Source organism: Bacteroides sp. AF34-31BH, from assembly GCF_003602795.1.
GTDB lineage: Bacteria > Bacteroidota > Bacteroidia > Bacteroidales > Bacteroidaceae > Bacteroides > Bacteroides uniformis.
Genome location: NZ_QTLV01000011.1, coordinates 136,686 through 180,807 on the forward strand (window position 1 = coordinate 136,686; position 44,122 = coordinate 180,807).

Genomic DNA, 44,122 nt, shown 5'->3' on the forward strand with positions numbered 1-44,122 from the left:
GACAGAATATCGAAGGCATAATAATCGGCATCCTCACGGCTGCACATGTGATAAGCCATGAACAAAGCATCCAGAGGAACATTCCGTTCCACCGTCTGCCGGCGTTCTGCCGTCTGTACAACTTCTTGCGGTAATTGCCTTACGGGCACATTCCTACGGGGAATGGGAGCAAACCATTTTTCTGTCAGCCTAACCGTTTCTTCCCACGAAATATTTCCGGTAACGGCCAACACTGCATTATTAGGTGCATAAAAACGAAAAAAGAATTCCTTTACCTCGTCCAGCGTGGCATTGGCAATGTGAGAGAGGTCTTTCCCGATAGTAGGCCAGCGATAAGGATGCGTTTGATAAGCCAAAGGACGAAGCAGATGTCCCACATCACCATACGGCTGGTTCAAGCAACGTTGTTTAAATTCCTCCATCACTACCGCACGCTGCACTTCAAGACTTTGCTCACTGAATGCCAGTTCCAGCATGCGGTCGGACTCCAGCCAGAAGCCGATTTCCACATTCGATTTTGGAACCGTCAGGTAGTAATTGGTTATATCATTATTGGTCCATGCATTATTCTCCCCGCCTGCCAATTGCAAAGGAGCGTCATAATCAGGAATATGCACCGAACCTCCGAACATCAGATGCTCGAACAGATGGGCAAAGCCCGTATGCTCAGGATGTTCGTCACGGGCACCCACATCATAAACAATATTCAAGGCAACCATCTGCGTGCTGGTGTCCTCATTGTGCACCAACCGCAGACCGTTGTCAAATATCTTTTTGTTTATCTTCATAAAATGGAATGACAGAATCTATCATCAATCTATCACTGTCACTTTTTTAATAACCACATCCTCTTCGGGACGGTCGTTACGGTCAGTCTTGACCTTCTGTATTTTATCAACAATATCCATACCTTCCAGCACTTCACCGAACACGGTATATGCACCGTCCAAATGTGGAGTACCGCCCACGGTAGTATAAGCCTTCACCTGCTCGGGGGTAAACTTGAACTCCGGTTCCTTGGCAACCTGAGCCTCTGCCTGCGCAATCAAGGAATCTTGCAAATCCATCAGACCGTCCTGGTCATTATTCTTGCGCATCTTGTAGATTTCCTTCATGTGTTTCTGCGCCAACGCGTTGAAAGCATTGTTCAAGCGCATCTGATTCATCTGCTGTTCCATCCCCAGCAAGGTAGAGTCATTATACACTTTTCCGGTCACAATGTAGAACTGGCAGCCGGATGATGCCTTGTCAGGGTTCACCTCATCACCCTGGCGTGCAGCCGACAAAGCACCTTTTTTGTGAAAATACTTCGGATAAACAAATTCGGCAGGAACGGTATAACCCACGTCGCCTGCCCCCAGCATCTTGCCTTTCGGGGCCTTCTTCGATTCCGGGTCACCTGCTTGTATCATAAAGTCCTTGATGACACGGTGGAACAGCGTACCTTCATACGTGCCGTCTTCCACCAGCTTGATAAAGTTATCACGATGTTTCGGGGTTTCATTATACAGTTTCACGGTGATGTCACCCGCACTTGTTTCAATCTTCAGCTTCGTTTCTTTTTCCATATCTTCCTCTTTCTTTTGTCCCGGCTTGCAAGCAGTCAGACCGCAAACCAGTATAGTTAATAATACAATAAGATTTCTTTTCATTTTGTTTTTTATTTAATTTAAGTTTGCAAATATACTAAAATCAGACAAAAGCACTTACCTTTGCCTACATAAAAGAGATAAAAGGCTAAAGCAATGACATCCATATTAATTGTAGAAGATGATATTACTTACGGCATGATGCTAAAAACATGGCTCGGCAAAAAAGGTTTCCAAGTAACCTCTGCCAGCAACATTGCCCGTGCTCAAAAACATATTGAGTCGGAAACCGTAGACTTGATATTGTCTGACCTGCGCCTGCCCGACAAGGATGGCATTGACTTATTGAAATGGCTGGGCGAACACGGCCTGCAAATACCGCTTATCATCATGACAGGATACGCTGACATACAGTCGGCCGTCCAAACCATGAAACTGGGAGCCTGCGATTACATTGCCAAGCCTGTGAACCCGGACGAATTACTGAAAAAAATAGGCGAAGCCTTGAATGCATCATCCTCCGCTTTGAAACAGATGATGCATTCGTCCCGAACAGATGATGCGTTTACCCCAAACAGACCATCCGTTTCACCCAAACAGACGATGCATTCCGACAAGATGAAAAATCAGCCTCTGAAGGGTGCAGAAGGCTCATTGTCCTCCTCCGACTTCCTTGAGGGAGAGAGCGACGCAGCCAAACAACTCTACAATTATGTGAAACTGGTTTCACCTACCAATATGTCTGTACTCATCAATGGTGCCAGCGGAACGGGCAAAGAATACGTAGCTCACCGCATCCACCAGCTCAGCAAGCGTGCCGACCAGCCGTTTGTAGCCATCGATTGCGGTTCTATTCCCAAAGAATTGGCCGCTTCGGAGTTCTTCGGGCACATAAAGGGCGCCTTTACCGGCGCACTGACCGACAAAACGGGCGCTTTCGTCGAAGCCAACGGCGGTACCATCTTCCTGGATGAGATAGGTAATCTGAGCTATGAAGTGCAAATACAGTTGCTGCGTGCTTTGCAAGAGCGCAAGATACGTCCGGTAGGTTCAAACAAAGAGATAAGCGTGGACATACGTCTGGTATCCGCCACCAACGAAAATCTGGAGCAAGCCATCGAAAAAGGGGCGTTCCGTGAAGATTTATATCACCGTATCAATGAATTCACCCTACGCATGCCGCAACTCAAAGACCGCCGTGAAGACATCCTGCTCTTTGCCAATTTCTTTCTGGACCAGGCCAACCGCGAAATGGACAAGCAACTGACCGGCTTTGATGACAAGGCATCCCGCGCCCTATTGGAATATCCCTGGCCCGGCAATCTACGCCAAATGAAGAATATGGTACGCCGTGCAACCTTGCTGGCACAAGGCAAATTCATTACTATCAACGAACTGAATGAACTGAAAGAACCCGCACCGGCCATCATCGGTATCCCTCTCCGCAATGAGGAGGCAGAGAAGCATCAAATCATCGAAGCCTTGCGGCAGACGGGAAACAACAAGAGCCGCGCTGCACAACTGTTGGGCATTGACCGCAAAACGCTGTACAACAAGTTGAAGCTTTATAACATATCCGACAGTTAATCTTTTTATTTCAATACAGAAAGCACAAGTATGCTAAAAAAACTACTATACGAAAACACCTTCAACCAGATTTTCACACAACACTATACACGCTTATATTTATACGCCTATCATCTGACCAACGATGCGGAAGCAAGCCGTGACATTGTAAGTGACGTATTTGCCAAATTGTGGGAAGACATCAAGCATATCAAGCAGGAAAATGTATCTGGTTATCTCACCACAACGGTACGTAACCGGTGCATAGACCATTTCCGTCATCAACAAGTAGAGATACAATACACCAAGGAATATTTTGCAGAAGTCGATACATTCTATACAGACTATACAGAAGCTATGAGGCAAGACATCCTGATAAGTAAAATGCTGGATAAACTACCTGCTATGACACGACATATTCTGGAGGAATGCTATTTAGCCAGAAAGACTTACCAGCAAGTGGCAGACGAGATGAATATCAGCCCCAACACGGTGAAGAAACACATCTCCAAGTCTTTAAAAATGCTAAAAGAGTTATTCGGCAGTGAAAAAGACTTGCCGAACGGACCGGATTTCACTACTGAAACGTATATAATATAAATATTCATCATGGAAGAGCATTCACTACATACCAACAATCAACCACTTCCGACGGAAAGTGAAAAGATGACAACAAAAGAGGAAGTTGCCCTACGACATCATTTCCTCTTGACGAACACGAAGCAACCGGATGTGGAGGCAGAATTGAAGCGTTTCAAACAAAAGCAGCAACGCCTATCAACCAGACAACTGATAATAGTCAGCAATGCAATAACAGCTGCCGTATTACTTGGATGCATATGGTTATTCCAAGTTCTTTCTGGCCCGAATAATTCAAAAGAGAAGGAATTACCAGAAACAATCTTTCTGGCCGATAACAGCTTGACAGAAATTACATTGCAGAACCAAGAAGGAAACCACATAGAACTCAATCAGCAGACATCTGCAGATGAATTGTCCGGCATATTCGGTGCACAAAATGACGAACAAGGCAGGCTGGACTACCGAAACAACATCCGGCAAGAGGTTTCTATGCAAACAGTCAGTACTCCACGCAAGAAGGAATTCAAACTGACCTTATCAGACGGGACTGAGGTCTGGCTCAATGCTGAAAGCCAGCTATCTTATCCTTCCCGTTTCAAAGGAAACGAAAGAATAGTCCATCTGCAAGGAGAAGCCTATTTCAAGGTAGCACACGACAAGCAACACCCTTTCATTGTCTACACAGAGAATCTGCACACACAGGTACTCGGTACAGAATTCAACATCCGCAATTATCCCTCAAGCGAGGCTCTAGTCACGCTCATCAATGGCCAAGTAAAGGTTAAAAATCGCCAGAATAACCTAAGTAAGCTACTTGCTCCGGGAGAGCAAGCTTGTCTGAACAAAGAAGGAGACTTCTCCATCAGCCATATTGATGCGGATGAATATGTGGAATGGAAAGATGGCTACTTCTATTTCGACAACAAGCCCTTGGTAGAAATTATGCGTGACCTAGGAAGATGGTACAATGTAGACATCATCTTTATCCACCCTTCAGACAAGAACATCCGCCTGCACTTCCTTGCCAAACGCCATGAAACATTAGAGCAAGCCATTACTTTGTTGAACAGCTTGAATAAGGTAAAAGCAAGTGTGAAAGAAAATAAAGTTATCATTGAATAATCGGCTCTGACACCCATTATTCCTTTTATTTTTTACTTTTTCTTAAAAAAGCATACCCGTTTTTTGATTTCAATCGTACTTTATATATAGCCGGGTCCCAAACAGCTAAATGAATCATAAAGTATAATTTTAAAATCAAAAGTGCAATGAGAAAAAGATTTTTGTTTCTATTTGTCTTGTTATTGTCGCTGGCAATTTCACAAGCGACCGCACAAGAGAGACAAAAAGAAACCATTCAGCTCACTTTCGACAACGAAGAATGGTCGGACGCATTGAAAAAGGTAGGCAAAGCCTTTGGGTACAAAATCCTATTTACCTACGACGATGTCAAAAACCGCAAGGCAACTTGCTCCATCAAGACTACCTCAGTAGGAGAAGCTATCAAAGCAATCATTGGCAATGAACCGTTCACGTATACACAAAACGGGAATTTTATCAGCATCATTTCCACTGATAACAAAAAAGACAAGCAAACGCGTACGGTCACGGGGCGGGTCACAGATGAGAACAGCCAACCATTACCCGGTGTGGCCGTAAGTACCCCCGACAACACAACAGGAGTCATCACAAACATAGACGGCTACTTCAAACTTCAGTTGCCAGCCGGAGCAACCTCTATCAACCTTACCTATGTAGGTATGCAGCCATTAATGGTTAAGGCCTCCGAGCAGTTCATGAATCTGGTGATGCACGAAGATGCCCAAGAACTGCAAGAAGTGGTTGTTACTGGCATGCAGAAAATGGACAAACGTCTATTTACCGGCGCTTCCACCCGTTTGAAAAGCGAAGAGATGAAATTAAGCGGCTTGCCTGACATCAGCCGTTCGCTTGAGGGCAGGGCAGCCGGTGTATCTGTACAGAATGTATCCGGCACATTCGGTACAGCTCCTAAAATCCGCGTACGCGGTGCCACCTCCATATATGGTAACAGCAAGCCACTCTGGGTAGTGGACGGTGTGATTATGGAAGATGTGACAGAAGTCAGCGCCGACGATCTCTCATCAGGAGATGCAGAAACACTAATCAGCTCAGCCATTGCAGGATTGAATTCCGATGATATTGAAAGCTTTCAGATTCTGAAAGACGGTTCAGCAACCTCCATTTACGGAGCACGAGCCATGGCCGGTGTGATTGTTGTCACTACCAAGAAAGGTATGGCCGGAAAGAGCAGAATCAGTTATACCGGTGAATTCTCCCTCCGCTTGATTCCAAGTTATTCCGAGTTCAACATCATGAATTCACAAGAACAGATGGGTGTCTACAAGGAAATGAGGCAAAAAGGCTGGCTGAATTTCGCCGAAACCTACCGTGCCTCCCAAAGCGGTGTCTATGGTAAAATGTACCAGCTCCAGAATAGCTACGACCCGATAACCGGTACCTTTGCATTGGCCAATACTCCCGCCGCAGAAAATGAATACCTACGCTCCGCAGAATACCGGAATACAAACTGGTTCGACGAGCTCTTTAACAGCAACATCACACAAAATCATTCGGTCAGCGTTTCAACCGGTACAGACAAGGTCTCGTTCTATGCTTCATTGAGTGTCATGAACGACCCGGGATGGTACCAACAAAGCAAAGTAAACCGTTATACCGCTAATGTAAACACAACTTACACTATTTCCCAACAACTGAGTTTGAATCTGATATCCTCAGCTTCCTACCGTAAGCAGAAAGCCCCTGGCACATTAAGTCAGAGTATAGACCCTGTGTCCGGTGAAGTAAGACGCGATTTTGACATCAACCCTTACTCCTATTCCATGAATACATCGCGTACACTGGATGCACACACCTTCTATACCCGTAACTATGCAGATTTCAACATCCGGCACGAATTGGATAATAATTACATGAACCTGGATGTGGTAGACCTTAAATTCCAAGGCGAACTGAAATGGAAACCCATAAAGGGACTGGAACTCGGAGTGTTAGGAGCCGCCAAATTTTCAGAAACCGGCAATGAACATATCATAAAGGATGACGCCAATCAAGCTATGGCTTACCGGGCTATGGACGATGCTACCATTCGTGACAACAATCCGTTCCTATACGACGACCCGGATTATGATTATGACTTACCTATCTCTGTTTTGCCACAAGGAGGTATATACCAAAAAACCACCTACAAAATGCTAAGTTATGACTTCCGGGCTACAGCGAACTACAATACCAACTTCGGTGAAGATCATATCATTAATTTATTTGCCGGTACTGAGGCCAATTCCATTGACCGCAACAAGACCTACTTTAATGGATGGGGTATGCAATATTCCATGGGAGAAATTCCTTTCTACGTCTACCAGTTCTTCAAAAAAAGCATTGAAGATGGTGCAGACTATTATTCACTTGCCAATACAGCCAGCCGTTCAACTGCTTTCTTCGGGAATGCCACTTACTCCTATAAAGGGAAATATACTGTAAATGGGACCATCCGATACGAGGGGACCAACCGTCTGGGAAAAAGCCGGACTGCCCGTTGGTTACCTACCTGGAATATATCCGGTGCCTATAATGTACACGAAGAGACCTTTTGGGAATCACTGCGCAACTCCATCTCCCACCTTTCCCTCAAAGCTTCCTATTCGTTGACCGGTGACCCGGGCCCATCATCAGTCAGCAATTCTCTGATTGAAATTAACAGTTACAAACCTTACCGACCAGGAACAAATATCCAGGAAAGCGGACTCCAGATACTGAACCTGGCCAACGACGAACTGACCTACGAAAAGAAGCATGAACTGAATATCGGTATGGAAGTCGGTTTTTTAGATAACCGAATCAACTTGGCTGCAGACTGGTATAAACGTAACAACTATGACTTAATAGGAATTATCCAAACAGAAGGTGTGGGTGGACAAATCAGCAAATTTGCCAATGTGGCCAGCATGAAATCACATGGTGTAGAATTCACCCTTTCTACCCGCAACATCAAGACGCGTGATTTCTCCTGGAACACAAATTTCATCTTCTCGCATGCCAAAAACGAAGTCACCAAACTCGATTCCGAAACAGAGGTCATGTCCGTAGTATCCGGCAGCGGATTTGCCTTGAAAGGATATCCGGTAAGAAGTCTGTTTTCCTACAATTTCCAAGGACTGAACCAAGATGGTCTACCTACATTTATCGACCAAGACGGTAATTTGACTTGTAACGGAGAAGATATTAATTTTCAAAGTCAAAATCTGGAACATCTGGTATACGAAGGACCTACAGACCCTACCATAACCGGAAGTTTCGGCAATATATTCAGCTACAAAGGTTTCAAGTTGAATGTCTTCATGACCTACTCCATGGGAAATGTTATCCGTCTTGATCCGGTATTCAGCAGCTCCTATTCCGACTTGGATGCCATGCCAAAAGAGTTCAAAAACCGCTGGATTGCCGCCGGAAACGAAACCGTGACCCAAGTTCCGGTTATTGTATCCAATGGCCAGAACACCAATGATCGCTATTTGAAAGTACTCTATAACGCCTACAACTATTCCACAGCGCGTGTAGCCAAAGGAGACTTTATCCGCATGAAAGAAATATCGTTCTCCTATGACTTTCCCAAAAGATGGACCAGTAAAATAGGAATAAGCGACCTTTCCATGAAATTGCAAGGAACCAACCTTTTCCTGATTTATGCAGATGACAAACTGAATGGACAAGACCCGGAATTCTTCCGCACTGGTGGTGTATCCGCTCCCGTACCCAAACAGTTTACACTGACACTGAAATTCGGTATTTAATTTTTAATGAAAAACTTTATCAGAATACTAGGCATGAAAAAGAAACATATCATACTTTATACAGCAGCAGCCATCTGTACCGCCCTATGTACTTCCTGCAGCGACTATCTGGACAAAATGCCGGACAACCGGGCAACCGTTGACACCGAAGAGAAAATTACCAGCCTATTGGTATCGGCATATCCCAACAGCCATTATGCACTGATAGCCGAAATGTCTTCGGACAACACAGATAAAAACGGACTTTCCTCCTATACCGCCATCAACAAATTACAAGAACAGGCAGCTCTATGGGAAGACATCACCGAAAAGGAGATGGATAGTCCATATGACCTATGGAATGACTGCTACAAGGCTATAGCGTCTGCCAACCTTGCACTGCAAGCCATTGAAGAAATGGGAACTCCCTCATCCTTACTCCCACAAAAAGGAGAAGCACTAATGTGCCGTGCCTATGCTCATTGGGTACTTACCAATATTTTTTGCCTGAATTATAACTCTCAAAGCAGCACTACCGATCTTGGCATTCCTTACATGACGGAATCAGAAAGTGCTGTATCTCCCCACTACAGCCGCGGCACAGTAGCGGAAGACTATCAAAGAATGGCAGATGATATAGAAGAGGCACTGCCCCTAATGAATGATGAACATCTCTCCGTTCCCAAATACCACTTCAACCGCAAAGCTGCTTATGCCTTTGCTGCACGCTTCTATTTGTTCTACGTTCAAAAAGACAAATCAAACTATGACAAAGTAATTCAATATGCCGGTGAAGTTTTAGGCAATACCCCTGCAGAAGTATTGCGTGACTGGGCTACCATAGGCGCTAAAGAAAGTAACAACTCCGTACGTGCCAAAGCCTATGCAGACGTCAAGGATAGGGCCAACCTCCTGCTTTATTCCACCTTTTCGGTATGGGCGCGTACCTATGGGCCCTATAAAACCGGTTCACGCTACACGCACAATGTAACCATTGCCTCTTCTGAATCGTGCGCCGACACCCCCTGGGGAAACCGCGAAGAATTCTATTTCCGAATCCCGTCTTATCCGGCTATACCCAAAGTGATTATGGCTAAAATGGCCGAATACATGGAACTTACGGACATGACTAACGGAATCGGTTATCTTCATGTCATGTATCCGGCACTTACCACTGATGAAATCTTGCTGACACGTGCCGAAGCCTATGCCATGAAGGGAGAATATGACAAGGCACTGGCAGATCTCAACATTTGGGGAAAGGCTTTCTATGAATCCACCTCTGACGTTACAGTAGAAGACATCAATACCTTTTACGGTACTCCGGTATACGACTCCAAAGGTAAACTTATTTCGGGTATGGAATACTATACTTCGAAAGTTGCCACTCCCAAAAAACGACTTCATCCCGACTTTACTGTGGCAGCGGGTACGCAAGAGAATTTCATCCATGCCATTCTGCATGCACGCCGTATCCTACTGCTGCACGAAGGCAAACGTTGGTTTGACATCAAGCGCTACGGCATTGAAATCTACCGCCGTACCGTATTGGGCAGTCAAATCACTATTACCGATGAGCTGAAAACCGACGACCCACGCAGGGCCATCCAACTGCCACAAAGTGTTATCAACGCTGGCATGGAACCCAATCCTCGCAATTAATAACCTTTACAACTAGATATTGAACATTATGAGAATCTACTTTTATATCATTGCCATGGCGTTCGCATTACTACAATTCACTTCCTGCCAGGAAGAAGAACTGGACCGTAACAGTATTTTCACCGACGAACCGACCACGGAAAAGAACAGCTTCGACCAATGGCTGAAAAAGAACTATACAGATACCTATAATATCAAGCTGATATATCGGCTGGAAGATATGGAAACCGACTTCAACTATACACTTGCACCTGCCGATTTCATTATGGCACAGAAATTGGCCAAAGTGGTGAAGTACACTTGGCTAGAAGCGTATGACGAAGTAGCAGGACTGGACTTCACTTGTACTTATGTTCCTAAAATCATTCATATGGTAGGCTCTCCTGCCTATGAAGAGACAGGATCTGTCGTACTGGGTCAAGCAGAAGGAGGATTGAAGATTACACTCTACATGGTGAACTACTTTACTCTCGATGCCGCTACCCTAAACTCACTCTATTTTGAGACCATGCACCACGAATTTGTCCACATCCTTCATCAGACAAAGAACTATGATACAGAGTTCCAGCGTATCTCCGAAGGCAATTACGTAGACAATGACTGGTACCTATCCGATGATGAAGAAGCACAAGCAAAAGGTTTTGTCAATGCATACGCCAGCAGCCAGCCTGACGAAGATTTTGCAGAAACAATTGCCATATACGTTTCCATAAAACCCACGGAGTGGAAAGAACTGTTATCCAAAGCAGGCGAAAACGGAGCAAGCCTCATCGTCCGCAAGCTTAACATGGCAAGACAGTATATGAGCGAAACATGGAATATCAACCTTGACGAGCTTCGCAACGTCACCCAGCGACGTCTGAGTGACGTTACCGATGGGACATTAGACCTAAGCCCCGTCGCTACACTTGATGAAACTGATTAATTACTATCAATCGTTATGAAAAATATGAAGAAGTTTATATATACATTCTATTTACTATGCAACTTGGCCTGCATCTGCTCATGCGTAAATGAAGAGGCAGACTTATTCGACTCTTCAGCTGCCCAACGACTCAACCAAGCAGTGACAGAGTATACCGACCTGCTCGAGAACAGTGAAAACGGCTGGATTATGGATTATTATCCTTCTGACGGTTCCCTGGGTGGCTATACCCTCACCGTCGTGTTCAAAAATGGGAAATCTGCCATTGCTTCCGAGATATCCTATGCCAACGACAGTGGAGAAAGTTGGCCGGCAGGCACTGAGGTCACCTCACTCTATCAAGTAAAAGCCGAGCAGGAAGTAATCCTTACTTTCGATTCCTACAACCCACTTCTGCACTATTGGTCGGAGCCGACTGACAGTGACAACCCAACCGGCTTTGAAGGCGACTATGAATTTTCCTTTAAGGAAGTAGGACAAGACATCATTCTACTGAAAGGGAAAAAACACGGCAATCGCATGATGCTGACCCGTCTCAGAGAGCCCGCCAGTACTTATATAAAGAAAGTGTTGGATATGAGCGACCGTCTGTCTGCCAGTCCACGTTTGAGACTTGAAGTAAATGGCAATACACATGCATGCCTGCTGAATGCCAAACAGTTCACCTATTACCCCGAACAAGACAATGTTACCCAACGCACCAACAGACCTTACCTCTTCACGGATAAGGGCATCCGTCTCTATGAGCCGGTGAGCATTGACGGCAGCACTTTCCAAGAATTTATACTGGAAGAGGATATGCAACTGAAAGCAGTGGATTCCAATGTCAGTTTTCCGCGTCCTAATCAAATGGAAGTGTTCTGCGCCGGTACTATGAAGTGGTCTTTCAGTTTCGACTTTGATGATGAAAAAGCCGAAATGAGTGACAATTTATGGACATTGCTTCAGGAGATCAACGAAAAAGATAGGGACGAAATGGGAGAAGACATTACAAGCATGTTCATAGGAAAGAATCCCAGCTACCCGGCAGGTGACACCTATCCTATCTGTATAGGATGGACAAGCAGCTGGTTCATGGATGACTACGATATTTCCTACGGTATTGACATGCGCCCCATTGACGGGACGGACAATCAAGTGAGCATCATTCTGCTGGGTCCCGGTTATGATTTCGAGTTATACAATTTCATGCAACCCCTCGCTACATTCATCGGAGAGCACAGCCCTTACAAAGTGGAATTTGACGACATAGACAACCCCACATCAGCAATCATGAGCAGTATATCCGACAGCAATACCTGGTTCAAGATTGCCCGATAAGAAGTATTAACCATAGAAATTGAACAATAATGAAAAAAATACATCTATTATGGTTGCTTGCTGGACTCCTCACACTAGCAACCGGCTGCAGTGAAGAGGATTATTCAGAACTGACAAGCTCCCAAAAACTGGAAATAGTAAAATCCGATGTGAACTTCTCTGCCGAAGCCTCCCAAGGCGTCATTGAAGTGAAAACCGACCGTATTCTGAATGCCACTTCAAGCGAGGAATGGTGTACCACCAGTATATCAGGAAATATAGTAACCGTTCATGTCGAGTCCTTGATTGCCCGTGAAGGCAGAAGTGCTCTTATCACCCTTAGCGATGGCGTAAAGAAAGCTCAAGTCACCGTCCACCAAGCAGGCATCATTTGGGGGCTTCAAGGCGAGAGACTCTATTTTGTCCCTGCCGAAGCCAACGAGGTACAGATACCTGCCAAAATCAGTTGTGAGTATGACACAGACTTCAGTGCCCCTTCCTGGATGAACGGAGAATTGAAGGGTGATACCTACACCGTATCCATAGGGCAGAATACCGGTGACCTGCGCAGCGGGAGCATCACCTTCAAATCAGTACTGGGAGACAAAAAGTATATATTCGTACAATTAGGTCCCCACGGTTATGCCGGCACCTATACAGCCAAATATGAACGGCCTATCGGCACAAACGCCAAAGAACGTGAGGAACGTGTACAAAGTGGGGTACGACTGACTCGCGACGATGACAACCCCACCCTCTATTACTTTGAGGATTTGAGTCGTATAAAAGGCATAAAGGTTCCATTGGTATACGACGAGAACAAGCGTATCATGAAAATCGGGAATACAACCTTTGTCGACATGATAGTCGATGAAAGCGGAAAGCGCCATGAAATGCGCGCCATCACCGTGGCACAGGGTAAAAGCGGATTGATTGCCACAAGCTATCTGGCCAAATATGAAATAGTTTTCGCCATTGAATGGGATGAAGTCACTTCCAGTCTCTCTATGAATATGATAGACACCGGTGAATGGAAAAACTATACACAAATAGCTTTCCAATTATCTCTCTTTAAAGAAGGTTCAAAAATCAATGGAGCCAATAATGAAGGTTTCACTGATGCCTTCTATTTCTTTACTATGAACAAAGACTGATATTATTAAAAGCCTCTGAGAGAGAGGGGAATATAAGCCGGTAATTCCGCTATTCTCCTCTCTTCTTCAGTTATAAAAACAAAAAGCGTGGAATTATTCCACACTCCCCTCCACACATTCCACACTTTTCCACACTATACCACACAGCGCGCAAAAGCGTATGCAGCTAATCTTCAACATCTTAATCAGCACGCACATCTTTTGGCACATCATTTGACCTATATTAAGCGTAAGCCACAAGCGCTACAACAAGCAAGCACTTAGACTTAACAACAATATATTATCAACCTAAAGCAAATGAATTATGAAAAAATTAGTATTAGTAGCAGCCCTGTTTATGTTTGTTTGTGGCGGATCGTTCTTGGCTCAAGCTAAGGCTCCGGTAGAACAGCCGAGTAAGACAACCACCTTGTCTAACGACACTGTGGTAACGGATACTTTGCAGAAAGCCGAGAACGTCCAAGACACAGCAAAAGTGGCCCAATAACAGTAAGCACACTACAACAAAAAAGCCGTTTCCCCCTTGTCTATTCTGGGAAACGGCTTTTTTCATTTCATCTTCCTAAGCTACTCATTACCAACAGGAAGGAACTTTATTTTTCTTTATCGGCATTAAAGTGCCACTTTATCGCGGATAAAGCAGTACTTTATCACCATTAAAGCATCACTTTATCGCGACTAAAGTGTCGCTTTATCAGCGATAAAGTGGAACTTTAAAACGAGTAAAGAGAAAATAAAGCAGCATCCCATTCATTATAAACACGTTATGGCGCAAGATAGGCTGCGAAGCATCAAAACAGTTCCGCAGCCTATCACCTATTCAAATTCGGGAGGAACCGGATTACCAGTGTCTTTCCGGATAAAGGTCATTCCACCATGCCGGGCTATCCTGCAACCAACGGGCAAACCAAGCCATGATTGAATTGTGCCACAATTCACGCTTTGCATAATCAAGCACAAAATGGTTCTCACCATCCACAGTAATGAATTCCACCGGCTTACCCAATATCTTCAGCGCATTATACAATTGGATACTTTCACCGATAGGTACATTCGTATCCACCGTGCCATGCAGCAACAACAGAGGAGTCTTAATCTTGTCTGCATTGAACAGCGCTCCATGTTTCGTAAACAAATCGGGATTATTCCAAGGATAGCTATCGGCTGCCGCAACAGAGTTATAGGAATATCCCCAGAAACCCTCGCCCCAATAGCTCGTCACATTGCTGATGCCAGCATGCGAGGCAGCGGCAGCAAACATGTCCGTCTTAGTCTGCAGATACATCGTCATGAATCCTCCATAAGAGGCACCCAGGCATCCGATACGTTTATCGTTGACAAACGGATGGGCTGCACAGAATTTCTTCGTACCTTCAATGATCTCATCGGCCGTACGCTCACCCCATGCATTGACATGGCGTGCAGAGAACTCCTGGCCGTACCCGATGGCACCACTGGGCTGGATAACATAAACCACATAGTCACGTGACGCAAACAACTGTGCACAGTACGGGGAAGTTATACCGCGGGTTGTAGGAGTCGTTCCTCCATAATAGTATACGATAAGCGGATACTTCTTGTTCGGGTCAAAAGACGGCGGCAGACAAACCATTCCCTTTATCTCCGTACCGTCCGAAGCTGTGAAATTCCACTCCTCCATCTGCCCCAATTCAATCTTATCGAGAACAGGTTTCATCGGATCAGCCAGCAAAGTAGAGACTTTCTTCTTCGTGTCATACGTATAAGCTACGCCCGTACTGGTATTCCCGCCACCCACATAGGCAGCCACTGCCGGATTATCGTTTGCCAGCGTGAAAGAAGTAATCACATCCTCTTCAAGCGGAAGCATTTCAAAGCCGCCCGTCTTCGGAACATAACGGTATATATGCCTGCAATCCCCATCAGTCGTATCGAAATAGATACATCCGTCCACACGGTTCCACTGCACGGGAGACACTGTAGGATTGAAATCGCGCGTGATAGCCTGCACTTTCTTTGTAGCCAAATCCATAATGAATGCTTGGGTATCAAAGTCATTGGCTATGGGATGTTCACCGCAATTCTTGCCAATGCCTCCGAAAGCAGACGGACTGCCCGTCACCAGAAGCTGCTTCCCATCCGGAGAGTAAGAAGCACTTCCCAGATAAGCATCCCAGGCGACCAGCGTATCTGCCAGCAAGGTGGCCAAATCAATCTCGAAAAGAGAAGAGAGGGAGAAAGGGCATCGAGTGATGTCCGACTTGGAAGTGCTGCACAACAGTTTCTTGCCATCCGGGGAAATATCATTCAGATAGACGTTGTGACTACCGTAGGTCAGACGCTCGGAAAGGCCCGTCTCCACATCGTATTTCATGAGATAATAGCGGTCACGAGAATTGGGGATACGGTCGTCCGGATGCAAGAGACGTTTCAACGGGCCACTCACCTTTTCGCCCTCGTCCGTGAGCATATAAATAAGATAGTCTTCTGTAGGAGACCAGCTGAAATATCCTTCGGGAACATTCTTCAGCAGCACTTCCTCACGCATCGTGGCAGGATCGAACACAACCAGGTCATTCTGCTCCTCGCCCATAACCGTATAATAGAGCTTGTTGCTGTTGGGCATCCAGTTCATCTTTTCATTGGCATTGGGCAATATCACCCGGCCGGTCTTTACCTCGGTCAGCTCACAACGGGTCCTGGGACGCTTCACGTCGTAATTGTCCGAATAGCGGGTCAGCAGATACTTGCCGTTGGGCGAAAGAGAAACCCTGCTCGCTCGGGAGCCGAAATTGGTGTTGAACAAAGAGAAACGTCTCTTCATGTCCGGTGCCATCCGGCAGGCTACATCGGCAAAGTCCTTTTCCTTTTCAAATTCGCATTTCAGCATCGGCTGCATCTTGTCGTCCGCGCTTGAAAGCAACTTGATGACAATCTCATAATCCGCTTCGGGGTCCATACGCAAACTGACAGCCGTAGGACGGACCTGCGACAAGCTGTCCTCCGCTGTCTCCTTGACTTGCTTGGATTCACCGTTTACAAACACCTCAAAACGGGCAGGAGAATATACATTCAGCTTGCCCTTCATGAAACGCTCCGCACGCAGATTGGTAGCAAACAGATAGAACAGATTGTCCTTGTCCGCCTTTGCCACAGTTACATATCCAGCCGTATCAGCAACCATACGTTCGTACCGACCTCCGTCGAAGTCGAGACTGACCTTCGTCTTCAGAAGATTGCCGGTAGTAAACTTGTCTCCCTTGAAGTTGATACTATCGCCCTGGAGGGGAGTGCGCACCGTAACGGCCGGACGCACGTTATACTCAGCAACTCTTTCCTGAGCTTGGGCAGCCAATCCCGCAAGGAGCAGCAAACCCGACAAAACTGTGATTTTCTTCATTACTGTAAGATTAAATCGTTTCAAAACCATTCCATAAATTTCCGGGAGGAACGGGCGCCTCCACTTCTATCAGTTCTTTGGACACCGGATGCACAAAACGGATATACCGCGCATGCAGACAGATGCTGCCGTCGGGATTGGAGCGGGGCGAACCATACTTCAAATCTCCCTTGATGGGACAGCCCATCTTTGCCAACTGACAACGTATCTGGTGATGGCGTCCGGTTTTCAAATCTATTTCCAACAGATAATAGTTCTGCGACCGCCCGATGAGCCGGTAATGCAAAATCGCTTTCTTGCTGCCCGGCACCTCCTTGTCGTATGCATAACTCTTGTTCTGTTTCTCATTTCGCACCAGATAGTTCACCAATTCCCCCTCTTCCTCGCGGGGCAAGTTCTTCACTACTGCCCAGTAAGTCTTCTTCACCTCGCTATTCTTGAACATCTCGTTCAGACGCGACAGTGCCTTACTGGTCTTGGCAAAAACAACAAGACCGCTCACGGGGCGGTCCAGCCGGTGAGCGACACCGATAAAGACATTTCCAGGCTTGCTGTACTTCTCTTTCAGGTACTGCTTTACAGTTTCCGAAAGCGGTGTATCACCCGTTTTGTCTCCCTGAACTATCTCGGAAGCGGTCTTGTTGACTATAATGATATGATTGTCTTCGTATACGACAGTCATCGGTTGTTAATGTTTAATGATTAGTGATTAATGATTAATGACTAACACCCAACTTCTCATTAAACATTAATCACTAATCATTAATCATTAAATTACATATTCATCCCACCATCTACCTGAATAACCTGACCGGATACATAAGAAGACATATCAGAAGCCAGGAAAGTAGCGATATTTGCCACGTCTTCGGGTGTGCCGCCACGACGCAAAGGAATCTTCTTGCACCATTCAGCCTTCACCTCTTCAGACAAGGCGTCGGTCATGGCTGTCATGATGAAGCCCGGAGCAATGGCATTGGCACGGATTCCACGAGAACCCAGCTCCTGAGCGATAGACTTGGCCAAAGCAATCATACCGGCTTTGGAAGCAGAATAGTTGGCCTGGCCGGCATTGCCGTGAACACCTACCACAGATGCCATATTGATAATGCTACCCGCCTTCTGGCGCATCATGATGGGTGTGCAGGCATGGATAAAGTTAAATGCCGATTTCAGGTTGACATTGATAACCATATCCCATTGCTGTTCGCTCATACGCATCATCAGACCGTCACGTGTAATACCGGCATTGTTTACCAGAATATCAATACGTCCAAAGTCCTTATGGATTTCTGCCACTACATTGGCAGTGTCTTCAAAGTTTGCTGCATTGGAGGCATAAGCTTTTGCCTTTACTCCCAAAGCTTCCAATTCTTTTGCCGTAGCCTCGGCATTTTCATCAATCACCAAGTCAGTGAATGCAATATTTGCTCCTTCTTGAGCGAACTTCAAAGCGATAGCCTTGCCGATGCCGCGTGCAGCACCTGTCACAATGGCTGTTTTTCCATCTAATAATCCCATATTATTTTAAAATTATTTATAAAATGTATTCTTACTTCTTTCCCAATGCACCAAGTACCAGACGGGTCACGTAAGTATCGCGTACCGCATCGTCCAGATTGGCCCCTATATGGCCGCGGATATAAGGTGTTTCAATACCTTTGACACTGTAATGCACAATCTCGGCAGTCATATCCAAGTCATCTATCTGGAAAACACCCTTCTCCATACCTTCACGCAGAACCTCCTTGAAAAGCAGGGTCTCTGTAGCATCGAAACGTTTGCGCACTTTCTCCACTCTCCAAATATCCCGAAAGAAATTGGCACGAAGAGTACCATTCCGAAAGACAACCTCTTTTACCGCATCCAGATGAGTGTAAATCATTTCCATCAGTTTCTCGTCCGGCTGAATATCTTTCTCTACCACGTGCTTCATCATATCCGAAAGAATATCCAGCTCCGACTCGACAACAGCCAAGTAGATATCTTCCTTGCTCTTAAAATAGGTATAGAGCGTTCTCCTACCTTTCTTTGAAGCGAGGGCAATATCATTCATCGTGGTATTTTCAACACCCATCTTTGCAAACAGCTGACGGGCAACGTCCACTAATTTAGCTTTTGTCTTCGATACGGTCATAGATTAATTGCACATTGCTTTATTATTTGAGCAAAAAAGCTTATTTATTTTCGTTCTGAATATCAAACACTTACAAATTATAACGTTTCAATTCATACTTATTTATTTTAAGTTGAGCACGACAAAGATAACAATTCTTTTTCATCTAACAGCATTTTCCTACAAATTCTTCCCTTGACCTACAAGAGTAAAAATCAGTGCCACAAGTAGTTCTTACTCACTTATAAGAAGCTACCAATGACAAAGAATATCTTAATGAATATACTCCAAGCTATTGAGAAGTTCATTTTTCTTCTTTTTTCTTATATTCGGATGGCAAATATCCAAACTCCTCTTTAAAAAACTTGGCAAATTGTTTGGGCGAAAGCCCTACTTGATAAGATATTTGTGAAATATTCATTTGACTTCCTTCCAAAAGTTTTCTACCTCTTTTCAAGCGCAGTATCCGCATGAATTCCAAAGGAGATTTTCCTGTAATTTGCATTAACTTTTTATATAACCCACTACGACTCATTCCTATTTGAGCACTAAGTTCCTCTACTGAGAATTCTGAATTATCCATATTCTCCTCGACTATACGAATGGCTTTCTCTATCAGTTGTTCATCTAAAGAACTAATGGTTATTTCCGATGGAGAGATGTCCCTCGTTTTAAATTTATCATGGTTCTGCAAAGTCCACATCAACAACTTTCTTATACGTAATAAAAGTATTTCCAAGTTAAACGGCTTTGTAATGTATTCATCAGCTCCCTCCTTCAAACCACTAAGAATATGTTCTTCAGCCGTACGGGCCGTAAGTAAAATAATAGGAATATGAGAATAGCGGATATCAGTCTTTATTTTGTGGCATAATTCCATTCCGTCCATTACTGGCATCATTATATCACTGATTACCACATGGATTGATTGTTGCGCAAGTACTGTGAGAGCTTTCTTTCCATCAGACGCTTCATATACCTGATAATATTCTTGCAAACAACCGACAAGAAAACTACGAAAGTCATCATTGTCCTCTACTATCAGTAAAGAGTTCTTTTCTCTGTCCACTGAAGACATATCAGCATGAAACTGTTCTTCCACATCAAATGCTGATGTATCTTCTGTACAATTCAGTTTTAATGTCTTGGCAATCGGTAGGATAACTGTAAAAATAGTCCCTTGGGGATGATTATCCTCTACTTTTATCTCACCACCGTGGAGAGTAACATATTCTTTCACAATATGCAGACCGATACCACTCCCAATATAAGTAGTAGAAATGTGCTGTTCCTGAAAGAAACGGTCGAAAATCTTATCCTTATTCTCATTTTTGATACCGATACCGGTGTCACTTATTTGAATATGTATCTGTTCCCCATCACCGGCCAATATCTTGTCAATAGCAACTATCACACTACCATTATCATGATTGTACTTGATGGCATTTGACAGAAGGTTGGATATGATTCGCTGCACTTTGTTACGGTCAAAATCCATTTCTATTTTTGAAGTGTTGATACAAACTTTCAACTCAATATTATGCTTTTGCGATAACGCCTTGAAAGACTTGCATGTTTCGGCAATAAACTCAGTTATGTCTCCGTAAGACAAGGATAATTGTACCTTTTGCTGATCAAGTTTACGAAAATCCAACAACTGATTTACCTCATCAAGCAGAGTAGAAGCATTTCGATACATCAAGTCCAAATCGTCCTTGATTGGACCGGCTTTTTCCGAATGTATCAACTTCTCCAAGGGAGTTATGATAAGTGACAATGGAGTCCTTAAATCATGGCTTATATTTGTAAAGAAACGTATCTTTGCTTCATCCATTTCATGCTGCTGGGCTACTTCAAGTTCCCATTTTTGTTGTACCAGAATCCGTTGATGCCTAGAACGTAGGCGCCTAAGCAAAACTACACCTCCTGACAAGAACAGTACCATATAAATAACATAGGCTACCGGAGACAGCCAAAAGGGTGGACGTACCAGAATTGTCATATAAGATATTGGATTCCTACTACCGTGCAGTTCATTAACTTTCACTTGCAGATTGTATATCCCTGGAGACAGTTTGTTGAAATGGATTCTATTTCCTTCAAAGCTGACCCATTCCTCTTTAGCATCCATCCGATATGCAAATTGAAGCTTATGCTGTGTTCCATAATCCATTGCAGAAATTTCCAATGCAAAATTACTATCAGAATAATCCATTGTAATTTCATCAAGCAACTGAATATTCTTTTGTAACAAGATTCGCCCGTCATGCATTTTTTTCTCTACGTCTACACGCTGATTGGCTAAATATAATCCGGTAAAAATAACTTTATGTTGGTTGGGATGATACAAAGCCTGATTAGGGTCTATCTTTAAATATTTTCCCGTACCTCCCATTAAAACTTCGCCTTTCCGGTTACAATAAATTGAGTAGTTGTTAAATGTAATATCCCCAATACCATCTTCATTAAAATAGGAATAACACCGATATTGCAGCTCTTGGGCAGTAGGGTCATCAACCACAATAATGTGAGTAATGCCACAATCTGTAGCTATCCACATATTTTTATTATGGTCTTCTACAATACCACGTATATAAGGATGAGATACACCATCATTTGTAGAAAGACGAGTAAGCGTTCTACTTTTTTCATCATAAATTCGAATTCCATGTCTGGTTCCAATCCACAACAATCCCCGTTGATCACGGTATAAGCAACTAATATGCATTTTTATCAATGACACTTCATTATCATTCCCTTTCACTGGAGCAAGTTGCTGTGTTTGAGTATTCAACTCATATAATCCCGTACTAGTACCAATATATAACATCGCATGGTCACTTGAATAGACCAAGTCTGTAATAGTATTGGTGTATAAACATGAATTCTCTTTTGTATAAGACGTTATTTTCCCTCCGTTATCTATACAATACAGACCGTGCATAAACGTTCCAACCCATAAATTCCCATATTTGTCATCAGCAATATGCCGGACATACTCTATTGGTTCCAAAGTCTGTTTAAAAGGGAAAAAGATTCCATTCTGTTCATAAAATATGCCACCCCCATAACTACCGAACCACATCTTGCCTTTGGAATCAAGATATGAACCTATAATAAGATTAGAGGGAATATTACTATTATGAGTATTAAACAACTTATAGTTTTTTTGTTTACTGTCATAGCAAGCCAAGCCCTTTCCATCAAATCCAAGCCACAGATTCCCATTCCTATCTTCTTGAAAACAACTGATATCTTCCTGCTCAGGAGTTTTACATATTTCAAAGGCGGTATTATTCAAATCGGTAAACGCAACCCCCTGCTTCGTCGTTCCAACCCACAGAATACCCTGATTATCTTTATAGAAACTGTTAATGTGATTGCTCGACAAGGAAAAAGGAGTTCCTGAATCTCTATGAATGTGCATGAGATTATCGGCCTGTTCATTCAAGATGTATATGCCTTTACTATTGGTACCTATCCAAATATTACCATTCCCATCATCTATGATAGCTTTTACAATATCCGATTGTATAGTCTCTTTGCCAGGAAACTCAAACATCTTTCTATTTTGAATATCATAACACTGTAGATTGGAGGTATATATTGTATAAATCCATAATCTAAGCCGGGTATCCATATATATACGATGTTCTCCAGAGCGAGGAAGTTCTAATTGAACAATTTTCCGAACAGTTTTTGTTTCCCAGTCCACTTGTGCGATTTCTCCATTAGAAAATAACAAGCAAGAATACGATTGTCTGGAAACTATATGCGATAGTTCTTTATCTGGAAAAGATAATTCCTGAAGTTTTTTATCCTGAAAATCATAATAATATAGCTTATTCCCAGTCATGCACCATAAATTCTGCTCATAGTCAACATGTATCATTTCTATTTTATCATTTATTCCCAGTGGTCTCAACCGCTTTTCTATGTTACTTTCCAATTTATCCAACTCTCTATTGTAGTAGAAATATTGATCGGGAGTACGTACCCAAATAGTACCTGATGCGTCCTCCGATATATTATTAAAACAATTACTATAAGTATCAGAATCAGTAACCCAATATTGCTTGCATTGATAGCCATCATAACGATTTAAGCCATTAAGTGTCGCAAACCACATAAACCCGTATTGGTCACGTAACATAGCTATAACATAGTTATCTGAAATTCCAGACTTTACATCAAATGTTTGAAAAGTTAGCCGGGCATTAATCTGTGTGATATAGACTATCATACAAAATATGACTGTCAGTAAATGCTTCATATGGTAATAAGATGAATATGTTTGTATGCAAAGATAGGAAATTGCTTTAAATACATACAGTACAACTACTTCCCATTTGGGTAAAAACGCTTCCCGTTTGGGTAAAAATACGAACCGGACAGACTGAGAAACAAATTAGGAGTACTTCAGGTTATTGTTTCCTTACTTTTGTCCACAGAACGGCGGATTTGTAATTCGTGCTGTTTTTCTTAGATTCAAACATGTGGCGGGTATAAAGGTTGGTAACAATACCCGCCAGTGTTTTGAGCTACGAAAAATAAAATGGAGTGTCAACCTTTAAATTGATTTTAGTTATGGAGAATGGATAGGATATGGAGCAAAAAGAAATTTTACTCTCTTTAAAACAACAACGTTTTACTTTTAATAACTTTATAAATCTGAGAAATATGAAGAATGTATTCATGGCAAGAGTTTTTATAACTCTTTTATTCTGCGGAAGTCCTTCTTTGTCGTGGGCAACTTCCTCCCATACTGTAGAAACAGTGCAACAAAAACAAAAAATAGCAGGAGTAGTGGTTGACCAGAATGGAGAACCCATAATTGGAGCCAATATATTACAGAAAGGCACCAGTAATGGTACAATTACCGATATCAACGGTCAGTTTATACTGAATTGTCCAATAGGAACTCCACTGACGATATCTTACATCGGATTCTTGCAACAAACAGTAAAGGCAACTGTAAATATGAAAATTGTTTTGCATGAAGATAGCAAAACGCTGGATGAAGTAGTTGTCGTTGGTTATGGCTATGTAAAAAAGAGCGATCTTACCGGGGCTGTGGCACAAGTAAAAAGTGGAGATTTACTAAAAAGTTCCCCAGTAAGTCTAGAAAAGGGGCTACAAGGGCGCCTGACCGGTGTGAACGTGGTTTCAAACGATGGAGCTCCCGGTGGAGGAATCAGCATCCAGATTCGAGGTACAAATTCATTTCAAGGTTCTACTGAACCTTTGTATGTAATCGACGGAGTACCCATCGCAGACAGCAATGATGACACAATCAATTTTGACTCGAGCTCGCCCACTTACAATAATGCCTTGTCCTCGCTTAATCCTAGCGACATCGCATCTATTGAAATCTTGAAGGATGCCTCGTCAACAGCCATTTACGGTTCTCGCGGTGCCAACGGCGTAGTCCTGATTACCACCAAAAGCGGTACCGGACTAGATGTTAAAGACCAAATTTCATTTTCATATAAAACAACAATTAGCAATCCTGTGAAAAAGATAAAGGTACTTGGAGCACGTGATTATGCAACATACAGGAATCAATCTTACATCAACACCCAAGAAGTTTCCAATTTCCCTTGGGAACAAACCGACCTGCCTTTCCCCGGAGTTGAGAATGCAGAAGGCACTTATTTGCAAGGACCTGACGACTTCAGTAACGATCCGTACTATTGGCAAGATCAGATTTTCCGTACAGGAGTGACACATGACCTCAACTTAAATATTGCAGGACAGACCAAAGGATACGATTATGCTATAAGTGGAGGATATCTGAACCAAGAAGGTATCGTTGAAGGTTCGGACTATACACGCTATACCATAAAGCTAAACTTGAATAGACAAGTGAAAGATTGGCTGAAAGTAGGTACATCCATATCGGGTTCATTTGCAAATTCAAGTATTGTCAAGACTGCTACAAACAACCAAAATAACGGAACGGAAGGCATTATCCGCTCAGCATTGACTTATCCAGCAACACAAACCCAAGACGATTTGGATAATGAATATAGCATGGTAGCAGTGCCTACTCGATACGCTGATGCGTTGAACGAGAATCGAAACATATCTTTTAGGACTTCCAACTATTTAAATATAACGCTAACAAAAGGCTTGATTTTCAGAACTGTTCTTGGATATAACTATACTCATAATGATGCCAATAAATACTGGCCGAGAACTATGGCCGAAGGTAAATATGTGAACGGAAAATCATACGGTGGAGATAATTGGCGGTCATCATTGGTGTTCGACAATTTGTTAATGTTCAACCAAACTTGGGGTAAACATAATGTAAGCGCAACCGCAGGAACCTCCTGGGAAGCGTCCAGCAACTATAACAAAGTAGTTACAGTACAAGGCTTCGGTACGGATGCTACCAATGGTTGGCTGCTTCAAGATGCAAGTGAGATGCTATCAGCCACCTCTGGCAAGGGGGACTCACGTTTATTTTCACTGATCGGACGGCTTGCCTATAATTATGCAGGCAAATATTATCTGACTTTTACCGCACGTGATGACGTCTCCAGTAAATTTGCCAAAGGCAAGCGCGCAGCCTTTTTCCCCTCTGTCGGCTTCTCATATCGGCTGTCAGAAGAGAAATTCATGAAAGGAGTATCTCATATCTTTGATAATATAAAACTTCGCTATAGCTACGGAGCTTCCGGCAACCAGGCCATCAGCTCTTACCAAACTTTTGCCATTATGGCTGCAGCCAATTATCCATTCGGCACATCGGTTGAAAATGGATATGCAACGAATGTATATAATCCAGGAAATAAGGATTTAACATGGGAAACTACTTGGCAGCATGATGCAGGCATTGAATTGGATATATTAAAGCGGATATCATTGGAAGTAGATTATTATTATAAAAAGACCACGGATCTGTTGCAATACAAGCAAGTTCCCCCAAGCACCGGCATCTTACAGATACTTTCCAATAGCGGTTCTGTTATCAATCGCGGACTTGAAGCCAGCTTAAATGTAAGAGCAATTCAAAACAAAGACTTTTCATTGTCATTCGGTGGCAACATATCATTTAACAAGAATGAGATTTGCGATTTTGGCAAAGACCCGATGTTCCCCAACTCTATCTATAACAGCTTGCGCCCGTATGCTATTGCTGATGGTCATTCTATCGGTTCATTTTATGGTTTTGTCACAGACGGTATCTGGAACTCACGCGAGGAAGTCATTAATAGTAAGCAATTCCAAACCCAATATCCAGATTACACAGTGAACGGTTCTGATGCGGCTACAGAAGAAATAATTCGTAGAGACTGGATCGGTGAACTTAAATATAAAGATCTTGATGAAGACGGTTTTATCACAGACCAGGATCAAACATGGATTGGAGATGCAAATCCCAAGTATTTTTATGGATTCAATATGGACCTGACCTGGAAGAATTTCGATTTCAGCATTCTTTTTCAAGGTGTGGAAGGAAATGACGTATTCAATATGAACTCATTACGTTTTTATAACCTGGGACAGACCCAGAACGTTCCATACTACGTATATGAACAATCATGGAGCATAAATCCCAATAGCGGAATTGCCCCTAAGATATTCAATTATTCAGGACGTGACATTCGTTTTTCCAGATTATATCTAGAAGACGGCTCTTATTTAAAATTACGCACTCTATCCATAGGATATACAATTAGAAAACCATTTCAGTTCATAAATAGCGTACGGTTCAACGTGGTTGCCAATAACTTGTTGACCTTCACCAAATACCGCGGATATGACCCTGAGGTTAATTCTTTTGGCTCCACGCCTTCTTTAAGGGGTATTGATTCTGGAGCCTATCCCCAGCAGAGAAGCTTTACTTTGGGACTTAATGTTATTTTTTAATTAATAAAAACGAATCATGAAGAAAATACTATTGATAATGATATGCTCGATGGCAGCATTTGTAACAAGCTGTTCATTGGAAGAAACCCCTTATTCTATCACATCAGAGAAATTAGGTCAGACTGAAGAAGGAGCAGAACAACTAGTAACCGGTATCTATGCGACTTTTTGGGATAACTGGTGTATGGAACAGACGTATATGGCCTGGATGGACTACGACAACGATCATTGTGGGGCTCCAGCTTGGGTACTCAGTTCTGCAGGTAGCGGCGATATCACCGGACACTATGCCTATAATACAAACAATGATTTGTGGAGTGTCTTTTATAGAATGATCAGTCGGGCAAACAAAGCTAAAGAAGCTCTGGAATCTACAGATTCTTATCAGACAGAATCCGCTGTCAGGCAGTTGTATGGTGAAACGCTTTTTCTACGGGCATTCGCTTATTTCCATCTGGTAAGAATGTATGGTGCCGTCCCATTGAGATTATCTTCGGAAGCAGAGACAGATTGTCCCAGAGCTTCCGTAGAAGCAGTCTACAACACAATTGTCAATGACCTGGAAACTTGCTTAGAATACATGTATTATACATCAGAAGGCAATGTCGGCGCTTGGGGGCATGCAGATAAAACTGCTGCAGCACTATTACTGGCACGCGTATATTGCACTATGGGTTCCAGCGCATTAACCTGCAAAGGAAATACAGAAATAATTGTAGATATCAAGGGAGTGGATAAAAAATATACCTGCAATGCAGTTGAAGGAGCTGAAAACATAGATGTCCAGCAGTGTTATCAACGTGCAAAAGAGCTTTGCGACATGGTCATTGCACGAAGAGGTGTTGATTTTGATTTAGTAGAAGGGTATCTAAACCTTTGGGGTGGTAACAATAGGAAAAACAAAGAATTTGTATGGGGAGCAACCAGTGTAAGTGACGTAGACTTTCAAACATCAGGTTTACATAGCTATTACACTCCGGCTCCTTACGGTGGCAGTGGCGCATGGATATATATGGCCCCTAATCTATATACCCAATTTGACAAAGAGGATGACCGTATTGTGCACGGTGTATGGCATTACTTCCTAACAAGCTACACCTCCACAAAATGGGTTTCTTTTCCCTCTCTCTCGGACGAATATAATGCAGAGAGTCTACCGGACAATCTAAAAGCTTTTGTTCCTGATTTTAACGCGGAATATAAATACGGAGTGCCATGTCTGACTAAATGGTATAAAGGTGATATCTCTAATCCAACCTTCTTTAAACAGAAAGAAGCGTCACAATCAGAACAAGATGTAATTTTAATTCGCTATGCAGAAGCATTCCTGCTCAGAGCTGAAGCAGAAGTAGAATTGGGGGATATAACAGCTGCAATGAAAGATATTGATGTCATAAGAAAACGGGCAAAAGCTACAACCCTATATACAAATAAGGTGACCGATAAGATAGAGGCAAGAAGTTTAGTCCTGAAAGAACGTGCTTTGGAATTTTGCCAAGAATTCAATAGGAAATTTGACCTTTTACGGTGGGGACTATATTTAGACGTTATGAACGACACACAATTCATTGTCTGCGGCTCAGCCAACCGCTCTACCATTCGCTCAAAAAAGAACTTACTATATGCAATTCCGACTGCAGAAATTGCTGAGAACAAATTAATAGGAGCTAATAATTACGGTTATTAAGAGAAACAAAACATGAAAAGAATTATATTTCTAATGTTAGGATGGGGACTATGCCTGATAGTCCAAGCACAAACAACAAATTTTAGCAAATTGAACTTTGGTTGTGATGGCAGCAGCACTACCTCTGGCAACCAATGGTCAAAGACCGTAGTCGATTTATTGGGATTTGCATCACACCATAATGTTGCAGTTGGTTCGTCTACCTTTGCATGCCATCCTGATACACAAGATTACAACAGTGACAACTTTGCCGGAATTTCAGATGGATGGAAGCCTACAAAAGATAAGAAAGAATTGCAAATGAGACATAATAATGTATCCAAAGTACATATTCAGAAATTTATCTCAGAAGTAAAGGACGGTGTTTATCCCGCACCCGATGTTTTCGTTTTTGCAATGGGCTCAAATGATACAAAACTTGATGGAGTTGCAGAAGCATTATCAGCAAGAACGCTGGACGATGTTAATGTGACGACCATGGCAGGAGGGGCAAGATGGGCAATTCAAACTATACTTGAGAACTTCCCGGAATGCCGTGTATTCGTATGGTTGCCTATACAGACCGGGGACAAGGCAAAAAATGAAATGCATCGGAAACGAAATGAAGTGTTGCGCCAAGTCAGTCAAGCTTTATCCGTTCAGGTTATTGATTGCTACGGCGAAAGCGGTATTAGTCAGTTTTTCGAAAATTCCAACACCCGTGGGCGCTATCTAAAGGATGGAGTACATCCGGATATAGAAGGGCAACGATTGATAGGACGTTACATTGCTAAAGAGATTCGTAACAACTTCTTTTAAAAAGAACAGAATAATAACATTGGAAGATTCTTAGATGAGCTACCAATATTTACAAAAAGCTAAAGAGAATGAAAAAGAATATATCAATCATTTATTTTCTGCTGTTTGTGTATAGCATAGCAAACGCTCAAGATTCTTTGTATTTCAGAGCAAACGCCTATAAAGAACAGCTGGACAATTATTACAGCATGGATGAGAAAGATTTTCCTAAACCAGGAAGCATTCTTTTTATCGGCAGTTCCTCATTGGGCATGTGGAAAAATACCGGCAGTTATTTCCCCAATCATAGGGTTTTAAATCGTGCATATGGCGGTTCATGGATCAGCGACTATTTATACCACTATCAACGCCTGGTAGTAGCCTACAAACCGGCACAGATAGTGTTGTTATGCGGTGCGAATGATCTTTATAATGGCGTATCCATCGAACGTGTTTTCGAAGACATTAAGTGCTTCTGCCGTTTATTGGATATTCATCTTCCTGGCGTTCCGGTTATTCTCCTTTCTTTTCATCCATCCCCTTCTATGCCCGACTGGATTCCAAAGGAAAGAGAGGTGAATAAACTGATACAAGACTACTTCAAAGACAGCCACCAGGTTACCTACGTTGATATAACATCATGTCTATATGACAAGAATGGAGCTTTACCTGAAAAGTTCTATATTAGTGACAGGCTTCATCCCAGCGTACTTGCTTATAAAGAATTTGCCAAAATAATAGAACCTTATCTCATTAATAACAAATAACCCTGATTAATAATCACATACAATATTTTATTTATTAAAATGAAAAGAATACTTTTATGTTTGAGCGTTCTCATATGCACCTTTACCAACGCTCAGGAAACCGTCTACAAGACAATTGAAAATTTAACCTATGCAACATCGCAAGATGCATATGCTCAAGAACGGTGCAAGTTAGACATCTATTATCCTGAAAATCTAAAGGATTGCCCAACTGTAATATGGTTTCATGGAGGAGGATTGACTAGTGGCAATAAGTCCATTCCAACCAAATTAAAGAAAAGTGGCATGATAGTGATAGCTGTAAACTACCGTTTACTTCCCAAAGTAACAATCTCGGAATGTTTAGGCGATGCGGCAGCAGCCATAGCCTGGACTTTTAAAGAAGTAGAAAAATACGGAGGAAACAAAAAGAAAATATTTGTTTCCGGCCATTCGGCAGGCGGCTACCTCACTGCAATGATTGGATTAGACAAAAAATGGTTAAAAGAGTACAGTATAGATGCAGATTCCCTTGCAGGTCTGATTCCCTTTAGCGGCCAAGTCATTAGTCATTTTTCCTATCGTAAAATGAACGGTATTGATAATCTACAACCTACTATCGATGAATTCGCCCCATTATTTCATGTCAGAAAAGATGCCCCCCCCTTGATACTTATAACCGGTGATCGGGAGTTAGAGCTTTTTGGACGTTATGAGGAAAACGCTTACATGTGGCGGATGATGAAACTTGTCGGGCATGAAGACACTTATCTTTATGAAATCGGCGGGCATGGGCATGGTCCTATGGGTGAACCTGCTTTCTATATATTGCACCAACAGATAAAACGGATATTAAATACTCCCGCAAAACAGTGATATAATGCAAATCAACAGAAAGATTTTTACCATAAATTACACAATTTAATAACATGAAGAATATGAAATGATTTTTCTCTTTTAACAGTTCCAACGTCACTCTTCTTGATATTACTTCTATGATGTATGGAACTAATGGCAAACTTAGAGAAGAACTCTATCTAAAAGACCGATTACATATCACTCCGGAAGCCTATCGCATGATAGCAGATAAGCTTGAGCCATTATTAATAAGAAATAGGAATTAATAAACAGTCAAAAAAAGAAAGGAGAAAACGCACTCATTATCAACATTTTAAATATTTCACCAGAGCTATACTAAAAAATATCATGCATTTTATTTGCATATTAAATAAAAAGCCGTACCTTTGCACCCACAAAACGATAACATCGCGGAGTGGAGCAGTTGGTAGCTCGTTGGGCTCATAACCCAAAGGTCATTCGTTCGAGTCGGATCTCCGCAACTACAATGAGGATAAAAGGTTTTATAAACCGTTTTATCCTCATTTTTTTAATTCCCATCAAGGACAGAAAAAAATGTTTGCGCAAATAATGTTTGTGCAAATTGCTTCCACACTTCCACCTCCTCTCCACATCCCTTTATTCATCGGCATTACAGATGCGGTGGAAGCAACTCAAAAGTGTGGAAGCAAAATTTGCTTCCACACCGTTTCACAAACAGAAATACTGACACACAAGAAGCTAACATGAAGTAACACAAGTTATTAATTTCTTGTATCACATCTTATTTATATCGTACCTGCACGAAATCAATATCCTGCAAACACGGTATTAATTCCATCTCCTCCCCCTTCAAATGCAATCAGAACAAATGCGTACAGCCACACAAAGCCAAGACTTCAATACTGTTTTCCTCTGTGCTTTATTCAGAGAATGAAGGTATTTATTACGTCGGACATAAGGAATCAACAGTATGCAACGGCCATGATGCAATCGCCTAACGGCCATCAACAACCCGCTTAACAGCCGTCAGCAGATCGCCGCACGACCATTAGGCGCTGATAAGGCAATGAGTAAAAGGGAACACTCCCCTATACACAAGTAAACAAAGCCCTATATACAACGGATTGAAAGCAGCGGTTTCCCTTAGAATATCCTGATGAAAAGCAACCCCAGCCCGATGGCAACGCCAGTCGAAACAAGTCCGGGAAGCATGAACGAGTGGTTCAGCACATACTTGCCGATACGGGTAGTCCCGGTACGGTCGAAATTGATGGCTGCCACTACGGTGGGATAATTGGGAATAAAGAAGTAACCGTTTACAGCGGGGAACAGAGCAACCAGTATCATAGGCGAAATGCCCAAAGCGATGCCCAAAGGCATCAGTGCGCGCACAGTGGCGGCCTGGCTATAAAGCAGAATCGACATGGCAAACAAGGCTATCCCGAACAGCCACGGCATTTGCCTCACCACTCCCTCGATGGACTGGGTCAACTGAAGCATGTTTCCCTGAAGAAAAGTATCTCCCATCCAGGCAATGCCGAATATGGCAATCACCGCCTGCATGCCTGCCGGGAAGACGGAGCCTTGCGTTGCCTTCATGCCGTCGGTGCGAGTCAGCAGCAAGATGAGGGCAGCGGCAGAGAGCATCACGATTTCGATAATGGCGGACATGCCGAGTCTCACCGTCTCGCCGTCTATCACGAAGGCAGGACGCAAACTGTCGAACGAACCAAAGAACACAATAAAAGCAGTGGCAAGGATAAAGATAAGCACGGACAAGACGGCATGCCGTTTATTGTGTATATCCTTTATCTCCACCTTCTTGACATCAAGATAGCCTTCGGTCAACCTCTTTCTGTACTCCGGGTCGTCTGCCAGCTCCTTGCCCACCTTCATGGAGAACAAGGCGCCCACAAGTACCCCGATAATGGTAGCAGGAATCGTTATTTTCAGAATATCGAACAAGGTGACATCAAATCCCGCCAGCAACCCAAGCAGTGCGACGGTGGCAGCCGAAATGGGACTTGCCGTAATAGCCTGCTGCGAAGCAATCACCGCAATGCCCAGTGGCCTTTCGGGACGAATCTTGGTCTCCGTGGCAACCTCGGCAATCACGGGAAGCACCGAATATGCCACATGTCCCGTGCCGGCAACAAAAGTAAACAAATAGGTCACAATAGGGCTCAAGATGGTGACCTGCGAAGGATTCTTCCGCAACAACCGTTCTGCCAGCTTTACCATATAATCCAGTCCGCCAGCCGCCTGCATACAGGATGCGGCAGAAATGACGGCGGCTATCATCAACATAACGTCAATGGGAGGTGATGTAGGCTGCAATCCGAAACCAAACGTCAGAATTGCCAGACCTATCCCTCCCATTACACCTAGTCCAATGCCGCCCAAGCGGGCGCCTATAATGATAGCTACCAATACGAATGCCAATTGCAAGGCCATATACTCTACACTTTTTGATTCATGTGCAAAGATAAGTCATTTCGTATTATGGCTACTCACCTACTTCTATTTTAACTGCTTGTTTTAACTCCACACTCAAAGAGGCATCATCCTTTAACGGTGTCCAGAACACCCGGCGGCATTCATTCTTCTGCAAAAGACAACGATGATAGCGACTGCCGGACAGATGCTCCGTATCGATATGGAAGGAACCGGTATTGACATCCCAGTCGGCTATCTCGTCCAGATTCAGATAAAGGTTGCGCACTGTGCCGCTGTTGAGATGCAAGCTCTGCGCCTGCGCTGCAAGCGCAGTGACATGGCAATCTTCCAGCCGGGCAAGGTCTCGCGTGCGGAAAGAGAGCGTATCGCAACGGAGTCCGTAGAAATTGGTTTCCATATCCTCCACATCTACCACAACCGCTTGTACCTCCGCAGGCAACCGCAATTCCATCCCTTCTGAACGAACCCTTATCCAAATGTCATTCTGAAGATGCTGTTCCAGCTTATCCTCCGGAAAGTCAAAGGTGACGAGCAGGGTATCGCCAACGGAAGTCATCGACATAAAAGCCTCCATATCCCCTGCATAGGAGAAACTGCCCTGCTGCAAAGAGTCTCCGGCAGTTACCTCCAACGGCACTTCCCCGAACGAGAACATACGCTCTGCCTCCACAATACCTTCTTTTTTCTGTTTCCACACCACCGGAGGCTGTGTCAGCTTCAACACCCTGCACGAGGGCAGCTGCACCGTTTTCCGTTCTCCGCCGATTTCCATAAAATTATCTTTCTGAGTGACATTGCGGTCCACCACATAGAACATGAGTCCGCATACCATTGCCACACCGGTAACCAGCATTCCTATCATTATATAAGTCGTTCGTTTCATAACTGTCTTCTTTTATTTTTGTTTCTTGATAAACTCCTGATACATCCCGGACAACTCCTCGGCAGAGATGCCCAGCGTGAAAATCTGCTTGAAGAAATAATCCACTTCCTCCTTCAGAAAATACTCTTTCCTCAACGAAAGAATCAGCTTACGTGCACCTACCGACACAAAATAGCCGATACCCCGCTTGTTGTAAATCACTCCTTGCGTCTGCAAGTAGTCGTACGAACGCATCACCGTATTGGCGTTGACCTCTACCACAGCCGCATATTCCCGTACCGAAGGAATACGTTCTTCCTCCTGATATTGCCCGAGAAGTACCTCGTCGCAAATGCGGTCTGCTATTTGCAGGTAGATGGCCTTGCTTTCCTTAAAGTTCATAGTTACCAGCGATTAATGATTTCGGACTCCTTGAAACGGAAATAGGCAAGCACCCAGTTGAAAAGGGCGAAAAACGAAGTTATAAAAATCAGCCAGCCGCCCGATGCCTCCCTGTCAATATAGGGCTCAGTCATGAAGAAGTTATTAGGCAGAATGGCCTTCAGGCACAATACAGCTATCAGGATATATGAAACGAAGATGCAGACACCGGCCGCAAAAGTCTTGATAAGTGCATTTTTGGGCCAGACCGTACTGCCCAGCAGGAAGAAAGACTGTAGGAAAAAGTAGCAGCTCAGGAATATCCCCACCACAGCCGGTCCGCTTCCTATCGTCTCATAGAAACAGTTCGTGTTACAGCAGAATTCCCACAACGGAAAGGAGTGAACGACATGCAGCTCCGGGTAGGCCAGAAGATAGAAGACGACTCTTGTCAAGTCCGCCAGCTTGAAAGCTATCAGAAAGACCAAGATAAAGCCGCAGGTAGCCACCAGCCAGCGGGCAAAGAATTTCTCGAACATGGTGGCAGGTGTCATGAGCACAACGGTACGACTCGTCTTGCTTTTCATCCTTTCCATGGCAAACGAGGCGCTAATGCATCCCCAAATGACAAGTCCCCAAAGAAAGAATCTGGACTCAAACTCCCAGATAGGGTCCATGCCCACAGCTCCCGCTTCCAGATTGTGATACTGATAGTATCCATTCCAGACAAAGACTATGGCCAACATTCCGTAGACCATCACCGAGCGGAGTATATAGGTCTTCCAATTCTCCACCATCTCTTTGCGGCATACGTTCACAAAGCGATGCAAACTAAAAAAGGTATCGCGTATCATTATTCATTTGTTTTAGTGTGAAACATTTCCGCTATCTTCCCAGGCTCTGCAAGTACGGCGCCAAACAGCAGTTCAAGATTAATCTCCGATTCCTCACCTTCCGTATTGGGCAGCATCAAGAAATTGCCTTGTACGGAGGGAAGCGTGTACAAGGCAGTCGCAGCCAACTCCCGGTCGTCACTCTCCAAGAAGAACAGCTTACTGCAAATGCTGGCAGTGGATTCGTCCAGCAATACGCGGCTGTTGTCCATAATCAGCACATGGTCCAGTACTTTGTCAATGTCACGCACCTGATGGGTGGAAATGACAATCGTCTTGTCGTCCGACATACCCGAAGCCAGGAATTTACGGAACTGGCTCTTTCCCGGAATATCCAGTCCATTGGTAGGCTCATCCATCAGCAGCAGGGAAGTATTGGTGGCCAGCGCAAAACTCATGAAGATTTTCTTTTTCTGCCCCATGGACAAGGCTCCCAAATCAGCATCCATATCCATCTCGAAGAAATGTAGGTACTTCACCATGTCTTCCTTGCTGAAACGGGGATAGAACTTACTGTTCAGTTCAATATAGCTGACCAAGGAAATAGGAGGCAGCTCGAACTCCTCGGGTACCAGAAACATGTCCTGCAACGTGACGGGCAACCGGCGGCGCATGTCGGTATCATGATACATCACTCTCCCACGTTTGGGAGCCAACAAACCGCTCATCAGATAGAGCAACGTAGACTTGCCGGCTCCGTTCTTACCCAACAGACCGTAAACCCGGCCGGCTTCCAGCGAAAGTGAAAAATCGCTCAGGACTTCTTTCCGCCCCTTGCGATAACTAAATGAAATGTTTTCTACTTGTAACATACGCTTGGATGAATTAAATATCTTATTGTTTATGTGTATTAGTATAATAGTACACCGCAAAAGTAGACATTCTTTTCAATACGACAAGCGTTTCAAGAAAAAAAATGCTCAGAAAAAGGAACAATTCTATTCTTTGGTTCGAAATTAGCCTCACACGCAAGAAGATTAGGACACTTCTGTATCCATTTAGGACTCTATATTTCCTGCCACTTGCTTTACATTTGCAAAGGAGCTAAAGACATGAATATGAAAAACGAAGAAAAGATTTACCAACTTAACACATACAATATAGCAGAATATACAAGTACGGACTATACCGACAACGATATTGCTATACTTGGAGATTTCAAGAACTTGCTTTTCAACAAGTATTTCAAGTTGAATGCAAACATCTATGTGGTCTGTGTAAAAGGAAGACTGCAGATAAACATCAATACCCAAAAATATGCTATCTACCCCGGTGAGATGCTGATTTGTATGCCCAATATGATTCTGAGCAATTACACAACCAGTTCCGACTTCAAGGGCGCCATGTTCTGTCTGTCGACCCAGATTACACAGAAGTACCTTCATAAAAGTAGTGACATATGGAACAAGGCTTTCTATATCAGCCAGAATCCGGTAGTACGCATTGACAAGGACAGAGTGCAACTGTTCGATTTATACTATAAGGTGATACGTGCCCGAATGAAACAGGCGGAGCTGCCCTACTACAAAGAAGTCATCAGGTCGCTGATACGCACCATGCTGTATGAGCTGCTGGCAGATTTAAACCAGTTGAGCACCCCTCCCGAAAGCCAAATGGTGAAGCGGAGCAACATTCTATTCAAGAGATTCCTCGACCTGCTGGCCTGCACCGAGGTGAAAAAACGTTCTATTTCCTATTATGCGGGTAAGCTGTGTGTTACTCCCAAATATCTTTCCACCGTCTGCAAAAAGGTCAGCGGAAAGACAGCCTTCGAGTGGATAAACGATTATGTGGTCGAAGACATCAAATATTTTCTGAAGTATTCCAATAAGTCTATCAAGGAGATTTCCGAGCATCAGGATTTCCCCAACATCTCCTTTTTCGGGAAGTATGTGAAGACACACTTAGGCACTTCACCCACGGACTACCGCAAGCAATCACTGCCTCCAAGGGGGACCCTGCAACAAAAAAGGAGGAGCTAAGAATCACTCTCCACTCCTCCCGACACGACAAACAACTAAAATTATTGCTATTTGATGCCGTCCAATGCCTTGTTTGCTGTGGCATTGGTGGGGTCGATAGCCAGAATTTTATTCCAGTACTCTTTCGAAGTAGCATAGTCACTCTTCAACAGATAGTAGTAGCCCAGATAACTGTAACACTCTATCAATGCAGAGTTGTACCTCGGTTCGTTTTTGGCAAGCAGTACGTCCACCACCTTCTCGTAATAAGGTTTCGCCAATCCCTCTGTAGTTTCGGGGTCCATGGCAGAGTGTGTGCGGGCGCGCCACATATCTCCCAAATAACTGTCGGGAGCTTGTTCGGCAACAAGTGCGAACACAGAGTCGGCAGCCTGCAATGCCGCCATGCGGTCGGCAGACTGAACGGAGAGAGTGTCCGAGGACGTACCCTCTCCGTAGTACAGACGCCCTAACTGGAATAAGTTTTCGGACGTCTTTTTATCTTGTGCCAGCGAGTCATAGTACTTTTTATAAGCAGCAATGGCTTGGGTATAGTCGTTTTTCAATTCATAAGCATCGGCAATCTCACGCCACAAATCCACCTGACTCTCATCCTTCTCCAATGCCTTACCATATTCCTCAATGGCCTGGTCATATTTCTTCAGAGCACTCAACAGAGCACCGTGATAGCGGTAATCCAAGTATGAATAATCGGCATTATCCGAAGCATTGAAGAAAGCATCGGCAGCCTTCTCTGCCTCGTCATAACGCTTGAGGTCGACATTGTTGTACATCACAAGCCGGTTGAATGCGGCATGGCGGGCATTCTTCTGCAAACCTTTCTGCGCCACCGCCAAGGATTTCTCGAAGTCGTGGTTCAGGAATAGTGCAAAAGCATATTTAAGGATGTCATCTTCCGTAGCCACGGGAGTATCGATGAACTTGGCATAGGTGTCGGCAGCCTTGCCAAAACGGTTGGTGGCGTAATACACTTCCGCCAGCTCCTTGTCTGCTTCCAGGCAATCCGGAGCTATGGCCTTCAGCTGGTTCAGCTTCTCTATGGCCTGCGAAGGACTGGCAGACTTGTATGCCTGCGCATATTTCAGATACGCATCCTTATAATTCGAATCAAAATAGATGGCTTGCTCATAAAGCTGGCATGCCTTTCCGATATCTTTCCGGGCAAAAGCGATGTCACCCTCGAGTACAGAAACTGCCGGAGCCTTGTTGTCGGCCTTTCTTGCCATCTCCAGATAGGTTTCCGCCTCTTTCAGCTGTCCTACATCCAGATAGGCACGGGCCACGGAAGTCACAAGCTCCACATTTTTCTTGTTCTTGCCCTTCAGCAGTTCTCCGGCTGCGTCGGAAGCCTGCTCCGGATTCGTCTTTATCAGACTTTTTACTTTATCCACCCCCGCCTGCCATTCGGGCACCGGCGTTTGTGCGGCGAGCGTACCTGCAAACAGCATCGCTCCCAAACAAAATACAAATCTACGTTTCATGTTAGCATTCATTTTAGTTATTCATCCTTGACGTTCACCACGCGCACCGGTTGGGTGGCGGGGACCAATCCCGACTTCAATATAATCCGCTGTCCCCGGTCGGAAGCGAGGAAAGAGGCAAATCCCCACGGAAGTGCGCTCCGCGGATCATTCAACAAGGCATAGATGCTGCGTGCCAACGGATAATCACCGTAATACAAATACGCCTGATAGGGTTTGTAACTGTTGTCCGGCATGGCCTTGTCAGCAGCACTGACGGACATCAGCCGCACCTCTTTACTGAAAGAGAGCCCCGTACTGTCATTCCGGTCGCTCAGCCAGTTCACGCCGATAATACCGATGGCATCAGGCGTGCGGGCCACGTAGTCAATCACCTCCCTATTGGTTTTCAACGCTTTCAACTGACTGGAAAGCGGTACACCCTTACAGATGGAATCGACAGCAAAACGTACGGTACTGGAGTTCTTGTTGTCAAACACAAGACTGATATCCCCCAAACGGGAAGCCGGATAGATATCTTTCCACTGCTTCGCATCACCCGTCAGGATGCGGCAGATGTCCTTCACACTAATCAATGAATCTGGATTGCCAAGATGGGTTATCAATGCCAGCCCGTCCGTAGCAATCTTTATCTCCTGCGGAAAAAACTTCCGGCTATTGAAGGAATTCATCTCTTCGGGAGTCAGTCTGCGACTGGTTATTGCCAACCGCAGACTGTCCTTGAGCAAGAGGTTGACGGCATCGACTTCCGTCACATAACGGGGCACAATTCCTGCCAAGGGGAACAGTCCTTCGAACACGTCAATTTCTTCCTGCACAATAGGCTGGAAACTTTCGTCCGCAGCAATTGCAATCACACCGGAGGTATACGTATCCGTTTGTCCGTCCTTGGGCTTGCTTTGGCAGGCCGACAGCAGAGTCAGCAGCACCAGTAAGCCTGAAAGCTGAAGTTGTTTCACCGTTTTCATAACACACACACTTATTGTAATCTAAACATCACCGGTATCGTATATTTCACCGATACGGCCTTACCATTCTGCTTGCCGGGAATCCATTTGGGCATGGACATAATCACACGGACAGCTTCTTTATCCAGATAGGGGTCTACACCTCTCAGCACTTTCACATCACGCACCTTGCCGTCGGCACCTACCACAAACTGGCAGGTTACACGCCCTTGCGTACCGTTTTCCTGGGCAATGGTCGGATACTTCATATTCTTGCTGATGAACTGCATCATCTCGGCCTGACCACCGGGGAACTGGGGCATCTGCTCTACCATATCGAAAACCTTTTCAGGTTCCGGTTCGGCCTGCGTCACCACTTGTTTCAAGTCGGCGATGTCCTTGCCGTGTTCCTCGTCATTACCTTTCACGTCGGCAATGGAGATGGCAACTTTCGTTTCCGTCAGTTCTGTCTGGCTTTTTATTTCATCCTCGTCCCTCACTTCCTCATCCTTTTTGATGACGGGAGCGGTAAACTTAATGGAGCTTTTCAATGCAGGCGGCGGTGGGGCCACGGGCTCTATCCGCTTCATCTCTTCCTGCTTCACTTCCGGTTCTTCCAGCTGCGAAAGGGTAGTCACTTCGGTCATCACCTCTTTCTGTTTGGGGGTAGCCATCTTTATCAGCGTAGGGATACTGAAACCTATCAATGCAATTACAATTACCAGTATCACGGCAATGTTGTGCCGTCTGGGAGAGGTCTCACGCATCTTATAGGCTCCATATGCTTTGTTCTTACCACTGAACACGAGGTCACACCATGCTTGGGAGCTTAAATCTACTTTAGCCATATTCTTTCCTTTCTTTGGGTGTTACACATCATTCAGCAATGTTCTGGGACAATTCGCCCTTGCTTTCGTAGTTCTTCATCAAAAACTCGTCGGCTTCGGCAATATCCGTTATCACATACTTACCTATATTACATATCTGCATTTCATCGAGAGCATCAATCAGATTCTTGTACGAAGACTTGTCGGTAGCCTTGATGATGACTGTCGGCGTATCCTTTCCGCTTTTTATCTCGGAAAGCTGTTTCCGGTAGTCATCCTCTGATATCTTAAGATCCAGTTTCTGCTGCTTCAGTCTGTTCACTTCGTTCACAGCAACTCTATTACGTTGCAGAAGCATTGCCCGCAGACCGTCCGCCTGATAGGTGGTTTCCTTCAGTGAGGTATAGTCCTTGTAGTTGGGTTCTCCTTCGTAATAATACAACTTGTTGTCATCGCCCAGCAACAGCGTAATGGCTTGGGAAGCCTTGACTTTGGTCTGCTGCTCCTCGGTGATGGTCTTGTCATTGCTCGGCATGCTTATCTCCATGGTCTGAGGTTTGCTCAGTGAGGTACAAAGCATAAAGAAGGTAATCAGCAACATGTTCATGTCCACCATAGGTGTAAAGTCCACCCTGACAGTCATTTTCTTCTGCTTGCTTTTTCCACCTTTCTTGTTGCCGCTTTCTTGTATTTCAGCCATAATGTTTCCTTTCTTGTTCTACTTGTAACTCGTAGCTTGTCACTCCTCACTTGTGGTCTTCAGAGAAGTAATCAGGTTGTACCGGTTCTCTCTGAGGTCCTGAAGTGAGTTCATCACATTTTTTATTACGGAATAAGGAGTATTGGCATCTGCCTTGATGGCAATGCGCAAATCACTGTTCACTGCACGGGCGTTGCGTACCCAGGCCTTGAACTGATTGTCAATACTGTCTGTCGGTATCCCCTCATTCTTCAATACAGCATCTTGCTGGTCTTGCGGCAAGTCGAGGTATTTCTTCATACTCTTCATCGGCACACCAAAGGTAGACGCCAGCATGAATTTTTTAGTTTCCTCCGGAGTGAAAGTCACTCCATACTCCTGCCCCATAGCTTCCAGCACTTCGCGCAAGTCGGACTGCTTGTCCAGACTCATAAATACTTTTCCGCTCGGATCGACCAATATCTGGAGTACATTTGTCTCCGGAATCTTAATCTCGGATACAGAGGCGGGAGTCGTTACTTGTACCGGCTCTTTCTTCACGAACGTAGAAGTCAGCATGAAGAAGGTCAGCAGCAGTACAGTTACGTCACTCATCGCCGTCATATCGATGAACGTACTTTTCTTTTTTATTTTCGCTCTGCCCATAATCGTTTCATTGAAAATTAAAATTGAGAATTCATTCGTTGAATAGATAATAGAAGCCTACGTCACAGCGCAGCTCCAACTATCAGCAGTCAACTATTTATGGGTAGCTGCAAAAGTCTGCACGATGGAGAAACCAACCTCATCGAGGCTGTAAGTCAACTTGTCAATCTTGTTTGTATAATAGTTGTAGGAGATAACGGCCAATGCACCGGTCAAGATACCGAAGGCAGTATTAATCAAAGCCTCGGAAATACCTTGCGACAGAGCCATGGAGTCGGCTGAACCTCCGGCTGCAAGAGCGGCAAATGAACGGATCATACCGATAACCGTACCAAGCAATCCCATCAATGTACCTAAAGTCGTGATGGTACCAATAATAGGAAGATTCTGCTCCATCATCGGCAGTTCCAGCGCAGTGGCTTCTTCCAATTCCTTCTGGATGGCAAGCAGTTTCTGGTCTTTGGACAGCTCTGTGTCATTCTCCATCTCGGCATACTTCTTCAAAGTGGCATTTACCACATTGGCTACAGAACCACGTTGTGAATCGCAGATTTGTTGTGCCTTCTTCATATCACCTTCAGCCAAGGCTGCTTTGATGTTAGCTACGAATTTCACCAATGACCCCTTACCAAAGGCAGCGCCAATGGCAATATAACGTTCAATACTCAGTGCGATGACAGTCAGCAAAAGCGTTTGAATTACAGGAACAATGAATCCACCTTTATAGATGGTACCGAGGAAGTTACCCGGCAACGGATGGTTGTTCGGGTCGTTGTTCATAAAGTTGGAGGGATTTCCCAACACAAAGTGAAAAATAAGCACGGCGATGATAAAACAGATTACGATTACCCAACCGGCGGATCTGATGCCTTTAAAAGAGGCTGCTTTTTTTTGAGTAGTTTCCATGATGAAAAGTTTAATTGTTGGTATTTAAATAGAGTTTTGAAAATAAAGCATAGGGATACGACTTCCCGCTTACGAACCGATAGGGCGTAATCATCCTTGCAACCTTAACTAACATATATGTACACTAAAGGTCACCTGCCTTCAGTCTCTTCAAGACAATAAGGAGAAAAAGGGGGAAATCAATAAGAAGAAAAGTTGGCTAAATCAAAATCCGCCGAAGCGTATAAATATAGTAATCACTGCCCGTCAATGCATAGTACGGGTCTTTATCTGAGTAGTATAATTTAGAGCGGCCTTGCACGAGTAGATTCTCGTGGTTGGATAACATCAAAAGAATGTTTCTGAGGAAAAGATTGTCTTCAATCACCCTGCGCAAACGCTGTTGATGAGAAGAGTAAGTTTCGGAAACCGGTTTGTTTCCCAGTTCGACATCCGTAGTCCATGCGAACTTGGTATTCGTGAACAATGAATTCTTCTTGTCAATACTATTGTCGGAAGTAGAAGAACATGAAGATAAAGAAGCGGAAACTTCAGCAGTTCCGGCCATTCTGTCATCCACCTGCACCAGGTCAATGGCTTTACCGCTAATGCTGCAAGTCAACATCAGTAGCATGCATATCCAGAATGTCTTTACAGTTGTTTTCATGTCGTCTAATGATTCTACAATAAATAACAGATGTCTCTCTTATTTGTTTTACAGCTATGTTACTTTCTTTTGTAAAAAGATTAAATTGTTCACTGATTAAAGGATTTACTATACCTTTTAATACACTGTAAAGGTACGAAGAATATATGAAATACGAAAGTGGAAATAGGATATAAAATACTGATTTAAAAGTTTTTAATCATTCATTTAGCACCTTAATTCGGGAATTAATCTGATGAATATATGATGAATAATTATATATAATAAGGTATAGTGATTAGCGGTAGAAACGGAATGTTAGAGGAGAGGTATATAAAACGAACAAAGCCTCCGTATCCTTATCAGACACGGAGGCTTCTTCTG

34 protein-coding genes and 1 tRNA gene (1 of these 35 running past the window's edge) are annotated in these 44,122 nt (G+C 43.9%); 16 read left to right on the top strand and 19 right to left on the bottom strand.

Going from position 1 to position 44,122, the window contains the following annotated elements; translation table 11 throughout:
* On the bottom strand, nt 1-788 hold the 5' portion of the coding sequence (locus DWZ67_RS15700; protein WP_005834912.1) for a M16 family metallopeptidase. The gene continues 451 nt to the left of window position 1, outside the view; the window shows 788 of its 1,239 coding nt (coding positions 1-788); the start codon lies at nt 786-788; the stop codon falls past the left edge of the window.
* 24 nt (nt 789-812) lie between these two features.
* Nucleotides 813-1,652, bottom strand: coding sequence for a peptidylprolyl isomerase (locus DWZ67_RS15705; protein WP_009037268.1), 840 nt, complete (start codon nt 1,650-1,652; stop codon nt 813-815).
* A gap of 93 nt (nt 1,653-1,745) precedes the next feature.
* Between DWZ67_RS15705 and DWZ67_RS15710 the strand changes: the two genes are divergently transcribed.
* The 9 genes from DWZ67_RS15710 (at nt 1,746) to DWZ67_RS15750 (ending at nt 14,096) form a co-directional block, all read left to right on the top strand.
* Entirely contained in the window at nt 1,746-3,176 is a 1,431-nt protein-coding gene (locus DWZ67_RS15710; protein ID WP_120139278.1) for a sigma-54-dependent transcriptional regulator, read from the top strand.
* Nucleotides 3,177-3,206: 30 nt separating this feature from the next.
* A complete protein-coding gene (locus tag DWZ67_RS15715; RefSeq protein ID WP_009037270.1) occupies nt 3,207-3,755 on the top strand; it encodes an RNA polymerase sigma factor in 549 nt (182 codons plus the stop codon).
* 9 nt (nt 3,756-3,764) lie between these two features.
* Nucleotides 3,765-4,859, top strand: a complete 1,095-nt coding sequence (locus DWZ67_RS15720; protein ID WP_009037271.1) for a FecR family protein — start codon at nt 3,765-3,767, stop codon at nt 4,857-4,859.
* A gap of 146 nt (nt 4,860-5,005) precedes the next feature.
* A complete protein-coding gene (locus DWZ67_RS15725) occupies nt 5,006-8,590 on the top strand; it encodes a SusC/RagA family TonB-linked outer membrane protein (RefSeq protein WP_120139279.1) in 3,585 nt (1,194 codons plus the stop codon).
* Between the two features lie 33 nt (nt 8,591-8,623).
* On the top strand, nt 8,624-10,231 hold the full coding sequence (locus DWZ67_RS15730) for a RagB/SusD family nutrient uptake outer membrane protein (protein WP_009037273.1): 1,608 nt from the start codon (nt 8,624-8,626) through the stop codon (nt 10,229-10,231).
* Nucleotides 10,232-10,259: 28 nt separating this feature from the next.
* On the top strand, nt 10,260-11,156 hold the full coding sequence (locus tag DWZ67_RS15735; RefSeq protein WP_034528903.1) for a putative zinc-binding metallopeptidase: 897 nt from the start codon (nt 10,260-10,262) through the stop codon (nt 11,154-11,156).
* Between the two features lie 24 nt (nt 11,157-11,180).
* A complete protein-coding gene (locus tag DWZ67_RS15740; RefSeq protein ID WP_229077950.1) occupies nt 11,181-12,476 on the top strand; it encodes a DUF4302 domain-containing protein in 1,296 nt (431 codons plus the stop codon).
* A 29-nt stretch (nt 12,477-12,505) separates the two neighbouring features.
* A complete protein-coding gene (locus DWZ67_RS15745) occupies nt 12,506-13,609 on the top strand; it encodes a BACON domain-containing protein (protein WP_120139281.1) in 1,104 nt (367 codons plus the stop codon).
* A gap of 304 nt (nt 13,610-13,913) precedes the next feature.
* Nucleotides 13,914-14,096, top strand: a complete 183-nt coding sequence (locus DWZ67_RS15750; protein ID WP_009037277.1) for a hypothetical protein — start codon at nt 13,914-13,916, stop codon at nt 14,094-14,096.
* 354 nt (nt 14,097-14,450) lie between these two features.
* Here the strand turns inward: DWZ67_RS15750 and DWZ67_RS15755 are convergent, their stop codons facing one another.
* From DWZ67_RS15755 to DWZ67_RS15775, 5 genes are all read right to left on the bottom strand, one after another.
* Nucleotides 14,451-16,988: a prolyl oligopeptidase family serine peptidase gene (locus tag DWZ67_RS15755; RefSeq protein ID WP_120139282.1), complete on the bottom strand. Its 2,538-nt coding sequence runs from the start codon at nt 16,986-16,988 to the stop codon at nt 14,451-14,453.
* A gap of 10 nt (nt 16,989-16,998) precedes the next feature.
* Nucleotides 16,999-17,670: an RluA family pseudouridine synthase gene (locus DWZ67_RS15760; protein ID WP_005828600.1), complete on the bottom strand. Its 672-nt coding sequence runs from the start codon at nt 17,668-17,670 to the stop codon at nt 16,999-17,001.
* A 92-nt stretch (nt 17,671-17,762) separates the two neighbouring features.
* A complete protein-coding gene (gene fabG / locus DWZ67_RS15765) occupies nt 17,763-18,509 on the bottom strand; it encodes a 3-oxoacyl-[acyl-carrier-protein] reductase (protein ID WP_005828602.1) in 747 nt (248 codons plus the stop codon).
* Between the two features lie 31 nt (nt 18,510-18,540).
* Nucleotides 18,541-19,125: a TetR/AcrR family transcriptional regulator gene (locus DWZ67_RS15770; RefSeq protein ID WP_016274241.1), complete on the bottom strand. Its 585-nt coding sequence runs from the start codon at nt 19,123-19,125 to the stop codon at nt 18,541-18,543.
* Nucleotides 19,126-19,408: 283 nt separating this feature from the next.
* Nucleotides 19,409-23,377 (bottom strand): two-component regulator propeller domain-containing protein, encoded by a 3,969-nt coding sequence (locus tag DWZ67_RS15775; protein ID WP_120139283.1) that lies wholly within the window; start codon nt 23,375-23,377, stop codon nt 19,409-19,411.
* A gap of 332 nt (nt 23,378-23,709) precedes the next feature.
* Between DWZ67_RS15775 and DWZ67_RS15780 the strand changes: the two genes are divergently transcribed.
* The 6 genes from DWZ67_RS15780 to DWZ67_RS15805 all read left to right on the top strand — a co-directional run bounded on the left by DWZ67_RS15780 (nt 23,710) and on the right by DWZ67_RS15805 (nt 31,532).
* Nucleotides 23,710-26,982, top strand: coding sequence for a SusC/RagA family TonB-linked outer membrane protein (locus tag DWZ67_RS15780; RefSeq protein ID WP_243635175.1), 3,273 nt, complete (start codon nt 23,710-23,712; stop codon nt 26,980-26,982).
* Nucleotides 26,983-26,998: 16 nt separating this feature from the next.
* On the top strand, nt 26,999-28,669 hold the full coding sequence (locus DWZ67_RS15785; protein WP_120139285.1) for a RagB/SusD family nutrient uptake outer membrane protein: 1,671 nt from the start codon (nt 26,999-27,001) through the stop codon (nt 28,667-28,669).
* Nucleotides 28,670-28,681: 12 nt separating this feature from the next.
* On the top strand, nt 28,682-29,467 hold the full coding sequence (locus DWZ67_RS15790) for an SGNH/GDSL hydrolase family protein (protein ID WP_005834898.1): 786 nt from the start codon (nt 28,682-28,684) through the stop codon (nt 29,465-29,467).
* A 68-nt stretch (nt 29,468-29,535) separates the two neighbouring features.
* Nucleotides 29,536-30,213, top strand: coding sequence for a GDSL-type esterase/lipase family protein (locus DWZ67_RS15795; protein WP_005834897.1), 678 nt, complete (start codon nt 29,536-29,538; stop codon nt 30,211-30,213).
* A gap of 39 nt (nt 30,214-30,252) precedes the next feature.
* Nucleotides 30,253-31,068, top strand: a complete 816-nt coding sequence (locus DWZ67_RS15800) for an alpha/beta hydrolase (RefSeq protein ID WP_035458100.1) — start codon at nt 30,253-30,255, stop codon at nt 31,066-31,068.
* Nucleotides 31,069-31,459: 391 nt separating this feature from the next.
* A tRNA-Met gene (locus DWZ67_RS15805) sits at nt 31,460-31,532 on the top strand.
* 643 nt (nt 31,533-32,175) lie between these two features.
* Here the strand turns inward: DWZ67_RS15805 and DWZ67_RS15810 are convergent.
* The 5 genes from DWZ67_RS15810 to DWZ67_RS15830 are packed head-to-tail and all read right to left on the bottom strand — an operon-like array spanning nt 32,176 to nt 36,437.
* Nucleotides 32,176-33,486 carry an anaerobic C4-dicarboxylate transporter family protein gene (locus DWZ67_RS15810; protein ID WP_005834895.1) on the bottom strand — a complete coding sequence of 437 codons (1,311 nt, stop codon included), beginning with the start codon at nt 33,484-33,486 and terminating at the stop codon, nt 32,176-32,178.
* A gap of 52 nt (nt 33,487-33,538) precedes the next feature.
* Nucleotides 33,539-34,372, bottom strand: a complete 834-nt coding sequence (locus tag DWZ67_RS15815; RefSeq protein ID WP_117879231.1) for a hypothetical protein — start codon at nt 34,370-34,372, stop codon at nt 33,539-33,541.
* 12 nt (nt 34,373-34,384) lie between these two features.
* On the bottom strand, nt 34,385-34,753 hold the full coding sequence (locus tag DWZ67_RS15820) for a GntR family transcriptional regulator (RefSeq protein WP_005828614.1): 369 nt from the start codon (nt 34,751-34,753) through the stop codon (nt 34,385-34,387).
* Between the two features lie 2 nt (nt 34,754-34,755).
* Complete coding sequence (locus DWZ67_RS15825) at nt 34,756-35,586, bottom strand: hypothetical protein (protein ID WP_009037280.1); 831 nt, start codon at nt 35,584-35,586, stop codon at nt 34,756-34,758.
* Complete coding sequence (locus tag DWZ67_RS15830; RefSeq protein ID WP_005828621.1) at nt 35,586-36,437, bottom strand: ATP-binding cassette domain-containing protein; 852 nt, start codon at nt 36,435-36,437, stop codon at nt 35,586-35,588. Before DWZ67_RS15830 ends, DWZ67_RS15825 begins: the two co-directional genes overlap by 1 nt.
* 246 nt (nt 36,438-36,683) lie before the next feature.
* Between DWZ67_RS15830 and DWZ67_RS15835 the strand changes: the two genes are divergently transcribed.
* Nucleotides 36,684-37,607 (top strand): helix-turn-helix domain-containing protein, encoded by a 924-nt coding sequence (locus DWZ67_RS15835; protein ID WP_120139295.1) that lies wholly within the window; start codon nt 36,684-36,686, stop codon nt 37,605-37,607.
* A gap of 47 nt (nt 37,608-37,654) precedes the next feature.
* On the opposite strand, the gene DWZ67_RS15840 is transcribed toward DWZ67_RS15835, so the two are convergent.
* The 7 genes from DWZ67_RS15840 to DWZ67_RS15870 form a co-directional block, all read right to left on the bottom strand.
* On the bottom strand, nt 37,655-39,100 hold the full coding sequence (locus tag DWZ67_RS15840; RefSeq protein WP_120139286.1) for a tetratricopeptide repeat protein: 1,446 nt from the start codon (nt 39,098-39,100) through the stop codon (nt 37,655-37,657).
* Between the two features lie 5 nt (nt 39,101-39,105).
* Entirely contained in the window at nt 39,106-40,056 is a 951-nt protein-coding gene (locus DWZ67_RS15845) for a PstS family phosphate ABC transporter substrate-binding protein (RefSeq protein WP_009037283.1), read from the bottom strand.
* A gap of 11 nt (nt 40,057-40,067) precedes the next feature.
* On the bottom strand, nt 40,068-40,883 hold the full coding sequence (locus tag DWZ67_RS15850) for an energy transducer TonB (protein ID WP_005828639.1): 816 nt from the start codon (nt 40,881-40,883) through the stop codon (nt 40,068-40,070).
* Between the two features lie 28 nt (nt 40,884-40,911).
* On the bottom strand, nt 40,912-41,562 hold the full coding sequence (locus tag DWZ67_RS15855; protein ID WP_005828642.1) for an ExbD/TolR family protein: 651 nt from the start codon (nt 41,560-41,562) through the stop codon (nt 40,912-40,914).
* Between the two features lie 39 nt (nt 41,563-41,601).
* Nucleotides 41,602-42,207 carry an ExbD/TolR family protein gene (locus DWZ67_RS15860; protein WP_005828648.1) on the bottom strand — a complete coding sequence of 202 codons (606 nt, stop codon included), beginning with the start codon at nt 42,205-42,207 and terminating at the stop codon, nt 41,602-41,604.
* Nucleotides 42,208-42,300: 93 nt separating this feature from the next.
* Nucleotides 42,301-43,113: a MotA/TolQ/ExbB proton channel family protein gene (locus DWZ67_RS15865; RefSeq protein ID WP_005828650.1), complete on the bottom strand. Its 813-nt coding sequence runs from the start codon at nt 43,111-43,113 to the stop codon at nt 42,301-42,303.
* Nucleotides 43,114-43,312: 199 nt separating this feature from the next.
* Nucleotides 43,313-43,759, bottom strand: a complete 447-nt coding sequence (locus DWZ67_RS15870; RefSeq protein ID WP_005828652.1) for a hypothetical protein — start codon at nt 43,757-43,759, stop codon at nt 43,313-43,315.
* Nucleotides 43,760-44,122: the final 363 nt, after the last annotated feature.

What these genes read in the sequence shown, in the direction of transcription:
- DWZ67_RS15705 (WP_009037268.1), bottom strand. Translation starts at nt 1,652, where the DNA reads ATGAAAAGAAATCTTATTGTATTATTAACTATACTGGTTTGCGGTCTG.
- DWZ67_RS15710 (WP_120139278.1), top strand. Translation starts at nt 1,746, where the DNA reads ATGACATCCATATTAATTGTAGAAGATGATATTACTTACGGCATGATG.
- DWZ67_RS15715 (WP_009037270.1), top strand. Translation starts at nt 3,207, where the DNA reads ATGCTAAAAAAACTACTATACGAAAACACCTTCAACCAGATTTTCACA.
- DWZ67_RS15720 (WP_009037271.1), top strand. Translation starts at nt 3,765, where the DNA reads ATGGAAGAGCATTCACTACATACCAACAATCAACCACTTCCGACGGAA.
- DWZ67_RS15725 (WP_120139279.1), top strand. Translation starts at nt 5,006, where the DNA reads ATGAGAAAAAGATTTTTGTTTCTATTTGTCTTGTTATTGTCGCTGGCA.
- DWZ67_RS15730 (WP_009037273.1), top strand. Translation starts at nt 8,624, where the DNA reads ATGAAAAAGAAACATATCATACTTTATACAGCAGCAGCCATCTGTACC.
- DWZ67_RS15735 (WP_034528903.1), top strand. Translation starts at nt 10,260, where the DNA reads ATGAGAATCTACTTTTATATCATTGCCATGGCGTTCGCATTACTACAA.
- DWZ67_RS15740 (WP_229077950.1), top strand. Translation starts at nt 11,181, where the DNA reads ATGAAGAAGTTTATATATACATTCTATTTACTATGCAACTTGGCCTGC.
- DWZ67_RS15745 (WP_120139281.1), top strand. Translation starts at nt 12,506, where the DNA reads ATGAAAAAAATACATCTATTATGGTTGCTTGCTGGACTCCTCACACTA.
- DWZ67_RS15750 (WP_009037277.1), top strand. Translation starts at nt 13,914, where the DNA reads ATGAAAAAATTAGTATTAGTAGCAGCCCTGTTTATGTTTGTTTGTGGC.
- DWZ67_RS15755 (WP_120139282.1), bottom strand. Translation starts at nt 16,988, where the DNA reads ATGAAGAAAATCACAGTTTTGTCGGGTTTGCTGCTCCTTGCGGGATTG.
- DWZ67_RS15760 (WP_005828600.1), bottom strand. Translation starts at nt 17,670, where the DNA reads ATGACTGTCGTATACGAAGACAATCATATCATTATAGTCAACAAGACC.
- fabG (WP_005828602.1), bottom strand. Translation starts at nt 18,509, where the DNA reads ATGGGATTATTAGATGGAAAAACAGCCATTGTGACAGGTGCTGCACGC.
- DWZ67_RS15770 (WP_016274241.1), bottom strand. Translation starts at nt 19,125, where the DNA reads ATGACCGTATCGAAGACAAAAGCTAAATTAGTGGACGTTGCCCGTCAG.
- DWZ67_RS15775 (WP_120139283.1), bottom strand. Translation starts at nt 23,377, where the DNA reads ATGAAGCATTTACTGACAGTCATATTTTGTATGATAGTCTATATCACA.
- DWZ67_RS15780 (WP_243635175.1), top strand. Translation starts at nt 23,710, where the DNA reads ATGGAGCAAAAAGAAATTTTACTCTCTTTAAAACAACAACGTTTTACT.
- DWZ67_RS15785 (WP_120139285.1), top strand. Translation starts at nt 26,999, where the DNA reads ATGAAGAAAATACTATTGATAATGATATGCTCGATGGCAGCATTTGTA.
- DWZ67_RS15790 (WP_005834898.1), top strand. Translation starts at nt 28,682, where the DNA reads ATGAAAAGAATTATATTTCTAATGTTAGGATGGGGACTATGCCTGATA.
- DWZ67_RS15795 (WP_005834897.1), top strand. Translation starts at nt 29,536, where the DNA reads ATGAAAAAGAATATATCAATCATTTATTTTCTGCTGTTTGTGTATAGC.
- DWZ67_RS15800 (WP_035458100.1), top strand. Translation starts at nt 30,253, where the DNA reads ATGAAAAGAATACTTTTATGTTTGAGCGTTCTCATATGCACCTTTACC.
- DWZ67_RS15810 (WP_005834895.1), bottom strand. Translation starts at nt 33,486, where the DNA reads ATGGCCTTGCAATTGGCATTCGTATTGGTAGCTATCATTATAGGCGCC.
- DWZ67_RS15815 (WP_117879231.1), bottom strand. Translation starts at nt 34,372, where the DNA reads ATGAAACGAACGACTTATATAATGATAGGAATGCTGGTTACCGGTGTG.
- DWZ67_RS15820 (WP_005828614.1), bottom strand. Translation starts at nt 34,753, where the DNA reads ATGAACTTTAAGGAAAGCAAGGCCATCTACCTGCAAATAGCAGACCGC.
- DWZ67_RS15825 (WP_009037280.1), bottom strand. Translation starts at nt 35,586, where the DNA reads ATGATACGCGATACCTTTTTTAGTTTGCATCGCTTTGTGAACGTATGC.
- DWZ67_RS15830 (WP_005828621.1), bottom strand. Translation starts at nt 36,437, where the DNA reads ATGTTACAAGTAGAAAACATTTCATTTAGTTATCGCAAGGGGCGGAAA.
- DWZ67_RS15835 (WP_120139295.1), top strand. Translation starts at nt 36,684, where the DNA reads ATGAAAAACGAAGAAAAGATTTACCAACTTAACACATACAATATAGCA.
- DWZ67_RS15840 (WP_120139286.1), bottom strand. Translation starts at nt 39,100, where the DNA reads ATGAATGCTAACATGAAACGTAGATTTGTATTTTGTTTGGGAGCGATG.
- DWZ67_RS15845 (WP_009037283.1), bottom strand. Translation starts at nt 40,056, where the DNA reads ATGAAAACGGTGAAACAACTTCAGCTTTCAGGCTTACTGGTGCTGCTG.
- DWZ67_RS15850 (WP_005828639.1), bottom strand. Translation starts at nt 40,883, where the DNA reads ATGGCTAAAGTAGATTTAAGCTCCCAAGCATGGTGTGACCTCGTGTTC.
- DWZ67_RS15855 (WP_005828642.1), bottom strand. Translation starts at nt 41,562, where the DNA reads ATGGCTGAAATACAAGAAAGCGGCAACAAGAAAGGTGGAAAAAGCAAG.
- DWZ67_RS15860 (WP_005828648.1), bottom strand. Translation starts at nt 42,207, where the DNA reads ATGGGCAGAGCGAAAATAAAAAAGAAAAGTACGTTCATCGATATGACG.
- DWZ67_RS15865 (WP_005828650.1), bottom strand. Translation starts at nt 43,113, where the DNA reads ATGGAAACTACTCAAAAAAAAGCAGCCTCTTTTAAAGGCATCAGATCC.
- DWZ67_RS15870 (WP_005828652.1), bottom strand. Translation starts at nt 43,759, where the DNA reads ATGAAAACAACTGTAAAGACATTCTGGATATGCATGCTACTGATGTTG.